The 53,045-nt window shown below is 49.0% G+C and carries 40 protein-coding genes and 4 pseudogenes; 20 read left to right on the forward strand and 24 right to left on the reverse strand.

Annotated elements, in window-relative coordinates:
- Positions 1–397 precede the first annotated feature (397 nt).
- The 12 genes and pseudogenes from JWG39_RS11755 to JWG39_RS11805 all read right to left on the reverse strand — a co-directional run bounded on the left by JWG39_RS11755 (position 398) and on the right by JWG39_RS11805 (position 20,349).
- Positions 398–1,480, reverse strand: a complete 1,083-nt coding sequence (locus JWG39_RS11755; RefSeq protein ID WP_240192111.1) for a response regulator — start codon at positions 1,478–1,480, stop codon at positions 398–400.
- Positions 1,481–1,574: 94 nt separating this feature from the next.
- A complete protein-coding gene (locus tag JWG39_RS11760; RefSeq protein ID WP_205219605.1) occupies positions 1,575–5,576 on the reverse strand; it encodes a PAS domain S-box protein in 4,002 nt (1,333 codons plus the stop codon).
- Positions 5,577–5,698: 122 nt separating this feature from the next.
- Entirely contained in the window at positions 5,699–9,412 is a 3,714-nt protein-coding gene (locus JWG39_RS11765; protein WP_205219606.1) for a PAS domain S-box protein, read from the reverse strand.
- A 731-nt stretch (positions 9,413–10,143) separates the two neighbouring features.
- Positions 10,144–12,006 (reverse strand): pyridoxal-dependent decarboxylase, encoded by a 1,863-nt coding sequence (locus tag JWG39_RS11770; protein WP_205219607.1) that lies wholly within the window; start codon positions 12,004–12,006, stop codon positions 10,144–10,146.
- 10 nt (positions 12,007–12,016) lie between these two features.
- Positions 12,017–13,429, reverse strand: a complete 1,413-nt coding sequence (locus tag JWG39_RS11775) for an amino acid permease (RefSeq protein ID WP_205219608.1) — start codon at positions 13,427–13,429, stop codon at positions 12,017–12,019.
- A gap of 35 nt (positions 13,430–13,464) precedes the next feature.
- Positions 13,465–14,862, reverse strand: a complete 1,398-nt coding sequence (locus tag JWG39_RS11780; RefSeq protein WP_205219609.1) for an amino acid permease — start codon at positions 14,860–14,862, stop codon at positions 13,465–13,467.
- A 714-nt stretch (positions 14,863–15,576) separates the two neighbouring features.
- Complete coding sequence (locus tag JWG39_RS16835) at positions 15,577–15,705, reverse strand: hypothetical protein (protein ID WP_275889004.1); 129 nt, start codon at positions 15,703–15,705, stop codon at positions 15,577–15,579.
- A gap of 285 nt (positions 15,706–15,990) precedes the next feature.
- The gene (locus JWG39_RS11785; RefSeq protein ID WP_205219610.1) at positions 15,991–18,195 is read right to left on the reverse strand and encodes a peptidase U32 family protein; all 2,205 of its coding nucleotides are present in this window, start codon (positions 18,193–18,195) and stop codon (positions 15,991–15,993) included.
- Complete coding sequence (gene pyrR / locus JWG39_RS11790; protein WP_205219611.1) at positions 18,185–18,727, reverse strand: bifunctional pyr operon transcriptional regulator/uracil phosphoribosyltransferase PyrR; 543 nt, start codon at positions 18,725–18,727, stop codon at positions 18,185–18,187. Before pyrR ends, JWG39_RS11785 begins: the two co-directional genes overlap by 11 nt.
- A complete protein-coding gene (locus tag JWG39_RS11795) occupies positions 18,724–19,305 on the reverse strand; it encodes a formyltransferase family protein (RefSeq protein WP_205219612.1) in 582 nt (193 codons plus the stop codon). The genes pyrR and JWG39_RS11795 overlap by 4 nt, the downstream gene beginning before the upstream one ends.
- Positions 19,306–19,318: 13 nt before the next feature.
- A pseudogene (locus JWG39_RS11800) lies at positions 19,319–19,930 on the reverse strand (IMP cyclohydrolase); the annotation flags it as partial.
- A gap of 23 nt (positions 19,931–19,953) precedes the next feature.
- Complete coding sequence (locus JWG39_RS11805) at positions 19,954–20,349, reverse strand: RNA-binding S4 domain-containing protein (protein ID WP_205219614.1); 396 nt, start codon at positions 20,347–20,349, stop codon at positions 19,954–19,956.
- Positions 20,350–20,485: 136 nt separating this feature from the next.
- On the opposite strand from JWG39_RS11805, the gene folE2 reads away from it, so the two are divergent.
- Positions 20,486–21,247, forward strand: a complete 762-nt coding sequence (gene folE2 / locus JWG39_RS11810) for a GTP cyclohydrolase FolE2 (protein ID WP_240192112.1) — start codon at positions 20,486–20,488, stop codon at positions 21,245–21,247.
- Between the two features lie 23 nt (positions 21,248–21,270).
- Here the strand turns inward: folE2 and JWG39_RS11815 are convergent, their stop codons facing one another.
- Positions 21,271–21,489, reverse strand: coding sequence for a hypothetical protein (locus JWG39_RS11815; RefSeq protein ID WP_205219615.1), 219 nt, complete (start codon positions 21,487–21,489; stop codon positions 21,271–21,273).
- Positions 21,490–21,635: 146 nt separating this feature from the next.
- On the opposite strand from JWG39_RS11815, the gene JWG39_RS11820 reads away from it, so the two are divergent.
- Positions 21,636–23,093 carry a nicotinate phosphoribosyltransferase gene (locus tag JWG39_RS11820; protein ID WP_205219616.1) on the forward strand — a complete coding sequence of 486 codons (1,458 nt, stop codon included), beginning with the start codon at positions 21,636–21,638 and terminating at the stop codon, positions 23,091–23,093.
- A 5-nt stretch (positions 23,094–23,098) separates the two neighbouring features.
- Here JWG39_RS11820 and JWG39_RS11825 read toward each other — a convergent pair whose 3' ends face one another.
- Positions 23,099–24,346, reverse strand: coding sequence for a U32 family peptidase (locus JWG39_RS11825; RefSeq protein WP_205219617.1), 1,248 nt, complete (start codon positions 24,344–24,346; stop codon positions 23,099–23,101).
- A gap of 327 nt (positions 24,347–24,673) precedes the next feature.
- On the opposite strand from JWG39_RS11825, the gene mnmA reads away from it, so the two are divergent.
- The 7 genes from mnmA (at position 24,674) to JWG39_RS11860 (ending at position 32,620) form a co-directional block, all read left to right on the forward strand.
- Entirely contained in the window at positions 24,674–25,720 is a 1,047-nt protein-coding gene (gene mnmA / locus JWG39_RS11830) for a tRNA 2-thiouridine(34) synthase MnmA (RefSeq protein ID WP_205219618.1), read from the forward strand.
- Between the two features lie 7 nt (positions 25,721–25,727).
- Positions 25,728–27,032, forward strand: coding sequence for a tRNA (N(6)-L-threonylcarbamoyladenosine(37)-C(2))-methylthiotransferase MtaB (mtaB, locus tag JWG39_RS11835; protein WP_205219619.1), 1,305 nt, complete (start codon positions 25,728–25,730; stop codon positions 27,030–27,032).
- A gap of 198 nt (positions 27,033–27,230) precedes the next feature.
- On the forward strand, positions 27,231–28,484 hold the full coding sequence (locus JWG39_RS11840; protein WP_205219620.1) for a CinA family nicotinamide mononucleotide deamidase-related protein: 1,254 nt from the start codon (positions 27,231–27,233) through the stop codon (positions 28,482–28,484).
- A gap of 133 nt (positions 28,485–28,617) precedes the next feature.
- Positions 28,618–29,673 carry a recombinase RecA gene (gene recA / locus JWG39_RS11845; protein WP_205219621.1) on the forward strand — a complete coding sequence of 352 codons (1,056 nt, stop codon included), beginning with the start codon at positions 28,618–28,620 and terminating at the stop codon, positions 29,671–29,673.
- A 101-nt stretch (positions 29,674–29,774) separates the two neighbouring features.
- Positions 29,775–31,160 carry an NAD(P)/FAD-dependent oxidoreductase gene (locus JWG39_RS11850; RefSeq protein ID WP_205219622.1) on the forward strand — a complete coding sequence of 462 codons (1,386 nt, stop codon included), beginning with the start codon at positions 29,775–29,777 and terminating at the stop codon, positions 31,158–31,160.
- 628 nt (positions 31,161–31,788) lie between these two features.
- Complete coding sequence (locus JWG39_RS11855; protein WP_338032212.1) at positions 31,789–31,953, forward strand: rubredoxin; 165 nt, start codon at positions 31,789–31,791, stop codon at positions 31,951–31,953.
- A 73-nt stretch (positions 31,954–32,026) separates the two neighbouring features.
- Positions 32,027–32,620 (forward strand): peroxiredoxin, encoded by a 594-nt coding sequence (locus tag JWG39_RS11860; protein WP_205219623.1) that lies wholly within the window; start codon positions 32,027–32,029, stop codon positions 32,618–32,620.
- A 382-nt stretch (positions 32,621–33,002) separates the two neighbouring features.
- On the opposite strand, the pseudogene JWG39_RS11865 reads toward JWG39_RS11860, so the two are convergent.
- Together JWG39_RS11865 and JWG39_RS11870 are read right to left on the reverse strand one after the other, a co-directional pair.
- Positions 33,003–33,287: pseudogene (locus JWG39_RS11865) on the reverse strand (ArsC family (seleno)protein); the annotation flags it as partial.
- 47 nt (positions 33,288–33,334) lie between these two features.
- On the reverse strand, positions 33,335–33,850 hold the full coding sequence (locus JWG39_RS11870; protein WP_205219625.1) for a ferritin: 516 nt from the start codon (positions 33,848–33,850) through the stop codon (positions 33,335–33,337).
- A 246-nt stretch (positions 33,851–34,096) separates the two neighbouring features.
- On the opposite strand from JWG39_RS11870, the gene JWG39_RS11875 reads away from it, so the two are divergent.
- From JWG39_RS11875 to JWG39_RS11910, 8 genes are all read left to right on the forward strand, one after another.
- Positions 34,097–34,468, forward strand: coding sequence for a desulfoferrodoxin (locus JWG39_RS11875; protein ID WP_205219626.1), 372 nt, complete (start codon positions 34,097–34,099; stop codon positions 34,466–34,468).
- A gap of 94 nt (positions 34,469–34,562) precedes the next feature.
- A complete protein-coding gene (locus JWG39_RS11880) occupies positions 34,563–34,820 on the forward strand; it encodes a hypothetical protein (protein ID WP_205219627.1) in 258 nt (85 codons plus the stop codon).
- Positions 34,821–34,992: 172 nt separating this feature from the next.
- Positions 34,993–35,451 (forward strand): Lrp/AsnC family transcriptional regulator, encoded by a 459-nt coding sequence (locus JWG39_RS11885; RefSeq protein ID WP_205219628.1) that lies wholly within the window; start codon positions 34,993–34,995, stop codon positions 35,449–35,451.
- A gap of 10 nt (positions 35,452–35,461) precedes the next feature.
- Positions 35,462–36,718, forward strand: coding sequence for a diaminopimelate decarboxylase (locus JWG39_RS11890; RefSeq protein WP_205219629.1), 1,257 nt, complete (start codon positions 35,462–35,464; stop codon positions 36,716–36,718).
- A 60-nt stretch (positions 36,719–36,778) separates the two neighbouring features.
- On the forward strand, positions 36,779–38,224 hold the full coding sequence (locus tag JWG39_RS11895; RefSeq protein WP_205219630.1) for an exodeoxyribonuclease III: 1,446 nt from the start codon (positions 36,779–36,781) through the stop codon (positions 38,222–38,224).
- Between the two features lie 27 nt (positions 38,225–38,251).
- Positions 38,252–39,946 (forward strand): bifunctional sulfate adenylyltransferase/adenylylsulfate kinase, encoded by a 1,695-nt coding sequence (locus tag JWG39_RS11900; protein WP_205219631.1) that lies wholly within the window; start codon positions 38,252–38,254, stop codon positions 39,944–39,946.
- 11 nt (positions 39,947–39,957) lie between these two features.
- The gene (locus JWG39_RS11905; protein WP_205219632.1) at positions 39,958–40,479 is read left to right on the forward strand and encodes an O-acetyl-ADP-ribose deacetylase; all 522 of its coding nucleotides are present in this window, start codon (positions 39,958–39,960) and stop codon (positions 40,477–40,479) included.
- A gap of 619 nt (positions 40,480–41,098) precedes the next feature.
- Positions 41,099–41,578, forward strand: coding sequence for a CBS domain-containing protein (locus JWG39_RS11910; protein ID WP_205219633.1), 480 nt, complete (start codon positions 41,099–41,101; stop codon positions 41,576–41,578).
- A gap of 615 nt (positions 41,579–42,193) precedes the next feature.
- Here JWG39_RS11910 and JWG39_RS17420 read toward each other — a convergent pair.
- From JWG39_RS17420 to JWG39_RS17110, 3 genes and pseudogenes are all read right to left on the reverse strand, one after another.
- Positions 42,194–42,399: pseudogene (locus JWG39_RS17420) on the reverse strand (HAD family hydrolase); the annotation flags it as partial.
- 179 nt (positions 42,400–42,578) lie between these two features.
- Positions 42,579–42,764 carry a hypothetical protein gene (locus tag JWG39_RS11915; protein WP_205219634.1) on the reverse strand — a complete coding sequence of 62 codons (186 nt, stop codon included), beginning with the start codon at positions 42,762–42,764 and terminating at the stop codon, positions 42,579–42,581.
- A gap of 207 nt (positions 42,765–42,971) precedes the next feature.
- Complete coding sequence (locus JWG39_RS17110; RefSeq protein WP_369130614.1) at positions 42,972–43,322, reverse strand: helix-turn-helix domain-containing protein; 351 nt, start codon at positions 43,320–43,322, stop codon at positions 42,972–42,974.
- Between the two features lie 156 nt (positions 43,323–43,478).
- On the opposite strand from JWG39_RS17110, the gene JWG39_RS11925 reads away from it, so the two are divergent.
- Positions 43,479–45,959, forward strand: a complete 2,481-nt coding sequence (locus JWG39_RS11925; RefSeq protein WP_205219636.1) for a hybrid sensor histidine kinase/response regulator — start codon at positions 43,479–43,481, stop codon at positions 45,957–45,959.
- A gap of 320 nt (positions 45,960–46,279) precedes the next feature.
- Here the strand turns inward: JWG39_RS11925 and JWG39_RS11930 are convergent, their stop codons facing one another.
- From JWG39_RS11930 to JWG39_RS11945, 4 genes are all read right to left on the reverse strand, one after another.
- Positions 46,280–46,444 carry a glucokinase gene (locus JWG39_RS11930; RefSeq protein ID WP_338032213.1) on the reverse strand — a complete coding sequence of 55 codons (165 nt, stop codon included), beginning with the start codon at positions 46,442–46,444 and terminating at the stop codon, positions 46,280–46,282.
- A 255-nt stretch (positions 46,445–46,699) separates the two neighbouring features.
- On the reverse strand, positions 46,700–46,873 hold the full coding sequence (locus JWG39_RS17115) for an endonuclease (RefSeq protein WP_205219637.1): 174 nt from the start codon (positions 46,871–46,873) through the stop codon (positions 46,700–46,702).
- A gap of 182 nt (positions 46,874–47,055) precedes the next feature.
- Positions 47,056–47,535 carry a methyltransferase family protein gene (locus JWG39_RS11940; protein WP_205219638.1) on the reverse strand — a complete coding sequence of 160 codons (480 nt, stop codon included), beginning with the start codon at positions 47,533–47,535 and terminating at the stop codon, positions 47,056–47,058.
- Between the two features lie 480 nt (positions 47,536–48,015).
- The gene (locus JWG39_RS11945) at positions 48,016–49,347 is read right to left on the reverse strand and encodes an MFS transporter (protein ID WP_205219639.1); all 1,332 of its coding nucleotides are present in this window, start codon (positions 49,345–49,347) and stop codon (positions 48,016–48,018) included.
- Between the two features lie 1,138 nt (positions 49,348–50,485).
- Here JWG39_RS11945 and JWG39_RS11950 point away from each other — a divergent pair.
- Both JWG39_RS11950 and JWG39_RS11955 read left to right on the forward strand, forming a co-directional pair.
- Entirely contained in the window at positions 50,486–51,454 is a 969-nt protein-coding gene (locus JWG39_RS11950) for a glycosyltransferase (RefSeq protein ID WP_205219640.1), read from the forward strand.
- On the forward strand, positions 51,447–52,700 hold the full coding sequence (locus tag JWG39_RS11955) for a hypothetical protein (protein WP_205219641.1): 1,254 nt from the start codon (positions 51,447–51,449) through the stop codon (positions 52,698–52,700). The genes JWG39_RS11950 and JWG39_RS11955 overlap by 8 nt, the downstream gene beginning before the upstream one ends.
- Positions 52,701–52,941: 241 nt before the next feature.
- Here the strand turns inward: JWG39_RS11955 and JWG39_RS17120 are convergent.
- Positions 52,942–53,045, reverse strand: a pseudogene (locus JWG39_RS17120) (IS1595 family transposase); the annotation flags it as partial.

Here is a 53,045-nt window from a genome sequence, read left to right on the forward strand (position 1 = left end):
TACGGTTAGTTTCTGCAAGTAGATCAGCATTTCAGAATTGCTGAAAAAAAAGAGAGTCCTGACCTAACCATGCCGAGAGCATCTGTGGGTATTAGGAATAATATTTTCACAAAGTGCGAAATATAAGCTTTAAATAGAAAAATTCTTTGTTTTCAAATGCTTTTTGCCCTTATTCGCCTTATTCGAGCAGTTATTCGTTGGCAAAAAGTCTTTCCGCTTTTGCTTTCCTTCGTGTTCTTCGTGTCCATTCGTGGTTACAAACTGCAAAAGGAACCACGAATGGACACGAATTTTCACTAATGTCTACTACATTTTTACTTATCAGAGGCCACAGACTACAGGTGCGGTCAGAGGGGATCAAAAATCCCGGCAAGAAAGAAAAACCAGCTGAGTGACATCACCCTCTGTCCATAAGATCGAGGGAAAGTCCTTTCTTATCCCAATATTGTTTAATTTCGACAATTTCATCTTCTATGGAAAGGAAGAAGTCAACAAGTCGCGGCTCGAAATGACCACCACTGCTGGCAATGTATTGCATGGCGCGTTCGATGGTCCAGGCCTCTTTGTAGGGTCGTTTCATTGTAAGAGCATCAAAGACATCTGCAATTGCCACGATGCGTGCTGATTCAGGAATTTTTTCGCCTTTTATATTTTCGGGATATCCACTGCCTTCCCAGCGTTCGTGATGCGAAAGAGCTATTGTGCTTGCCATTTGAAAGAGTGGACTGGTGGCAATGGAGAGAATTTTGTGCCCGTAAGTCGTATGCTTGCGCATGATAACCCACTCTTCATCAGTGAGTTTACCAGGCTTTTTAAGAATGTTGTCAGGAATGCCGATTTTCCCCGTATCATGCATGGGTGCAGCCAGTAAAAGCATTTTTTGTCGTTCTAAAGGCCATCCTGCAGCCCTGGCAAGAGCCTCTGAATAATTTGCCATGCGCCGGATATGGACACCGGTATCGTCATCATTGTAATGACCGGCCTGCCCAAGCATGTAAACGGCATCTTTTTGCCCCCTGCTGATCTGGGCGAGTTGCTTTTCTATTTTCATTTCACAGACTCGATGCTGGTGCCCCAACTCGATATGTGAAGCAACTCGTGCCTTGACGATCGGCGGTGATATTGGCTTGGTAATATAATCGACAGCTCCAATGGAAAATCCTTTTGTTTCATCTTCCACATCAATCATGGCCGTAACAAAAATAACGGGAATCGATGCTGTGGCTGCATCTGCTTTAAGCGTTGTACACACTTCATAGCCATTCATTTCAGGCATCATGATATCCAGTAAAATCAGATCCGGCCGGGGGGCGTCATGGGCAAGTTCGATGGCATCCCTGCCGTTCATTGCCACAGCAAGATCGTACTCATCCATAAGAATTTCTGACAACACACTGATGTTGTTCGGTTCATCATCAACAATCAATATCTTCATTTTGCCAACTGCCATATCCCGCTTTTCTGTTCTTCTTTTAACCAATGCTTTTCCTCCTTATTGGAAAAACTTCTGAAAATACATTAAATCACACTGACCACCAGCTGTATCTTGTATTCGTCATGAATTGCCCGGATCATTACCCCAATTCGGTTTCCAGACGTACCAGGGCATCGGAAGCCCCTCTGAAATCAAATTTAGCCAAACGCTTCTGAAGGTCATGCAGAGGACCTTGTAGAGTACCTTTTGCCATTCCCCCCAATGCCTGGACCAGCTCATCGCATGTTCTTCCCGCCCTGGGGTTGCGCTTTTGGATCAACGCTTTCAATTCAGGGACCAGGTTGTGTACCAGGTCCAAATCTGCGCTTTCGTCAGTCTGATCATGAACTTTGGCCTGTTCATAGTCTCTGGCAAACTCATTGATGGAGCCAATGACCACATCCAGAGTCCTGGCCAACGAGTCAAGATGCTTATCCGCAACATGAACTTCGTCATGCCTCAATGCCTTTTCGACGAATTCGGCGGCCTTGAACACATCACCTGCACCAAGATTCCCGGCAACACCTTTAAGTGTATGGACTTTACGATGTGCGTCTTCAAATTCGTGTTTATCAATGGTGGCACGGATTGAAGTTACGGCATCGGAATAGTCATGTAAAAACTCCAGAATGAGACGGACATAGAGTTTCCTGTTCCCCCCGATTCGTATAAGCCCGTTGTCAATGTCGATGCCGTTTAGAGAAGCAGGAAAAAGGCCGTTTTCGGGAGGCGATACGGCTGCCACGATATAATCTGCAGGAAGCTCTCGATCCCCGGCCGGAATGAACTCAACAAGAACTTTGAACAAGGTCGACGGGTCAATGGGCTTGGTAATATGATCGTTCATGCCCGCTTCAAGGCTTTTTTCACGATCTCCGGCCATGGCATGGGCAGTCATGGCGATAATCGGCAGTTTTTTTCCATTTTCCATTTCACGGATCTTCTGTGTTGCCAGAAGACCGTCCATAACCGGCATCTGGATATCCATGAGTACTGCGTCGTAGGCGACCTTTTGCACCATGTCACAGGCTCTCAGGCCATTGTCGGCCACATCGACGACAAGGCCGGCATTTTCAAGAATCTCCGTGGCAACCTGCTGGTTGATGGAGTTGTCTTCCGCCAGGAGGATACGAGATCCACGAATGGCGTCGACACCGGGAACCTCGCTGATTCCAGCGGGCATGGCCAGATGAGTTTTGTCCCCATCCTTTCCAAAAACTTCCATGATCGTATCAAAAAGCAGGCTCTGATTGACCGGTTTGATAAGAAATGCTGAGACACCGGATTTTTGTGCCTGACTCATGATCTCCTCGCGCCCATACGCCGTGACCATAATAACTGTCGGGACAACCTGTAATTTCGGATTTTTCTTGATACGCCTGGTTGCTTCTATGCCATCCATTCCCGGCATTTTCCAATCCATGAGCACGAGATCGAAAAGTCCGGTCTTGTCGGACGCTTCCAATATGTCCAGGGCCGCCTGCCCTGAAGGAACTGTTTCCGGAGAAAGCCCCATGCTTTCGAGATAACCCGCAAGTATGGTTCTGGATGTTCGATTGTCATCAACCACCAGAACACGCATACCTCGGAAATCTTCATCGAGCACCCTGGCTTTCATTTTATCGTGGGTGTGAAGGCCGAAGCGGGCAGTAAACCAGAATGTGCTCCCCTTACCGGGTTCGGATTTTACACCGATATCACCATCCATAAGGATTGCCAGCCGCTTACAGATGGCGAGTCCCAACCCGGTTCCACCGAATCGTCTCGTCGTCGAGGTATCTGCCTGCGAGAATGATTTGAACAATTTGTCCATCTGTTCTTCGGTCATGCCGATACCGGTATCGCGCACCGAGAACTTCAGCAAAGCTGAATCTTCGTTCTGCTCAACCAGTTCTGTGGAGATGAGAATATCGCCTTTTTCAGTGAATTTGACGGCATTACTGCCCAAGTTGATGAGCATCTGTTCCAGCCGCAGGGAATCACCGACAAGATTGTCGGGGACATCGGGATCAATCTGGAACAAGAGTTCAAGCCCTTTGTCTTCCACCTGCACCGTCAACATGTTGATAAGTTGATTGAAGGTATTTTCCAGATAGAATTCGGCCTGTTCGATCTCAAGCCTGCCTGCCTCGATCTTGGAGAAATCAAGGATGTCATTGATAATGCGCAGCAGTGCTTTGGCCGAGGAGTCAATTTTGGACAAATAATCTATCTGCCTGGGATTGAGTTCAGTCTGCAATGCCAGGTGACTCATGCCGATGATGGCATTCATGGGGGTACGGATTTCATGGCTCATATTCGCCAGGAAATCGGACTTGGCTAAAGTCGCTGCTTCAGCTTTCTCTTTTTCCTCATCCAGATCATCCATCATATTCAACATGGCGGACTGGGTTTCATCTAAATCAAGAATGTGCTGTTGAAGTTCCTGCTCCATTTTCTTGCGTTCAGTAATATCCTCTTTGATTGCGAGATAATTGCTGATTTTATCATCGGAAATAATTATTGGCGAGGTTGTAACAGACTCCCAAAATTTATCACCATTTTTCTTCTTGTTCAGAAGCTCCCCACGCCACTTTCTGCCCGATGAAATGGCTTTCCACATTTCTGCGTATACCTCGGTCGGTGTATTGCCGGACTTAAGAATTGATGTGCTTTTGCCGACAGCTTCTTCAAATGTGTACCCGGTCACCTGAGTAAATGTGGGATTAACATATTCAATGACCCCACTGGTATCGGTAATAACTATGGATCCAGGACTTTGCGAAACAGCAAGAGAGAGTGTTTTCAACTCTTCATTGATACGTTTATGTTCCGTTATATCCGTAATGGAACCTGCTACACGATATGAATGTCCACTGTTATCGCGCAGAGATTTTCCTCGAGCCCGAAACCAGCGCCAGGCACCTTGCCAGGTTTTCAATCGATATTCGAAATCATACGGTTTTCCATTATGAAGATGATCTTCAAAGGCATTAAGCGTGGCATCTCGATCATCCGGATGCAACCCCTCACTCCATGATTCAAAATTGTTGGGATAATCATCCTCATTTTCATAGCCAAGCAATGCACGGAACCGATCAGAATACCAGTATATTTTTCTCAACATGTCAAAATCCCATAAACCATCACCGCCACCGGATGTTGTCAGGGCAAAGCGTTCCTCACTTGCACGCAACGCATCCTCTGCTGCTTTTCTTTCAGATATATCGCGAGTAAATGCCAGAATGTACTCATCACCTTCGAACTCGATCATAGATGCCGATATCTCAACAGCATATTCTCGACCATTCCTGGTTTGGTGTAATCTGTTTGTGGTTAGCGACTTATTTTTCCGCAATAGGGCAACGAACGAATCCCATTTCTCCTCAGAAAGAAGCAGATCAAAATCATATATCCGCAATTGCATTAACTCGGCTTCAGTATACTCGAGGGTTTTCCATGCCTGATCATTGCAATAGAACATGCTGGCGTCATCGGCCCTGATCCAGAACACCGACTCAGGTGCGGCATCCAGGGCCTGCTGTCTCATGCGCAGCAGGCCATCGACGCGTTTGCGCTCTGTGATATCGATGATTCCGCCATTTACATACTGAATACCGTCGGCATTGGGCGGAGAGAGGCAGCCGGAATCGTTGACCCATCTAATTTTCCCATCTGCTCTTACGATGCGATACTCGACAAAAAAGGACTGGTTCCTGCCCTTGCTTTCCTCAAGAGAATGTACAACATCGGCCAGATCATCCGGATGAATCACGCTTGTCTGCATCCGTTTACCTTCCAGAAAATCCGATGCAGGATAACCGGTAAGCTGCTCCACGCCGTCACTGATAAATTTCAGTGTCCGATTTTCATCATAAAGACATTGGTAAATTGTCGCAGGTACATTGGCGAGCATAACCCTGAAAAGTGTATTGCGTTCAAGCAATTCATTTTCCAGGGCCTTGTGCTGAGTTATAGTCTGGTTTCTTTGCAGGAGCAGAAATACAAGGAATGCAAGCCCAAAACTGATGACTATTCCTGAAAGGGTACGGCTCTGGCAGAAAGTCCAGGAACAGCCAGGGATCAAAATAAGGATGGCAATTAAAAGCGGTTTATTCTTCACCTTGTCTCCTGATCATTATGCTTCATGGGGGTGGGATGCATCGTTTTTTTTTATCAATGTTGATGGTCGGAAAAAATTTCCCCGGGGAGTATGTCTGCGGATTTCCATTTTTATATGCACTTCTAATGAATCTTGTACTTTCCTTTTTCCCCTCGCACTTCAAGCAGAGTGTTGATCTCTTTCTTCAGATCAATCATCTTTATTTCGCGGCCTGCAGCGAGTTTCCTGAATCGTTCCAACTCATCGAACTTGATACGGAGTTCGGTTTCAATTTCTTTCATTTCCGTAACATCTACACACCAGCTCAGAACGCCCTTTTCCCCTTCATAATCAAAGCTGTAATATGTGATCAACATGTCATGGATACTTCCATCTGCTCCATATAACTGTGTCGAATGGTTCTCGAGTTTCCCATACCTGGCAATATCTTCGGTAATGGGCTTACGGCTCTCAGGGTCAACATAGGCTTTTGCTGCAACATCGCCTTCTTTGAGGCCTGTCTGGCTCTCAAATTGATTATTTGCAAAGCGGAACACACCATCAACCGAGATGACGATACCAACGGGGCTGGTATTCATCATTTCCTGCAAACGATCACGCTCCCCGGCCATGGCGGCTTCCATCTTTTTCCGTTCAGTAATATCAATGAATGTAAAAATCATTGAACCTTCGTGTAAACTCCCAGCTATAATAAGAGTTAGAACTTCACCGGACTTACTCGTTACCTCGTACTCAAGAGAACGAATATCAGTCCCGGTATCCTGTGCATTCTGCACCGCAACACCCCATTTTTCCATGACCCATTTACGGTACACAGGGTCTGGATATGCTCTTTTATACCATTGATTTGCCGTTGGAATATCCTCTAATGTATAGCCAAATAACTCCGTGAACTTTGAGTTTATCTCTACAACAGTTCCATCGCTCTTGAAGTAGCACAAGGGAATGCTTACTGCCTCAAAAAGCATGCGGAATTTTGCCTCATTTTTAGCAATTTCCAGTTCTGACTGCTTGCGTTCGGTAATATCGAGCAACCATCCGAGAATACCATTCTTCCCCTCATAGGTAAGGGGAAGATAAGAAATAAGCATATCCCTGATATCTTTATTCTTATTGAACATCTGCACTTCGTGGTTAGAGACCTTCCCATCCCGTTGCAGCATGCCAATCATTTCATCACGGTCAGCGGTGTTAACATAAATAGTGGGCGATTCATCTCCTACTTTGACTCCATAGAGAGCCTCAAAGGCAGGATTTGAGAAGTGAATGATACCGTCCATTGAAAAGGCAACAGCAATCGGGCTCGTATCAAGAATGTGCTGCAATTGTTCCCTGGAGTTCTGAAGTCCCTGTTCAGCCTTTCTTCGTTCCGTAACATCCTGAAAAACGATAACAGACCCAACAATAACTCCGTCACGCAGCATTGGCGTAACTGAGTACTCAACCGGAATGCTGGTGCCGTCCTTACGCCACAGGACTTCATTGTTGATGATACGTGGCACTCCTGTAGAAAAGCTCTTGTCCATAGGGCAAGCAGAACTTTCATAGCGAGAACCGTCCGCATAACTGTGATGAATCATGTTGTGGAGATCATTGCCCTGCATCTCTCCCACGGAATACCCGAGCAAGGCGAGAGCCGCGACATTGGCAAAGGTAGTTTTTCCCTGGGTGTCCACCTCAATGAGTCCCTCTCCCATGGAGGAAAGAATCAGGCGCGAATGCGCTTCCGCCGCAGCAAGCTCAGCCGTGCGCTTTGCAACCATGTCCTCAAGATCCTCTTTGCCTCTGGCAAGAAGCTTGCTGGCTCGCTGACCGAGTACCAATACAAGCAGGGTTGCACTTATTGAGAGCAGCAGCGTCAGACCCAGGACTGTGATCAGAATATTGCGCACATATTTACAGTTGGACATTGCTTCATCCATATCAATTTCAGTAGCGATACCGACTTCGAGATTGGAATCCCACAGCCATGCACCAAAGACAGGAACACCTCTATAGTCCCTGTAACCATCGATGTTTACTCTCGCGATTAATTCCGGGGCATTGAGCTTACTGCCCCTGGATTTCTTCTGATCGGAGAGAGCCTGTTCAGCCATCAGGGTCAGTGGTTGTTCTGCAATGCTTATGGTTGGGATTTCTCCTTTCATCAGATTTACCCCTGGATTTTTGAGTATGACATTCATAGCGCTGGGCTGCCCTTCCTCAATCAATCCGACAAGCCGCAGTTGGTTTTCGAAACGACTATTGGTAAGAAGAACACCATCTTTATTGAAAGCATAGGTTTCCTGGGAAGAAGAATCGCCGACGACCTGCAATGACTCCGTAAACCCTTTTGAGGGATCCACCCGCAAAGTAAATACCGCAATGATGTTTTCCCGGCTGTCCTCAATGGGGCCAATAAAAAACATGGTGGGAGGCATTGTCCTGGTTTCATTTGAATTTGACTCTTCAAAAAGCACATCCGAACGGATTGGAGGCACAAAAAGGACTTCCCCTTTAAAGGCACGCTTGATGAGATCCGGCCTTTGTTCTGCAATGAGGTTTGTTGTTCCGACATTACAGTCCCGCTTTGATCCCAGACTGATGTAGTCGGGACCAATGATAAAAAAGCCGATATTATTGAACACGCCAGAGTCCTTCTCAAAAAATGCCCGTGCATCCTGCAACGCTGACGAAGAAAGGAGAGCCCTGGGATTATGAGGTACTGCAAGCAAACGCTGAGTGATTTCAGACAATTCACGAGTCTGACTGAGATGTTTAATCATGCTTTTCCGATCCCGGACCCAGTATCCAAGAGCGTAGTTGGTAATTTTTAAACTGCCACGCAGATTGTTTTCGATGTTCTGCATCATTTTGTACCGGATACTTCCAAGTGCAAGCCAGCCAATCACTGCAACAGCAATGACAAAAACTGTCAAACTCAAAAGAACATACAACCGGAATTGACGTGACCCAAAGACCTTGGAAATACGCTCTGTCTTGATAAGCTTCAAAACAATCAAAGAGAGTAGAAGCAGGAGGAATAAAACAATCACTCCATATATGAGAATCTGCATATACGAAGCCGGGTCGGCATTGGGCGCAGCAATTTTTTGAACTTCATCCAGCGTCCATTGCTGGCGAAGATGTTTCACCTGATCGGGCGGAATGGCTTCAATGGCCTTTTCAACAATGGACCTGAATTCAGGCCAATCCTTTTCTGCTGGAGTCAGGTTGAGCATTGACGATGTTTGAACCCCACGTTTTATCAACACAGTCTCTGATTCTTTTTCAAGGCCGATCCATTTTTTCTGAAGTATTCGCATGTCGACAGGCGAAACGGTTACCATTGCCTTGTGCAGTATGGAATGAAGAATTGGCCAGTCATGTCGAACACCCATTCGCAGGTTAAACCTGTTCAGATCACCCAATATGGTTTCACTCGTAACCTCAAGTCCTGTGAGCAGATTTGCTCTGAGAAGATACTGATCAGTAAAAAACAGGGAGTTCTTACGCTTATCCGTTTCAACAATATTCAGAATAACATCGATCTGCTTTTGCCTGGCCATGCCCAAAAACTCGTCCCAACCTGGTCCGGTAATATACTCGACTTGAATACCGATTTTTTTTGCCAGCAAATCCATATAGTCGATGGAGAGACCTTGCGCCTTTCCATGATCAAAGAAATTCAATGGTGCCCCATTTTTTTCATTTTGAACTCGAATGACAGGATGCGCTTCAAGCCAGGCTTGTTCTTCCTTCGTAAACTGAATCTCTGCGCTCAAAGCCATGGCAGGCAGGCAGAAGGAGATAAGGCATATCCAAATGATTGGCCCAAAAAGTATAATTTTTTTCATAATGGTGTCTGTCAAATGTGTGTGATGGCTTTTGTCGATTTCAGCAGTAATCTCTGCAATACAGTGCTCGTCTGTATAATACCATTCCTATTAAATTATACCCCGTTTTGTCTCCTGAGCACCTTGAATAATCAGTCTTTCGCCCATCTTCTTCGTTACAGTCAAAAATTTATCCTCCGACAAAGCGAGGAACGAGACGTCGAGATATCAAACATTGCTCTAATAAATTTTCTCCTGTGCCTCGAATATGAACGAAATACAAGATTATTCAAGATACCCTCCTGTTTATCCATTCATGGTTACAAACGACAAAAGGAACCACGAATGGACACGAATAAACACGAATTATTACTGAAAAAAACCATAAGAGAATGCCCTTGTGGTTGAATTCGGTCTGTTGCCTGCTTTGAGGTAATTGATGTTTTCCGTGTCCTTCCGTGTTTTCCGTGGTAGCCAATTTTATTCATAATAATCCTGGTACACTGTACGGCTTAACTTCGGATACAAACGTTTTCGTTTAATGCGTTGTCCCTGTTCGTGAAAATTCGTGTCCATTCGTGGTTACAAAATGTAAATGGTATTACACGAACAGGCCGTCACATCCAAAAAGCGGATGTGACGGCCTGTGTTCTCCGTATCACCTGGACCGCAGGTGCGCTCAGAGAGGAATCAAAAATCCCGGCAAGAAAGCAAAGACAGCTGAAAAACCTGGTTTTGCTGCGGGATTGTGCTTATTTTGCCAGAATTTCTGCCAGCTTGCGCTTCATACTTTCGATATAGTTGATCCAGTAATATTCGGCCACGTCATCTTTTGTGAAATAAGGTGTTAATACACAGGCACGCATTACGCGTACACTGTGGATTGCATCCCATTGTTCTTTTGGGATACCCAGCCTGGAGGCCATTTCTGCAGGTGCGTCCTTGTAGTCGTCATAGGAGAAAGTGGTATGGGATGTAATAAAATCATTAAGCAGTACCGGCCCATTGACATAGGAACTCTTGTTATAGATCGCAAGATTGAGTTCGTTCATTGCCTCTAAATCTGTATTGCCTTTAATGTTAAATGCGAAATCAACCATGTTGAAATCAGGTTTAACAAGGGGCTCAATGAGAACCGTTGTTCCGTGGATGTCCAGTTCTCTGGTTGCCAATATATGTTTGTAAAAGAGCTGGGCACCTTCTACACTCGCTCCGATGAGGGCACCATATCCTTCGATATTGAGTGGCAGGACACGATGTGCTGCCCATACAGCAGCTGCAGTGGCACCAGCTTTTGATCCCTCAAGGATATAACTTCCCAGCAACGATGGGCATTCCGCACCTTTTTCAAAGACATAGGCAGCAAAAAACGAAATAGCATCAAGCATACGCTTGTCGCTGACCACAATACCACCTGCGGAATAGGGAACATATCCCATTTTATGTGGATCAATGGTTATAGAGTTGGTCTCTGACATGGCATGAAATGCGTTGTACACATTTTTCGAGGGCCAGTCTATCGTATCTTTATTAATGATACCTTCACTGTGAAGACGTTCTTTCAGCGCTTCATAAGGAATGAAGTCGTAGTTCTCGTCGAGGAAAATACTCCGGGCATATCCACCGTATGCCGCATCGGCATGAACATAGAAAGAGACATTCTGCTTTTCAAATTCTCGGCGTAATTCGATAATCTGATCCATGGAATCGATAGCGCCTTCTTCCGTAGAGCCTATCACGCCTACCACTCCCATCACCGGTATCTGCTGGTCTGCCAGCTGCTGGATAGTCTCTTTGAGTACCTGTATATCCATGCGGTAGTTTTTATCCACCTGGATCTCAATGACATTGTCAAGACCAATACCCATGACATCAACTGCCTTGACCCATGAATAGTGCTTGGTTTGCGGAACGATCCATTTTCCAAGCTGCTTCAGGTTGACCCCTTTCCCACGGCAGGAATGGTCACGGATTTCGTCCCATACATCTTTTACCTTGTCTGCCAGATCGAGGATATCCGGAACGCTCATATTAGACAATTGCCAGTCACTCATGCCTTCGACCAGGCTCGGCTGCACCTCTTTGACGGCAAAAGGAATGGATTTCAGGTTGCGGGCATACCAGATGGCTTCCAGGTTGGCGATAGAGCCATCCGTGCAGATGTGCCCCCAGGCTTTGTCCTGGTCGTACCCCATCAGACGGGCAAAATCCATACCGGCCTCAAGCTCCATGGGAGATGTGGCTGTTGAGGCTTCATAGGCAACATTATTCGGGTTGTAGAGCATGGCGGCAATATAGGCGAGCATGGAAGGCATTAGAACTTCTGCATTCATGTGTCCCAGATAGCGTGGAGAGTGCCAGGGCATGGACGTTACCTTGAGTTTGGACGTAACCTCCCCGATAACCTCCTGCATTTTTTGCTCGGAGTCTTTAAATCCCTGCTGGTTCTTTTCGTTATACGAGATGATGGGTTTATCTTCCGGGTGGAAGTCACGACGCCAGTAAATATGTTCACTGACAACATCCTGCATGATTTCTTGAAAGTGTTTGGCATTTTCTGATTTGGGGCCTAAAAATAAGGCATCAAATGCAATCGGTTTGTTCTTCGCGGCCATTGTATTCTCCTTATGTAGACTGTTTAGATTGCTCTTCTTTCCAGCTCTCTTTTTTGTTTGCATAAATAATGAGGGGCAGCATGGTAAATATGACCAGGCCCAAAATCTGGAAAAGGCTGTAGAATAATGGGCTTCCCACTGCCAGCCTGGTTGGAGGAATAAAACTGACGAAAATACAGAAAAGCATGGTGAGCAGGCCGGTACCGGCCGCAATCCACATACCGATATTGCCTCCGGGAACTTTGAATACTCTGGGTTGATCGGGAAATTTATACCGCAGTCTGATGGCAGAGATAAACAGCAGCACGTACATGACACCATAGAGAATGGTCGTCAGGATCAAGACCATAAAAAAACCGGCATTGACGGAGGGTACCACGACATAGATCAGTGCAACAAGGGAAACGGCTGTGGCCTGAACCAGCATGAATCGGGTAGGAGCGCCAAATCGGTTGGTCTTATGCCACCACCTGGGCATGAAGCCGCTTTTGGCGACCTCCAGCATGGCCTTGGAGGGTCCAAGTACCCACGTACTCAGCTGCCCTACAGCACCAATGGCCGACATGAGCGCTACAACCGGGATCAACCATTCAACCCCTTCCCTGGTAAAGAAGACAGTGAACGTCTGCATGATTCCTGAAGCCAGGCTGATCTGATCACCGGGTTCGGCAATCTCAATGGAAAAAGCTCCCAGAATGTTTAGACACATGATAATGACTACGGCGATGACCAGGGCAAGTGGATAGTTTTTGCGCGGGTTGTCAACTTCATTGGCATGTACACTGGAAACTTCAAGCCCGGCATACAAAAAGATCACTCCCACAAAAAAGGTAAGGTTGGAGAACTCGCTGAAGTCCGGCAGCACGGCATTCCATGAAAAGGGCTGGATATCAATGGGGTTGTTCCCCATGAAGTAGGCTACCCCGAACCCCAGGATCAGCGCGAAGGGGATGAGCACACCAACAATGAGCCCGATGGTGCTGATCAGGCTGGCCGATTGAAGTCCCCGAAAATTGAGTGCAGTAACCGCCCAGTACACCACAATAATGGACACACAGATATAGAGCGTATTGTTGGCGAGTGCCGGGTCAAAAACAAAGGCCACCATGGCGGCCACAAACGAACCGATCATCACCATGCCGAAAAACATCTGTACCCAGAGCATCCAGGCCGCGACAAATGCCCAGCGATCACCCAGAGCCAACTGAATCCAGCCATACACCCCGCCGGCTGAAGGCCACGCTGTGGATAACTCGGCGGCTACGAGGCCGACAGGTATCAGAAAAATAATGCCCGCCACGACCATATAAAAAAGCTGGTGCCAGCCTGTTTCCGCCAGCATGGGCAGGTTGCGGATACTGATCATGAAGGACATGGTAATCATGACCAGACTGAACAATTTTAATTTATGCGCTGCAGCCATAAGCTCCTCTCTTAAAAGTTTTTCGCAAAAAAAACCTACATGGTATTTTTTGCAGGAGTATCTTTCCATTCGGGCTTGCGACAACGATACAACAGGAGAGGAATGGCGATAAAGACAAGCAATCCTCCTCCCATGAAAGAACTATAAAAAAGAGTTTCTATATGCAAAGAAGAGGGAGGGAAAAAGCTGATAAAAATAGCAAATAACACTGTAATACTCCCGAAACCAGCTAATACCCACATACCGATAAGGTTTCCGGGAACCCTGTACGTACGTTCTACATCTGGATACTTATATCTCAGTACAATACCGGAAATGAAAAGCAGCAGGTAGGTTATGCTGTATAAAATTGTGGCCAGGATCAACACCATAAAAAAGACCTGATTCACAGCCGGTACAACAACATAAAGCATCGCTATCAGCGAAATCATTGAGGCCTGAACAAAAACAAAACGTACAGGCACCCCATTTTCATTGGTCTTGTGCCACCAGACAGGCATAAAGCCATCAACGGCAACCTGATGCATGGCTTTGGATGGCCCCAGTACCCAGGTGCTGAGCTGCCCGAAGGCGCCTATTGCTGTCATAAAAGCAACAACGGGGATCATCCATGGAATTCCTTCGCTCTGGAAAAAACGTGAAAACGTCTGCATGACACCTGAAGCCAGGTTCAATTGATTACGCGGCTCTGCCATTTCAATGCTGAACGCTCCGAATATATTTATAACCATGAGCAGTACAATGGTGATGAGTAACGAGAGGGGATAATTTCGCTGTGGATTCTTCACATTTTTGGCATGGACTGAGGATACTTCGATGCCCGTAAAAGTGAAAATGACTCCAACGATGAAAGATAATTGATCAATGTTGGTAATATCGGGCAACAGTTTGTGCCATGAAAAAGGAGGCAATGCTGTAGACTGATTCCCCATATAAAACGCCAGTCCGAAACCTGTAATCATAACAAAGGGAAGCAGGACTCCAATAAAAAAACCGATGGAGCTTATTAAACTGGCAGATCGAACGCCTTTGAGATTCAACAGCGTGACCACCCAGTAAAGAGCAATAATAACTCCCGCCATATAAAAGTGGTTGTTCACCAGTGCAGGATTAATGATATACGCAATCATCGCCGCAATAAATGAACCGATGGTCACCATGCCGAAAAACATCTGTACCCAGAGCATCCAGGCCGCAATAAAAGCCATGCGGTCTCCAAGGGCAAGTTTGACCCATTGATATACCCCGCCGGCCCGTGGCCATCCTGTAGAAAGTTCTGCGGAGATAAGAGCTACAGGTAAGAGAAAAAAAATACTGGCAATCAAGAGGTAAAAAGCCTGTTGCCAGCCAGTTTCTGCCAATATCGGCAGGCTGCGTAACGAGATGATAAATCCCATCGTCAGCATAACCAGTCTGAATAAGTTCAATTGCATTGTTTTCATTTTTTAATGTACCATGCGTATTCTCTTGTTTTTTTACATTCAAGCACTACGAATCTTGAAGTAATTTCGACAAAATCTGCGTTGGAATCCGGCAGAGAGGTCTGTTTTACCGGAATATTTCTGCTGGGAACCCTTTACGTTATTCTGCTGCCTCTACACCTGTTTGAATCGCCATAGAATGAAGAAAATAGAGAAGAAGAAAACAGAAGATATTGAATATTTACCCAATTTGACGAGACTTGTCCATAAGCGATGAGATTGGTCGAAATCGGAATAATGGGATTGAGAAACCGTTTACGAAAAAAATCAACACAAAGCGGTGGTTCCGGCGATGATGTAGAGACAAGGCATGCCTTGTCTACACGATGACGGGAATGCGACGGTGACGGGAATCATAGCCGAATACGTAATATGATATTCGCTATGGGAACAGCGGGATTGGGGAAATTGTGTCGCCGTTTGTGGGGATTGTTACGACGTGGTAATTCCCGCGTTGGTGGTTAGACAAGGCATGCCTTGTCTCTACGGGAGGTGGAGACAGAACGGTTATTGTAACTGAAGACCTCTTCATGATGTGACGCTGGTTGGTGGTAATGGGAATCGCGGCCCGGATATGGAATAATAATGCCACAACAGGCGGGGATTGGTCGAGATTGGAATAATGGAAATTAATCGTGGATGGTAATGCCCGGATTGAGAAACCGTTTACGAAAAATCAACACGAAGCGGTGGTTCCGGCGATGATGTAGAGACAAGGCATGCCTTGTCTACACGATGACGGGAATGTGACGGTGACGGGAAATATAACCGCAGACGTAATATGATATTAGCCATGGGAACTGGGGGATTGGGGAAATTGTACCATCGTTTGTGGGGATTGGGACGGTGTGGTGATTCCCGCGTTGGTGTTTAGACAAGGCATGCCTTGTCTCTACGGGAGGCGGAAAAGAACGGTTATTGTAATTGAAAGCCCCTTCATGGTGTGACGTGGGTTGGTGGTAATGGGGAAATTGTGCCGTCGTTTGTGAGGATTGCGACGGCGTGGTAATTCTCGCGTCACTGTAGAAACAAGGCAAGCCTTGTCTCCACAATGACGGAAACATGATGGTGACGCCAATCCTACTCCAGTTTGCCGAAATAGTTGAAGGTGGGAAGTTTCCCATAGCGCCCGTTGCCGGAGAGTCTGGCGGAGAGCTCTTCCAGGTCCTTTTTCCGGCTGTGACCGCAGGTGTCCACGACAAAATAGTTCACCCCGAGTGCCTTCAACTCCTCAACTGCGGGCAGCAGGGAAAAAGGCCGTGTCGGACAGGTGATGGTAAAGCCCTCTTTGCGATGCACCACAAAGGGTTCATCCCGGGGACTGAGCAACTCCTTCTCAAGAGGAAAGGGGGTGTTCAGCCGTGAGGTGTAGAGCGCGGGCGCACCATATACCTGCATGCCGATGGCCGGTTTTTGCCCTCCCATTTCGCGTACCCCGTCGAGCAGTCTGCTGAGGCTGATGCGATCCAGTTCAATGGAGGCCATCACCCCCTCAAGTCCCTGTCCCGCATAAAACTGCGCGGTGACCGAGTTCATCACGTTGAGCGTATAATTGCCGAAGAGATGAACCCTTTCCCTGCCAAAGAGATGAATCTGAGAGGGATGACTGAGCTGAAAACTGCGAAAACCAGTGCGGATCAGGATATTGATCTGTTTTCGTATCCGGGACAGATCATTCTCCATGAACAGGGGTGGCAACGCCCATATTACAGTGCGCGAACGCTTGCCCAGATCACGCCGCAACTTTCCGGCGGTGACAAGCATCTTTTTCTCAAAAGAAAACAGCAGCCGATCAGGAGTAAAGGGAAAGCGCCAGGAGAGCACTTCGGGATGGTCAACCTTCAACCACCAGTCTACGCCAAGACTCTTCTCACGCAGACGTTCACGCTGGCGGCCTTTAGCGGGTTCGTCAATAAACTGTTCCTGGCCGTAGCCAACCTCTTCAATAATGCGCTCCACCTCCCGCCGACCGGAGGCGGTAAAAGTGTCCACCTTCTCCTGCGCTTCCTTCAGATGCATTCCCCCGGCATTAAAGGGAACGGGCGCACCGTCCACACGAAAAACCTCAATATGGCCCGTTTCCGGTACGGTGAAATTCGGCGGCAGCTGCAGCGAGGCACGCTCCCCTTTTACAGCCTCCTCCCGTTCTTCAGCGCCGACAAAGAGCTGTTTGAGACGAAAGGCAATACGTTCGCCAGAGGGTTCCAGATGAAGTCGCAACCGATCTCCGCGTCGCAGAGACCCCTGCAGGGTGAGACGGCAGACTGATACGCCACCACCCGTCTTCACCGTTGTAAAACGGCCGAGATGGGTTCCCATGTTCCCGGAAACCATCGGCGTAATCGCCTCTGCCGGCTGCGGGGAGAAAAAATAGCCGGATTCGGTCCGCCGACTCAGAGCCATCTCGGAGAGACGCTCGCCTTCGGCCAGAGCCTGCGGAAAATCTGGTCCTTCACTGCCATCTTCCTGCAACGCATCAAGCACCGTGCGATAGGCACGCACCACTGTCTCCACATAGTTGGCAGAGCGCAGCCGTCCCTCAATCTTCAACGAGGAGACTCCGAGCTGCGCAAGCGTGCTGACCGCTTCGAGTCCGTTGAGGTCATTCATGGAAAAAAGATATTTACCCTTTCTCGTTTTCTCCCTGTTGCCCCGTTCACTGCAGCCGCTGGTATACGTTGTGCTGTACGCCCGACGGCAGGGCTGCACACAGCGCCCGCGCAGGCCACTGCGTCCACCGAGATAGGAGGAGAAAATACAGAGGCCGGAAAAGGAGAAGCACATGGCACCATGGATAAAAATCTCCAGTTGCATATCCCCACTGCGCCGGGTAATGGTCTCAATCTCTTTCAGAGTGAGTTCTCGCGCCAGCACCGCCCGCTCAAAACCGAGATGTTGCAGTTCACGTACTCCTTCGGAGTTGTGTACCGTCATCAGGGTGGAACCATGCAGCTTCAGTTCTGGAAAATAGCGCCTGGCGAGATTAACGAGACCAAAGTCCTGCACGATCAGGGCATCCGGATCCATCTTTGCAAAGAGAGCAAGACTGGCAATAACCTCCGGCAGTTCCTGTTCCAGGATAAGGCTGTTGACGGCAAAATAGACCTTCTTCCCCAGTTGATGGCTGCGGTCTACGATCGCCTGAATCTCACCGTGAGTCAGCTCCCGCGCCGGATTACGCGCGTTGAATTTCGGGGCACCGACATAGACGGCATCGGCACCGCCGTTCAGCGCCGCCTGAAAGTTTTCCAGTGTTCCCACCGGGGCAAGCAGTTCAATCTTCAATGACAACCTCTCCGCTGGCGACATGCCCATCATCACTAGTGTTCATAATTACGTTTATTTTACTCCCCTCTGGCACAGAAACTTTCTGTCCGCAATAATCCGGCTGGATGGGCAGCTCGCGGCCGCCCCTGTCGATCAGTGCGGCGAGCTGAATGTTCGCCGGCCGGCCAAAATCCATAATTGCATCAAGTGCGGCACGGATAGTGCGCCCGGTGAAAATGACGTCATCCACCAGCACAATTTCTTTGCCATTCACATCAAAGAGAATATCGGTAGTTTTCACCACCGGATTCTGGCTCACCAGTGACCAGTCATCCCGATAAAGATTTATGTCCAGCGAACCTCTCTCCACCGGCATCCCAATAGTCTTTTCAATAAAGGCACGAAGACACCGGGCGACAGAGACACCGCAGGTATAAATACCCACGATACCAAGACGCTGCGGGTTGTGATGGTCCTCAAGAATCTGCAGACCAATTCGCTGAACAGCCCGCTCGATATCCTCTTTTGTCATCAGTATTCTATTATTCATAGCCCCACTCTCCTCCAGAAGAATTCAGTCCCCCTGTCATTGATAAGCTGCAGTGCCCTGGGAAAGGCCTCGCATTCAGCTGCAAAGACTTTAGCAGCGATGGATTCCGCATCGTCATCCCAGTCGAGCTGCACCGCCTGTTGCCAGATAATCGGTCCGTCATCAAAATAATCGTTGGCAAAATGAACCGTGCAGCCGCTAACCATGCAGCCCTTCGCCCGCACAGCCTCATGCACATGATGGCCATAGAAACCTGCACCGCAGAAACTCGGAATCAGCGAAGGATGGATGTTGATCACTGCCCGTTTCATCTCCACAGGGGGGTGATAGAGCTTCATGAATCCCGCAAGACAAATGACATCCACCTTGAAATCAGCAAGAATATTGTTAATCGACTCGTTGTCCCCGGCGTAAAATGACGGATACCCGTAGTCCCGTGCCTTCTTCAGTCCCAGGACATCAGCCACGTTGGAGATCACCACCTCAATGTGGCAATCAAGATTTTGTTTCTCAATATACTGGTGGAAATTGTCCAGCGTTCGTCCGCTTCCTGAGAGAAGCACTGCAATTTTCAGCATGGGCCCCTCACTTTTCGTCAAACTGATCGGAGTTGACATTCACATTCTTGAGCCAGTTGGAGATGGCGGTGTCATAGGCTGCGGTTAAGGCAAAAACCTTGCGCATCAGATAAAAACGGGTACGCAGCGTAGTGCCACCGTTCAATTTCAACTCGTCAAGGATAAGCGGATAATCTTCAGGATCAACCACCACCGTCACATCGCGGAAATTCTTTGCCGCAGCACGAAGCATGGACGGCCCGCCAATATCAATATTTTCAATGGCATCTTCAAGGGAGCATTTTGGATCGGCCACCGTCTTTTCAAAGGCATAGAGGTTAACCACGATCATGTCGATATTTTTCAGACCATGCTCAGCACACTCCCGCTGATGCTCAGGATTGGAACGCTGGTTGAGGATACCGCCATGCACCCGGGGATGAAGGGTTTTCACCCGGCCGTCAAGCATCTCGGGAAAGCCGGTAAATTCTGCCACGTCCATCACCTGAAGACCTGCACCCCGCAGCTTTTTCGCCGTACCGCCGGTGGAGAGAATTTGGATCCCGAAGGAAGCCAGTTCTTTTGCGAAATCTTCAATTCCCGATTTATCAGTCAGGCTTATAAGTGCCCGTTCTATCTTTGCCATGCTTTACTCCATCTATTAATTTATTAATTTTTACGAATGAATTCTCGAATCTTTCTGCGGTTGCGCTTATCCGGCCGTCCGGCCGACTGTGAGATTCCGGCACCAGCCATCCTGCGCATCTCTCTCTGCTCTTCCCGCGCCCTGCTGCTCTCCTCAGACTCCTCATACAACTGCCGGGCCATGGTCGCCGGGCCGCGCCGTTCGGAGAGGGCAAGCACAGAAATATGATACTCTGCGGTGCCGATGGTGATGGTCATGGTATCACCCGGTTCCACAGCCCGTGCAGCTTTCACCCGGTTCCCGTTAAGATGAACCTTTCCCCCTGCCACAGCCTTCGTGGCCAGCGAACGGGTCTTGAAAAAACGCGCCGCCCACAACCACTTGTCAATACGGACGGAGTTCAATTCTTTTTCATCCATAGTTCTGTCCCTGTCAGAGATTGATAAAAGCCTTCAGAATACACGGAACGAAGGTGAAAAGCATGCCAAATCCCCAACACACTCTATGGAAAAAAATGATTGTCGATCACCAGGGAACGGGGTAATTATACTCCCCATGAACACTGAAACCATGAACATCAATACCGTCGGCCTCTCCGATCTGCAGACCCCCGTTCAGGTTCGCCAGCGGGGCGGAGGTCTGCAGCACACCATCGCCACCATCTCCATGCGTGCTGAACTGCGCGAAGGAGCAGGAACAGACTATGTTGACCGCGCCAGGATATTCATTGGCCAGTCCCTCGATAATCTCTCCATCCAGAGTTTTCGGGAAATCCTCCCGCGCCTGCAGAAGGAACTCTGTGCCAGCAGCGTGCGCCTGTCAATGGAGTTCCCGTGGTTTATCAACAAGCAGGCTCCCGTCACCGGCACTCACGGCCTGATGGATTACAAGGTCAGTTTTTCCGGCGGCATCGGGGAAGATCCGGGATTCATCCTCGGCGTCACTGTGCCGGTCACCACCCTCTGTCCCTGTTCCAAAGAAATCAGCGACGCCGGTGCGCACAACCAGCGGGCGGAGGTGAAACTCAATGTCCGCTTCAGGAAATGTCTCTGGGCGGAAGAGTTGATTGAGCTGGTAGAAACCTGTGGCTCCTCCGAGCTTTACTCTCTGCTCAAACGTCCCGACGAAAAATATGTGACGGAACAGGCCTACAATAATCCGATGTTTGTGGAAGACGTGGTCCGCAAGGTGGCTGAAAAGGCACTGCACCACGAAGAGATTACCTGGTTCACCGCCAGCGCGGAGAGCTTTGAGTCGATTCACAACCACAGCGCCTACGCCTATGTTGAAAGCGAAGATCTGGGAAAAGCACGGTAAATCGACCGCCTGCCTGGCACCGCTTACAATCCTCCAAATCCGGAGAATTTTTTGCGAAACTCGCCGCTTTCTTTCTCCCCGTCAAGCATGCGCCGCAGTATCGACAGCTCTTTCTCAGCCATCTGCAGCTCCCGGCGCAGCGAGTCTTCCTGTTCCGGCGTTGCCACCGCCAGTTTTTTGTTCAGTGTCTCCACCGTTTGTACCGCCCTGTAGACATCCCTGGCCAGCGCTCGTATCGACATTCAGTCTCCTTTTTCAGTGAATTTCCGCAAACTGCTTGCAAAATAGCAGTGTATCTAACAAAGTGTCCCCCCATGGTAAGAAGAAAAACCACTCTCTCCAGTATTTTCATCAGGGAGACAATCCTCCAACCTCAAAACACAATTCAATGAATCCCAGAAATCTCTCCATGCTTTCTGATTTCTATCAGTTCAGCATGGCGCACGGTTATTTTCGCAAGGGGTATCGCGATAAAATCGTCTATTTCGATATGTTTTTCCGTTCCATCCCGGATAATGGTGGTTATGTCATTGTCGCGGGGTTGGAACAGGTTATTGACTATATCCAGAATCTCAGCTTCTCGGAAGAAGATCTGGAGCTGCTGCGCAGTAAAGGGATAAACGATCCCGGTTTCCTCGACTACCTGCGCAACTTCACCTGGCGCGGTGATATCTACGCCATGCCGGAGGGCAGTATCGCTTTTCCCTACGAACCTCTGGTTACGGTGCGTGCACCGGTAATCGACGCTCAGATCATCGAGACCATGGTGCTGCTCACCATCAACCATCAGTCACTCATCGCCACGAAAACCAGCCGTATCGTCCGAGCCGCCGAAGGACGCGGTGTGATGGAGTTCGGGGCCCGTCGTGCCCAGGGCCCGGATGCCGCCATTTATGGTGCCCGCGCGGCGTGGATTGGCGGAGCAATCGGCACATCCACCCTGCTCGTCGAAAAGATGTTTGGCATGCCCGCTCTCGGCACCATGGCGCACAGCTGGGTGCAGCTCGCTTCCTCAGAATATGAGGCCTTTAAAGACTATACCGAACAGTATCCGGATAACTGTGTTCTGCTCGTAGACACCTACAACACACTGAAATCGGGTGTGCCCAACGCCATCAAGATTTTTGATGAGGTGCTGACCCCACTCGGCAAGAGGCCGAAAGGCATCCGTCTTGACTCCGGCGACCTCGCGTGGATCTCTAAACGGGCACGGAAGATGCTTGACGCGGCGGGATATGCCGACTGTAAAATTATAGCATCCAACAGCCTTGATGAAACCGTCATTGCATCACTCATTCAGCAGGATGCTCCGCTGGACACCTTTGGTGTGGGAGAAAATCTGATCACCGCCAAATCCTGTCCGGTATTTGGGGGGGTCTATAAACTGGCCGGCATTGAGGAGCAGGGGAAAATCATCCCCAAAATCAAAATCAGTGAGGACATCGCCAAAATCACCAATCCCTCCTTTAAAAAAACCATCCGTTTTTACGACCGCGAGAGCGGCCATGCCCTCGCAGACCTCCTCATGTTGAAGAATGAAGAAAGAGCGGCGGATACCCCCTGCACGATTTTTCATCCGCAGTATCCATGGAAAACCAGAACGCTGGAGAACTTCCGGATGAAAGAGTTGCAGGTACCTGTTTTTCTGGCTGGAGAGCTGGTCTATAAGAAACCGGGTCTGTCAGAAATCTGCGCAAACGCTCAGGCAGAGATGGCAACCCTGCCGGAAGAAATTCTGCGGCTGGTCAATCCTCATATTTATATCGTAGATCTTTCACAGAAGCTGTGGAACATGAAGATGGAACTGCTTGAGCAGAAAAATCCAAACGGGCAGCACAGTTACTGAAGCGTTCATATATCCCGATTGCGGCGGAAAATCCCCCGTGGCTCTACCGCAACCGGGTGCTCCAGTTCCAGAAAGAGCAGATTCCCCGGATTGGCCTTCTCCTTCACCTCCCCCTCTTCACTGCGCAGAGCAACAATTTTCACCATCTGTCTTTCAGCAAACGCCCTGCCCATATATTCAATCTCCTCACCGGGAAAGACAGTGTTCCTCATCTCCACAAACGGCTGTTCCCCCGCTTTGCGCACTACAGCAACCGGCTCAGAGACCTGCTCCATGCGTGAGGAATCGTAGATCATCTCCGAACTGCCAGGCCGCTCATGGATGAAATTCTCCGTCGCCCCCCGCGTACCGAGACTGGAGACCTCCTCCATCAGATATGCCGGCATCTTGATCAGCTCGGGCAGCTCCCAGGCAGACTCGGGCAGCGCGGCAAGATAATCCAGCGCGGCACGGTAGGCCCGCACCACCCCCCCCACATAAAAGATGGACTTCATCCGCCCTTCAATTTTCAGAGAATCCACTCCTGCCGCCATGAGTTGCGGCAGCATCTCAAGCAGGCAGAGATCACGGGAGTTGAAGATATAGGTGCCGCGTTCATCCTCCTCTACAGGATAATATTCACCAGGCCGCTTCTCCTCCATCAGCGCATATTTAAAACGACAGGGGTGGGCACAGGCACCGCGATTGGCATCACGACCGGTGAGATAACTGGAGAGCATGCAGCGGCCGGAATAAGAAATGCACAGGGCACCATGGACAAAAACCTCCAGCTCACAGTCAACGCCGGAACGCACTCCGCAAATCTCCTTCAACGACAACTCCCTCGCGAGATTGAGGCGGACAGCTCCCTGTTCCTGCCAGAAACGTGCAGACTCCATGTTGGTAACGTTGGCCTGCGTAGAGAGATGCACCGGCAGTTGAGGAACCTCTCTGCGGGCAACAGCGAGGATACCAGGATCCGCAATAATTATTCCGTCCGCGCCACGTCCGGCAATTTCATGGAGATATTCAGCCAGCCCGATAAAGTCCTCATTGTGGGCAAAGATATTAACCGTCACATAGACCTTTACCCCGGCTTCATGGGCAAAGGCTATCCCCTCCGCCATCTCCTTTTCAGTAAAATTTCCAGCCCGCGCCCGCAGACCATACTGCTTTCCGGCAAGATAAATGGCATCTGCACCATAGTGTATGGCAGTGACGAGTTTCTCTAAATTGCCCGCAGGGGCAAGGAGTTCGGGTATTTTAATTGGCATGGTATTTTTACTGAAAGGGGATAAGGAGGTGGATTTTCATTAGGAGCCTGGGGGAAAGATAGGTGCTCACGGTTCGTTGTACAATCTTTTTTTACCGCGAAGAACGCTAAGGAAAGCAAAAAGAGGGAGAAAGGTCTCCCGTCTCCCTTTTTCCCTCCTTCCCTGTTTAATTTCGCTGAACTCTTTGTTACAATTCCCCTGAACCAAAAACACACCCCTTGACGGGAAAACACAGCGTATTTATCTTAGAGCACTTTCCTTTCCAACGTGCGGCAGGTAGAATGTCTCCATACTGCAACACGTCCATCTCTACCCCCCACTGTCCAGATGAGCATCAACCAGCCCGGCCAAATCACAGGCATTGCCATGAGCGGAGGTGTAGATTCCACCGCTACAGCCCTCATCCTGAAAGAGAAATACGGTGCGGAAAATCTGCGCGGTTTCTTCATGCGTCTCGCCCAGCCCGATTTCGAGCAGCAGCTCGCGAGAGTGCAGGAGGTTGCGGAACGGGTGGGGATCGAGTTGCACGTCATCGACCTTTCCGCCGCTTTTGAAGAGAACGTTGTCTCCTATTTTGCCGACAGCTATTTCAGCGGTCGCACGCCCAATCCCTGCGTCATCTGCAATCTGAAAATCAAGTTTGGTCTTTTCCTTGATGCCATGGTTGCCGCCGGGATGGACACCGTCGCCACCGGCCACTACGCCAGACTGCTCCACGGCACCTCCTGCCGTCTTCTGATGGGTGTCGACCAGCGCAAGGATCAGAGTTATTTCCTCGCCCGCCTCAGCCAGCAGCAACTTGGCCGGGTACTCTTTCCCCTTGGCGAGATGGCAAAGGATGATATCTACGATTTTGTTGAGGCACACGGTTTTACGGACTTTCGGGGCAAAGAGAGCCAGGACATCTGCTTCCTTGAAAACACCAGCGTCAGCGCTTTTCTTGAGGATCGGCGGAATATTGCCGTTTCCGGTGCTATTGTCGATACCGAAGGCAATGAGCTGGGACGTCACGCCGGAGTCCACCGCTACACCATCGGCCAGCGACGGGGTCTCGGCATCGCCAGCTCCGCGCCACTCTATGTTATCGCCCTTGATATGAAGAAAAATGAAGTAATTGTCGGGCGTGACACAGATTTGCTGTGCAGTGAAATTGAGCTGACCGAAATACAGTGGTTCAACGGAGAGGTACCGGTTGAAGGCGAATACCTGACCAAAATCCGCTACACCCACCGTGGTGCTCCCGCCCGTCTCACACTGGAGGAGAACAACTGCGGCCGGTTACACTTCTCTGAGCCGCAGCGGGCCGTTACCCCGGGGCAGTTTGCGGTTTTTTACAGCGAAGAAGAAGTTATTGGCTCCGGAGTCATTCAATAAAAAAAATATGAAAAAAGCAATTATCACAACCCTCGGCTGCAAGGTCAACCAGCTGGAATCTGCCGCCATCAGTGCGGCTCTGGAAAATGCGGGAATAACAGTCTCTTCAGAGAAGAATATTGCGGACATCGTCATCCTTAACACCTGCACCGTAACCGCCCACGCCTCTGCCCAGTCACGACAGAAACTGCGCCACCTGCTGCGAAAAAACCCGGCGGCCGATATCTACATCACCGGCTGCCACGCCGAAGAGGCCCACGAAGAGCTGAAAAAGATGGAGGAACTGCACGGTCGCAATTTCTCCATCTACGGAAATAATCACAAGGACAGCCTCATCGCCAACGCCATTGCGGGGACCCACCACAGCGACGTTGGCAATATCATGCAGGCTCGCGAGATCACCCGCCTGCCGATGACCAGATTTGCCCGCCGCACCCGCGCCTATCTGCGCATCCAGGACGGCTGCAATGCCTTCTGCAGTTACTGCATTGTGCCCTACACCCGTGGCCCAGGCCGCAGCCTGCCGGTGGCGGAAGTAGTAGAACAGGCACGCGCCTTTGCTGCTTCCGGCCATATTGAGCTGGTGCTTACCGGTATCCACCTTGGTCTTTACGGTGCCGATCTCAAGCCACAGGAGAACCTTGTTTCTCTGCTCGACGTCCTCACTGCACGTTTACCTCAGCTTCGCTTCCGTATCAGCTCCCTCGAACCCGTGGAAATTGATAACGCCCTGCTCTCGCTGATGGCCGAGCGCTCCGGCATTCAGCCCCATCTGCACATTCCCCTGCAGAGCGGCTGCGACGCAATTCTCAAGGCAATGAACCGCCGCTACACCACGGCGCAGTTCCAAGAGATCATTGAAAACTGTCACCGACGTATTCCCGGCCTTGCCATCGGCATCGATATTCTTGCAGGGTTTCCCGGTGAGACCGAAGCCGATTTTGCCAGGGAGGTACAGTTCCTTGAGAGTCTTGAATTCACCTATCTGCACGTCTTCCCCTACTCAATACGCCCCGGCACCCGTGCCGCTGAATTACCGAATCAGGTTCCACAGGCCGAGAAGGATCGACGCTCGGCCATCCTCCGCAAACTGAGCGGGGAACGAAAGCAGGCCTTCTACAAAAGCCAGCTTGGCACAGTTCACCCGGTATTTTTCGAGGGCAAACGAGACCACAGCGGATACCTCAAGGGTTTTACTGACAATTATGTTGATGTGCGCGCGATCGGAGATGACTCCCGGCTCCGCAGTCGAGTGAAAACCCGGCTGAATACGCTGGAAGATGGTATAGTTCATGGTGAAATTATTCCCTGAAAAACATGGCGTTTCCCATAAGGGAGCAGTGAATAATCGCCCATCGTCCTGGTTACAGTCAAAAATTTATCCTCGGAGGGAAGCGCCAGACTCCGATAGTAAAGTTCTGCCTGCGATAAATTTTCTTCTGAGCCTCGAAGATGAATGAAATACAAGGTTCTTCAAGGAACCCATAAGAACTACGGAGAGGAGCAGAAGATGAAAAACGAGTCGCCACGCAAGATTGAAATTATCGCCATCGGCGATGAACTGACCTCCGGTCGAATCCGCAATACCACCAGTGGATATGCAGCCCGTCAGCTCTTCGAAGCAGGCTATGATATCTGCGCCATGAACACCATCGGAGACGACCCGCATCAGATAGGTGAGGCACTCAAACGTGCTTTGCGCCGGGCGAACGCCATCATTGTCACTGGCGGACTCGGCTCTACCGACGACGACCTCACCACCGACGCAGTCTGCTCGGCTTTCAATCTGCCCTCCGAGAAAAACGCCGCTGTCCTCACTGCCATCCGTTCCCACGTGGGCGTGGAACACGGTGCTTTACCCGCCGGACTTGAAAAGCTGGCGTTGCTGCCACAGGGAGCAATTCCTTTCGACCCCAGTCGCCAGATGTCGGGGTATCTGCTGGTTCTCAATACACTACCGGTCTTCTTTCTACCCGGTGTTCCGGATCAGATGCGACTGCTGATGGAGGAAGAGGTACTGCCGAAACTGCCCACTCTCGGCAGCGACTACCGCCTCTCCACCTGCCAGCGGCTCTTCCGCGTCTTTAACATGGACGAACTTGAGGTGAACCAGCGTATCGCCAGGCTGTCACTCCGCCCCGGCGTCCATCTGGGATACTACCCCGTCTTTCCAGAGGTGCATGTCAACCTGACCGTTCGCGACCCGGAAGAGTGTGAAACCAATGATGTCTTTGCAACCGCCACTGCCGCCGTTGAATCAGCTATCGGGGATACAATCTTCGGTTACGACCGCGACTCAATGGAGATCGTTACCGGACATCTGCTGAAGATGAAAAAACTGACGCTCGCTACGGCAGAATCCTGCACCGGCGGGCTGATCAGTCAAATGATTACCAATGTACCCGGCAGCTCCACCTTTTTCCTCGGCGGCGTGATCTCCTACTCCAACGACATAAAGAGTACACTTCTCGGGATTGACCCGGCACTTATTGAACGGGTTGGCGCGGTAAGCCACGAGGTGGCCGAAGCCATGGCTCAGGGCATCCGCCAGCTCAGCGGTGCTGATATCAGCCTTGCCGTTACCGGTATTGCCGGCCCCGGCGGCGGCAGCAAAGAGAAACCGGTGGGAACTGTTTATGTTGCCATGGCAAAGAAGAGCGGCATTGAAGTGAAGCGCTGTGCCTTTACCGGCAACCGTCGGCAGATTCGTCTGCTCACAGCCTTTACTGCCCTCGACATGGTGCGCCGCGACCTGCGCGGCTGAGAAAAAGCACAGTTTGAACCGCCCGCACGGGGCGGTGCACCCCCCGCTCGCCGGCGGCAGACCAGGAGTCATCCGGCACTTCATTTGAAAAATATCAACTCCCCCTTTCACAAACAATTACAGGAGAATATCCATGGCAGCAGCTCCCAAAGATAAAATGAGCAGCGTCGATAACGCCATCTCACAGATTCAACGTCAGTTCGGCAAGGGCTCCATCATGCGCCTCGGCAGTCAGGAACATGCAAATGTACCTGTCATTTCCACCGGTGCCCTGAGCCTCGACATCGCCCTCGGCATTGGCGGTCTGCCCAAAGGAAGGATGACCGAAGTGTATGGCCCGGAATCTTCCGGGAAAACAACCCTCGCCCTGCATGTCGTCGCCGAAGCGCAGAAACTGGGAGGCACCGCAGCCTTCATTGATGCCGAGCATGCTCTCGACACCAGCTACGCCTCCCGCCTTGGCGTGGATATCGACAACCTTCTCGTCTCTCAGCCGGACTTCGGCGAGCAGGCTCTGGAAATCGCTGAAATCCTCATCCGTTCCGGTGGTGTAGACGTTATCGTCATCGACTCAGTCGCCGCCCTGGTACCCCGTGCGGAAATTGACGGTAACGTCGGAGATTCGCACGTCGGCCTGCAGGCACGCCTGATGTCCCAGGCGATGCGTAAGTTCACTGGAGTACTCAGCCGCAGCAATACCATCCTCATTTTCATCAACCAGATTCGTATGAAGATCGGTGTGATGTTTGGCAATCCCGAAACCACCACCGGCGGCAACGCCCTTAAATTTTACTCATCCATCCGCCTTGATATTCGCCGTATCGGCCAGCTCAAAGACGGCCAGGAACTCATTGGCAACCGGACCCGGGTAAAAGTGGTGAAAAACAAGATGGCACCGCCCTTTAAAGAGGCGGAGTTCGATATTGTCTACGGAGAAGGCTTCTCTAAAGTTGGTGATATGCTCGACCTCGCCGTTGATCTTGAGATTGTGGAGAAGAGCGGTTCATGGTACTCCTACAACAACGAGCGCATCGGCCAGGGCCGTGAAAATGCAAAACGTTTTCTTAAGGAAAATACCGTAATGGCAGCCGATATTGAGCACAAGGTGTGCCTCGCCTATGGCTTGCCGACTGGACCGGATGTACCGGTGATTGAAGAAAAACCCGCTCCGCCGGAAAAGAAAGACTGAGGGAACCTTACAGGGCCCCATCTGCAACATTTTCGGCATAGACTGAATTTCCCGGGCGGGCTCGCAAGAGTCCGCCCTTCCTTTTTTCAGAAGAGGATCTCATGCAGAAAACAGGGAACTATGATGTCATTATTGTCGGCGGTGGCCCTGCGGGTCTTTTCGCCGCCTGGTACCTCGCCGAACACTCCAGTCTGCGTGTTCTGATTATTGAGAAGGGACGTGCCCCGCAGGATCGTAAATGTCCAATAAAGGATAAGGGCTGCATAAAGTGCAAGCCCTGTAATATTCTCTGCGGCATCGGTGGAGCCGGGCTTTTTTCCGACGGTAAACTCAACTTTATCCACAAGCTTGGCAAGACCGATCTCACCCAGTTCATGTCAGTCTCTGCGGCGAAGGAGCTGATTAATGAGACAGAAGAAATCTACAACCACTTCGGCATGGACGGTCGCGTCTATCCAACCGACATGGTCCGTGCCAGGGAAGTCCGCAAGGAGGCACGCAAGCATGGCATTGATCTGCTCATCATCAGGCAAAAGCACCTCGGAAGCGACAACCTGCCTGGACACATAACCCAAATGGCGAAATATGTGGAGGGCAGAGGGGTGGAGTTTCACTGTCTGGAAGAAGCCGTCGATGTGCTGGTGAAAGAAAATTCGGTGGAGGGAGTGGTGACGAATAAAGGTAAATATTACGCTCCCAACGTTATCCTCGCCCCTGGCCGGGTCGGTGCAGAATGGGTGGCACGGGTAGTGCAGGCTCAGGGTATCACCGTCCGCCAGCGCGGCATTGAGGTAGGCGTGCGGGTCGAGGTACACAACGAGATCATGCAGGATCTCTGCTCCGTTATCTACGACCCGACCTTCTTTATTCAAACCGCAAAATATGACGACCAGACCCGCACCTTCTGTACCAACTACGGTGGTTTTGTGGCACTGGAAAACTATCAGGACTTTGTCTGCGTCAACGGTCATGCGCTGATGGAGAAGAAGAGTGAAAACACCAACTTCGCCTTTCTCTCCAAGGTTGTGCTCAACGACCCGGTAGAGGACAATCAGGCCTACGGCGAATCTATCGGCAAACTGGCCTCCCTTATCGGCGGTGGGAAACCGATCCTGCAGCGATTCGGTGACCTCAAACGCGGGCGCCGCTCCACCTGGAACAGAGTAAGGCACAGCTCAATAGAACCGACCTTGACCAGCGTCACCTGCGGTGATCTCGCCATGGCCCTGCCGGAGCGAATTCTTACCAACCTTGTGGACGGCCTTGAGCAGCTCAACGAAATCATTCCCGGCGTGGCCAATGACGGAACGCTGCTTTATGCCCCGGAGATCAAATTTTTCGCCACCCAGGTTACGACAGACAACAACCTGGAAACGAAGGTTCACGGTCTCTTTATGGCAGGTGATGGTCCTGGAGTTGCAGGCAACATCGTTTCCGCTACGGCCACCGCTCTTATCCCGTGCAAGGAGATTCTCAAGCGGAGATGAGGCAGGAGACGGGAGACAGGGAGAAAGGAGACAGGAGACAGGAGACGGGAGACGGGAAAAAGCAAAAGCCGGAACAGCGATAACCCGCGAAACATACACGCCACATTGTCACTACCGGGTGATAACGGTGACCTTACATATCATTGGTGAAAAATTGGTACAACAGTGATTTCGGCAATGATGTAGAGACAAGGCATGCCTTGTCTACACGGTGACGATAAACGTAACGATAACTGTGGAATTCACAACCATTGGCAGGCTATAAACTGGTAGTAATTCTCGGAATTATTAAGAGCAGGTACAACCGCTATTGGGCCCCAAAATGAGGCATAACTTAATAGGAATGGTATTATATAGAGAAACTTTCGTGTGTTTCGCAGGCTGCCCGGTCTTTGGTTTACTGCTTTTTGCTTTTCCCTTTCTCCCGTCTCCTGCCTCCCTTTTTTTCCCACAACTTTTTGAGAAGTTACAAAAACATCTTTATATATCATTGATATTACGATAAAAGATAAGATTACGAGAACGACAGAGAGATAATTTTTCACTCTTCCCTTGACTCCAAATTCGAAGATGCTATAGTTTTCGCTGTAGTATTAGAGAATCATTATCAATAAAAAAGGAGAACAACATGGCAGACATGAAAAAAATGGAATGTCCCTGCAGCTACATATACGATCCCGCAGAAGGTGATCCCGATAACGGCGTAGATCCCGGTACCGCCTGGGAAGATGTACCGGAAGACTGGGTCTGCCCGGTCTGCGGCGCGGAGAAAGAATCTTTCTTCGACGCATGAGAGACTGTTTTTTTTGATGAGGCCCTGCCATTCGGCAGGGCCTTTTTTCGTTTAACCCTATCAGGAGAACATTATGAGTCTATTGGTAACCAATCCCGCCCCGGATTTTACTGCCACCGCCGTCATGCCGGATAACTCTTTCAAAGAGGACTTCACCCTCTCTGATTACAAAGGCAGATACATAATGCTCTTCTTCTATCCGATGGATTTCACCTTCGTCTGCCCCTCGGAGATCATCGCTTTCAACAAGGCGTTTGAAACCTTCAAGGCCGCCAACTGTGAGGTGATCAGTGTCTCCATCGACTCCCACTTCACCCACCTGGCGTGGAAAAACACCCCGGTGAACAGCGGTGGTATCGGTGACATCCGTTTTCCAATGGTCTCCGACCTCGACAAATCCATCTCACAGAAATATGGGGTACTGCTCAACAACTCCATCGCTTTGCGCGGCCTCTTCATCATCGACCGTAAAGGGATTATCCGCCATTCCACCATCAACGACCTGCCCCTTGGTCGCGACGTGAATGAAACACTGCGTGTTCTTGATGCTTTGCAGTTCACCGAAAAATACGGTGACGTCTGCCCTGCCAACTGGCACAAAGGAGACGAGGCAATGAAACCAAACGCCGAAGGTGTTGCCGAGTACCTGTCGAAACATGCGGAGTAATACCATTTCTATTAAGTTGTGACCTTACTCAATGCCATTTTCACTTTCTATTGGCGAATGTAAAGGCAGGGGGATGGGAGACAGGAGAAAGGAGACGGGAGACAGGGAAAAGCAAAAGACGGAACAGCGAAAAACTTTTTGCCAAAGGAAAGCTCTTTACATCCTGTTTATCCATTCGTAATCGCCAAAAAAATGTCTATGCAGTCTCGTTCTCTGGTCAATACAAAATGTAAATGGTATAACCAGTTGTAGAAGGACGGGGAAAGTCTCCTTTCTCCCGTTCTTTTCGCCTTTTGTTTTTACCCTCATAAAAAAAGACCGTCACCAAACAAGGTAACGGTCTTTCTGCAACAAATTTTTTCTCAAATAAAGTGCCGGACAATCACTCCAGTGAAGAGTACATCTCCACATTAAATCCAACGTAAAACACATCCCCCACACGCAGGGTCGGTGCCCGCAGATTGCCGGTGCGGCCGGTGATCTTCTTCAGCAGCTCCGCATGGTCCGCAGTCTTCGGATCAAATTCTGTAATCTTTTTGCCGCTGGCGACAACAATTTTCGAGGCCTGAGCCACTACGGCAAAGGCTTCCTCTTGATTGAACACAACCTTCTTCGCTTCAACCCGCTCAACCACGGGAATATCCTTCTCTGCAAAGACCGCCCCGGCCTTTTTACATGAGGCTCATCCCTTTCGCAGATATGCCCAGTCTATCTTCATTCCTGAACCTCTGGAGCGGGAGATGCAGTACGCTGGCCAAGATTTGCATCCAAATGATAGAGTGCTGCCGTATTGTCACCGATCATTTTAACCCTTGAAAGAACGTCACCCACGTTATTTTCCTCTTCAACCTGTTCAGTAACAAACCACTGCAGGAAAGCGGTTGCGGCGTAATCTTTTTGTTGTATGGCAATATCCATCAGGTTGTTGATCATCCCGGTTACCTTCGCCTCATGATCCACCACCTCGCTGGCCACCTCAAGCACGCTCTTCCAGCCAGCACCCGGTTTTGGAATGGCACCAAGCTGTACATTACCCCCGCGCTCAATAATATAATTGAAGATACGCATGCAGTGTTCATACTCCTCTGCTGCCTGCAGCCGCATCCACTCGGCAAAACCCGGCAGACCTTTCTCTGCAAGCCAGCCGTACATTGCAAGGTAAAGGTTGGAGGAATACATCTCTGCATCAACCTGCCTGTTCAAAGCATCATTCATTTCTTTATTAATCATTGCCTTCCCCTTTTGTGAGAGCTGTCATGCACAGCTTTTTGTGGAATTTTTATACTTCCGTGCACAAAAGAATAGTACAGCTGAATGAGGATACAAGAGAACAGATGAGAATTTTTCCTAAAAAAACTCTTCCTCGGGATTGCAGGTTTTCTTCTCAATGCTTATGTTTCGAGGATGTCTGCCGGTCGCCATAACGTTTCCGGTGAAAACAAAATGAACGACAAGCTATCCTGAGGAGGAGTTAGAATGAGTGAAAAAAAAGCTGTTTATAAATGTTTTGTCTGTGGAAACATCGCTGAAGCAATGAATGACACTGATGGTGAATTGGTCTGCTGCGGCAAGCCGATGCGGATGATGAAAGAAAACACCACTGATGCTGCCACCGAAAAACACGTTCCGGTTGTGGAAAAAACAGACGGCGGCCTGAAAGTCTCCGTAGGTTCTGTTCCCCATCCTATGACTGAAGAACACTGGATTGAATGGATTGAAGTTCTCTCCGGCAACAAACTCTATCGCCAGTTCCTTACTCCCTCTGACAAACCGGAAGCTTTTTTCCCGGGCCTGACAGAAGGCACCGCACGGGCTTTCTGTAATCTCCACGGTTTCTGGAAATCCTGATACGTTTCATAGTTGTAATATTGAGGGCCCGACAGATGAAAATCTGTCGGGCCCTTTTCTTTTCAGAACATCGTTCTGTTTTTACCGTTATTTGATGAATAAAATTCTTGACAATACTGCCAATATAAATATTATACAGGCAAAATGGAAAACAGCAGAACAGGAAAAAGCAAAAAACGGTAAGACAATTTTTTTACCGCGAAGAACGCTAAGGAACGCGAAGAAAAGCAAAAGCGGGAGACAGAAAAAAGCAAAAGACGGAACAGCGAAAAACTTTTTGCCAACGAATAACAGCTCTAAACATGCGAATAAAGGCAAAAGATATTTAAGGAAAAAGATTTTATTTAATTAAGGCGGGCAAGACAGGAGAAGGGGAAAAGAAGACGAAAAAAAGCAAAAACTTTGAAACACATCCCACAACGGATGTCATCGGATTTTGCTGCCCTGCTTTTTCCTGTCTCCCGTCTCCTTTTTTGTCTTTTTATCTTTTTCCATAACTTTTTGAGAAATTACGAACTCACCCCATGATTGACGAAATAAGCTATAAAATATTAAAAATTCTTCAAGAGAAGGCCCGAATCCCCAACGTCGAAGTAGCACGTCAGGTTGAGCTGGCTCCGTCGGCGGTTCTGGAACGCATCCGCAAGCTGGAGAAGCAGGGCTATATCGACGGCTACGAGGTGCGCCTCAACCCGCAGCGCTTCAGCCACTCGCTGATTGCCTTTGTGCATCTGCACATTGAGACGAAAATGCTTGAAGGAATTGATGCTGCTCTACAGGAGATCCCTGAGATCCAGGAAATTCACCTCGTCACCGGCAGTGACGGCCTCTTTTTGAAGATGCGCTGTGCAGACACTGAGGCCCTTGGAAAATTGCTTTTCCATTCCATTCAAAAAATCCCCGGCGTGCGCTCCACGAATACAGAGACCGTCGTGAAAACCCTGAAAGAAACAGGCAGAATACCCCTGCCGCAACAGAGCTGAGAAGGATACCATGCCCATTTCCAAAGACTATAAAACACGCCTTTTCCCCGCAGCCCGCAAAATCACTGACCACTTTGCGACCCCCTTCCACATCTATGACGAGGCCGGAATTCGCAGCACCGGTGCCCGTCTGCGAAAAGCCTTTTCCGGAGTGAAGGCTTTTAAAGAGTTTTATGCGGTGAAGGCACTGCCCAATCCGGAAATTCTTAAAATCATGAAGGATATGGGCTATGGCTTCGATTGCTCCTCCCAGGCTGAACTTATCCTTGCCCGACAGGCTGGCGCGGAACCGGAAGATATTATGTTCACCTCCAACAACACCAGCAATACCGACTTCGCCCTCGCTGCAAAGAACGGTGGCTGTATTCTCAACCTTGATGACATCTCGCTGATCGATAAGGTCGGTACACTGCCGGAGCTTATCTGCTTTCGCTACAACCCCGGCGGACGGCGCACCGGCAACGAGATTATCGGCAATCCGGTAGAGGCCAAATACGGCGTCAGTCATGAGCAGATTATAGAGGCCTATCGCAGAGCGAAAACCGCCGGTGTCACCCGTTTCGGGCTGCACACCATGCTTGCTTCCAACGAGTGCAATTATACGTATATGGTGCAGACTGCGGAAATGCTGCTTGAGCTGATCGCCACCATCAGCAGTGAACTCGACATCACCTTTGAGTTCGTCAATATCGGCGGCGGTCTCGGCATCCCCTACGAGCCGGGCATGCCCGAACTTGACGTAGAATCCCTTGGTCGCGAAGTGGCGGCACTGTTCACTGCCTTTGAAGCACAACATGGTTATCAGCCGACACTCTGCACCGAAAGTGGCCGCTTCATGACCGGCCCCCACGGCGTGCTGATAACCACCGCCATCAACCGTAAAGAAATCTACCGTACCTATGTGGGTGTGGACGCCTCAATGAGCGCGTTAATGCGTCCGGGCATGTATGGCGCATACCACCACGTTGAAGTGGTGGGCAGGGAGGGAGGTGAAACCGAGGTGGTGGATGTTGTCGGTGCCCTCTGTGAAAACAACGATAAATTTGCCGTCCAGCGGACCCTGCCGAAGATGGAAACCGGTGACCTTGTTGTCATTGAAGACACCGGTGCTCACGGCAGCGCCATGGGGTTCAACTATAATGGAAATCTGCGGCCGAAAGAACTGCTCTTCCAGGAGGACGGCACAGTGAAACTTATTCGCCGGGCGGAGACCCTGGAGGACTATTTTGCCACCCTCCATTTCGAACCGGATTCCTGCACGCTGTAATTTCCAGGGCGGAGTGTTTCTCAACTCCGCCCTTTCCCCTTCTCTTCACCCTCCCCTCCCATGCCCAAAATCGATATCGCCCGTTACCTTGAAATTGTGAAAAAAGATGTGAGCAACCGCCGTGTACCGGTAGTTGACCTCATCGCCGTGCAGACAAGAGAGCCTTTTAAGGTGCTTGTTGCCACCATCCTCTCCGCCCGCACCCGGGACGAGGTAACCGCCAGTGCTTCGGCCAAACTTTTTGCGAAAGCAGCCAATATCGACGACCTGGCCAGACTCAGCGAAGAGCAGATTGCGAAGCTGATTTTTCCTGTCGGTTTCTACAAAACCAAGGCGAAACACCTGCTCAAACTGCCCGAAGCGCTGGCGTCGTTTGACGGCATTGTGCCGCACACCATGAAGGAACTGCTCACCCTGCCTGGAGTCGGTCGCAAGACGGCCAACCTCGTGCAGAGTGTTGCCTTTCAGCTGCCTGCCATTTGTGTGGACACCCATGTCCACCGCATCATGAATATCTGGGGATACGTTGACACCGACACTCCCCTGAAAACCGAGATGGCGCTGCGGAAAAAACTCCCCGAGGAGTTCTGGATTCCGGTCAACTCCCTGCTGGTCAGTTTCGGCCAGTCGATATGCCGCCCCATCGGGCCGCACTGCGATGAGTGTCCTCTGAGCAGCGACTGCGCGAAAATCGGCATAACCCCGCGTAAAACCCGTACGGCGAAGATACCGAAGGGGGCAATTAAATGTATTTCATGGAATGTCAACGGCATCCGCGCGGTGGAAAAGAAGGGCTTTGTTGATATCCTGCTCGCCTTTGACGCCGACATCATCGGCATCCAGGAGACCAAGGCCCAGCCGGATCAACTCTCTGACAACCTGAAAGACATCCCCGGGTACACCTCTGTCTGGCACAGTGCGGAGCGAAAGGGCTACTCCGGCGTTGCCCTCTACACCCGCCTCAAACCACTCGCGGTTCACTATGGAATCGGCGAAGAAGAGTTTGACTGCGAGGGGCGGGTTATTGGTCTGGAGTTTGAGAAATTCCATCTGCTCAATATCTACTTTCCCAATGCCGGGGCAGGACTGAAACGTCTTGACTACAAACTGGCCTTCGACGCTGCGCTGCAGCGATATTGTCAAAAGCTGGAGGAGAAAAAAGATGTTATACTCTGCGGAGATTTTAATGTTGCCCATAAAGAAATCGACCTGAAGAATCCGAAGACCAACGTGAAGAACGCCGGTTTCACTCCTGAGGAGCGTTTCTGGATGGACGGCTTCATTGACGACGCCGGGTATATTGACACCTTCCGCATGTTCAATCAGCAGCCGGATCAATATTCCTGGTGGAGTTACCGCTTCAACGCCAGGGAAAAGAATATCGGCTGGCGCATCGACTACTTCTGCGTCAATGCCGGAGCAAAAGAAAAGGTGCTCGATGCAGGAATCATGCAGGAGATTACCGGCTCCGACCACTGCCCGGTACAACTGCTCTATCAACCGTAACGGGTACCTTGAAGATAAAAAACAACCATGAATAAACACTCCGAGAGTCTCCTTGTCCACTTTCGCCGGGTGGAAAATCTGCGCCGCGAAGCGCTTGATCTTCCATCTCTGAGTCTCAGCCCCCGCCAGCTCTGCGACCTTGAGCTGCTGCTCAACCGCGCCTGCTATCCCCTCAGCGGCTATCTCAACCGGGCAGACTACGACAGCGTACTGGAGCGGATGACTCTGACGGATGGCACTGCCTGGCCGATTCCCATCGCACTGGACGTGAAGGAGGAGTTTGCCGCTTCGCTGAAAAGCGGGCAGCGGCTGGCACTCACCGACGGCGAAGGCTTTCTGCTGGCCATTCTCACCGTGGGAGACATCTGGCGGGCCGACCGCGAGGCTGAGGCGAAATCAGTTTATGGGAGCGATGACGCCTGCCTGCATCCCGGCGTGGCTCAGCTGTACAAGCGGATAAAAGAGTTTCGCATCGGCGGTGCTCTGGAGGGAATCACCCTCCCCATCCACTACGATTTCCGCGCCCTGCGCCTCAGCCCCTCGGCGACGGTGCGCACCTTCACCATGAACGGCTGGCGGCGGGTACTCGGCTTCCATACTGACGAATATCTGCACTGCGCCCACCGTGAGATGGTGCTCAGCGCGGCCCGGGAGGCCCAGGCGGCCATCTTTCTCCAGCCGGTGGCCGATCTCAGCCATCCCGGTGACCTTGGCTACTACACCCAGATCCGTTGTTACGAGGCCTTCGCGGAGAAGTTCCCGTGCAACATGATTGCTCTCGGCATCACCCCCTACGCCCACCGTCTCGCCGGACCGAAAGAGGCCTTGTGGCAGGCGATCATCCGCAAGAATTTCGGTTGCAGCCACTTCATGGTGGCGGAGGATCAGGCAGATCCCTTCCGCCGCAACCAGGACGGCAAACTCTTCTATGAACGTGGTGCAGCGCAGCAGCTGGTCGCGGAGAATGCCGGAAAGACGGGCATTGAAATGGTGCGTCAGCGGCCGATGGGCTACAGCGAGAAGCGCAGGATGTATCTCTTCATGGATGAGCTGCAGGACGAAGAGGTGAAGCAAATCACCTCAACCGAGCTGGAACGGCGGCTGGAGATGGGCGAGTATGTGCCGGAATGGTTTTCCTGGCCGGAGATTGTTCGTGAACTGCAGGACTCTTTTCCGCCGCGTTCAAGGCAGGGATTCACCATCTTTATGACCGGGCTCTCCGGGTCGGGGAAATCGACGATTGCCAAAGTGCTGATGGTCAAGTTTCTGGAGAGAAACGACCGCCCTGTCACCCTGCTCGACGGTGATATCGTGCGCAGCAACCTCTCTTCGGAGCTTAACTTTACTCAAGAACACCGCAACCTCAATGTCACCCGCATCGGGTTTGTCGCCAGTGAAATAACGAAAAACGGCGGCATCGCCATCTGCGCCCCCATCGCTCCCTACCCGGAATCAAGGGCGGAGAACCGGGAGTTGATCTCCGGCTATGGCGGGTATATTGAGGTGTATGTCTCCACTCCGCTTGAGGTCTGTGAAGGACGCGACCGCAAGGGCCTCTACGCCAAAGCGCGGGCGGGAATTATCAAGGGCGTCACGGGGATTGATGATCCTTATATCCCCCCCGAGAACCCGGAACTGACCCTTGATACCACCGAAATGACACCGATGGAAGCCGTGCAGGAAATCATGCTCTACCTTGAGGAGCAAAAATATCTACAGTGAGGTAAACAACAATGACTGCTGAAAACATAGAAATTATTGAAGGAGATATCACCCTCGCCCCGGTCGATGCAATTGTCAACGCCGCCAATCAGGAACTGCGCGGTGGCGGAGGCGTGGACGGTGCAATTCAGAAAGCGGCCGGGCCTGAACTGCTTGAGGCATGCAGACAAATCGAAGCGGTCAATGGAGTCCGGTGTCCTTTCGGTGAGGCTGTCATTACGATGGGATATAACCTGCCGGCGACGTATGTCATTCATACGGTCGGCCCAATATATCAACAGGCTGAACATCCCGAGAAAGTACTGACCGCTGCCTATGGAAACAGTCTGGACATTGCGCTCTCTCATCAATGCAGATCTGTTGCTTTCCCGGCAATTTCATGTGGTGTTTATGGCTATCCACCTGAGGAAGCGGCAAAGATCAGTATTTCGGTGTGCAGAAGGGAGAAATACAGGGGACTGAAGATCTATTTTTATCTGTTTCGGAAAGAACTTGTTGAGATATGGACAAAGGCTCTTGAGGACGGGGTGTGATACCATTCCTATTAAATTGTGACCGTGCTAAATGCCATTTTCACTTTCTATTGGCGAATTCAAAGGCAGGGGGATGGGAGACAGGAGAAAGGCAAAAAACTTTAAGAAGTTACGCTTTTATAAAAAATGCCCTTTTTCGCATGATTAGACTATTTCTATTAAGTTATGCTCGTTTTGCATCCTGTTTATCCATTCGTAATCACAAAAAAAGATGTCCACGCAGTCGCGCTCTCTGGTCAATACAAAATGTAAATGATATGATATGATATGATTCGGAAGAAAAAATAGGTACCGTCACCATCGACCATGAGGTAAATCCGCTCAATCAACCTCTGCCTGTTGTGTGCATCAGGAGCATTGCTGAACACATTACAGATTGAGGTTGTTTGTTCTTCGCTGAATAGTTATATCTTTTTTAGCTTGCTATTTATTTTTCTTTAGCTTGCTGTTTATTTTTCACCTGGTTATATATATGATCCCTGGCTGGTGAAGCAATACTCTTTTAAATTTATAATTGTCGATATATTGGTAAGTTAGCAGTACCTGCCGGCTCAACTCAGCTGCTATGCACTATAGTCAGTAAATAATACTTTGAAAGAACCCTAAGAAGGAGACAGTAATGCAGTTATTTGCAAAAGATATCATGATCAAAAATTATGATACCATTCAGATGAATGAACCTGCAGAAAATGCTATTCGTAAAATTCTCAACGCCAAGGTCAGACCAACAGGCCATAAGACAGTCAGTCTTATGGTTATTGATGATACCCATAGACTGGTGGGAACGATCAGTATGTTTTACATTCTGTATCACCTGCGCCCATCTTTTCTCAACTATGGTATTGATGGCGACACCCTTTCCTGGAAGGGTGAACTTGATCAATTCATCAAGTCAGTTAAAGAAAAGAAAGTGAGCCAGATAATGAATGCCAATCTCTTGAGCATCCCCCCTGATGAACCACTCATGGCAATCGTAGACAGGATGGTTAAAGACAGAATCCGACGAATGCCGGTTGTTGATAGTGGCAAGTTGGTTGGAGTCGTTTATGTCTCTGATATTTTTTACCACCTCTTTGATCGATATGGCTATCTTGAATAATTGCCATTTCGCCCACCCTCAGCGTTAAAAAGGGAATGGGGTCTCAACTTTGGGAGTTATCCCAAAGTTGATTCATAATCCTGGTGCACTGTACGGCTTAAATTCGGATACAAACGTTTTCGTTTAATGTGTTGTCCCTGTTCGTGAAAATTCGTGTCTATTCATGGATAAACAGGAGACAAAACGGGGCATAACCTAATAGGAATGGTATAATACCATTTCTATTAAGTTATGACCGTACTAAATGTCATTTTCACTTTCTATTGGCGAATTCAAAGGCAGGGGGATGGGAGACAGGAGACAGGGAAAAGCAAAAGACGGAACAGCGAAAAACTTTTTGCCAACGAATACTATTAAGTATTGCTCTTTTTACATCCTGTTTATTCATTCGTAATCACAAAAAAAGATGTTCACGCAGTCGCGCTCTCTGATCAATACAAAATGTAAATGGTATAATTCATACGGGTCGGCCCAATGGCGATACCCACATGGCCTGTGCCAGAGCGGGTGGATCGTTGATGCCGTCGCCTGCCAGGGCAACCATGTACTCATCCAGCTCTCTTCCATCCAGTCGGTGTGCGAAGAGATGTCAATCTCAAAATCGTCCATGGTTTTGATCTGCCGCTCATCTGCACCCTCTACAATTGCCTCCGCCAGAGGATGTTCACTTGCCTTTTCCAGACTTGCCGAAAGAAGAAGCAGTTTTTCTTTAGGGCATCTTTTGCTGTCACCGCATCGGTCAACTTTGGTTGACCAGGGGTCAGAGTGCCAGTCTTATCGACCACCAAAGTGTCGATTTTACGGATTGTTTCAATTCGCTGTCACTGTCCAGAGTCAATGTCTCCTTACGCCCCGTAATTGTGTCGAGAAGGCCATTTATAACTGAGGCAACCTCATCCTTGCACTTCATCTGTGTTCAGTGTAATTCCACTGTTATCATTACGTTTCCCGTCACAGTGTAGACAAGGCATGCCTTGTCTCTACAACACCATTGCTGGAATCACTGTTGTAGCGATTTTTCACCAGGGATGTGTAGTGTCACCGTTATCACCCCATGGTAATGATATGGCAGTGGGTTATCGGTAATGCTTGCCATTTCGCTGATGGCCGCCACCGTAGAGACAAGGCATGCCTTGTCTACAGAACAACATCGCGGGAAACCACCGCCGTGCCGATTTTCTATCAATGGTGATGAATCAATACAAAATGTAAATGGTATAACAGGGGAGGCATTCTGCCCATAAGAGAAACCCCGGCTCGTTTACGTTTCCCCCCCTTTCCACCGACGTTTACCATACCGCAGCAGATACGTGTGGAGTTTTCCTCCCTTTTACCGATCTTTATAAATCCGGTCATAAACCGCCGTATGGCAAACATGTTTTTACAGAGATAATTAACAGAAAATCGATAGATTATAGACTCTGGGATACCCCCGTCGGAGCCACTTTCGTATAACCTGCACAGCTTCAGGGTTTTGTTTTGTGGCCTTCTCAGCAGATTTCCGTCTGGTCATCGCTATGATCTGAGCAACACAGGGGGTATAGCTCCCTTCAAAAGAGTTGCTATGAATTTCACGTGAAATCGTACTCTTAGAACGATTCAAGGTATCAGTAATATCAGTCTGAGATCTTCTTGTTTGAAGAAATGCACTGATCTGGTACCTTTCTAAAAGAGTGCGTTGCTGGCAGCAAGTGCTGGTACCTGTGCATGGTAACCTCCGGTTACGTTGTGGTGACATAACCATACCGGCAGCTCACTCTTTTTTCATATCACGGTGTTGCACTTATTGTACTCATCCAGCAATGGTTAACATTGCTAAAAAAATAATAACATATTCTCGACAACAGTAATTTTTGATATATTGTCATTTTGATTAAAATCTTAGTTCATGGGTGACCGGATGGTAGAAAAACCAACGTATGAAGAACTTGAACAACGGATTAAAGTGCTGGAAGAGATTAATATTAATTTCACAAGCCCCCAAAAGACTTTAAAAGAAAGTAAAGCAAAAATTACCGAGCACAAAAAGACAGAACCTGATTATAGAAATATATTTGAGATGGCTTCGAACGGCCATGTCTACGGAACGGCCCGAGATATCACTGATCAAAAACTGAAAGAAAAAAGATACCAAAAAGCCATTGAAAGCTCCATTGATGGATTCTATATGCTTGATCAAAAAGGAAATTTCCTTGAAGTCAATGACGCATACTCTCGTATGATTGGATATAGTCGAGAGGAGCTTTTAAATATGTCAAGTATGAATGTCGAAGCACTTGAAAATCCAGAAGAAATAAAAAAAAGAAGATCAAAAATAATCAGGGACGGCAGTGACCAATTTGAAACTCAACTCCGACATAAAACCGGTTATCTAATCGATGTAGATGCAAGTGCAAATTTCATCCGAGACAGTGGCGGTCTGTTCTTTATTTTTATTCGTGATATCACTGAACGCAAGCAGATAGAGAAAGAGTTGATAGCATCAAAAACCTATTGGGCTAACATCCTCAACAACATCAGTTCCCCTGTATTCGTCAAAGATGACCAACACAGATTTACTGTCGTGAATGATGCTTTTTGCTCCATCTTTGGTCGAGTCAGGGAAGAGATAATTGGCAAAAAATTAGTAGAAGAAGTATCTCAAAACGAGCAGGATCATTTTCTGGAAATTGAGAGACAGATACTGGCGAATGGGAAAGAGAATTCATGTAAGGAGACGCTCACGGTTAAAGGATCAGAAAAATTAATTATTTTAACCAAAAAAACCAGATATATAGCCGAAAATGGTGATAAATACCTTGTTGGTGTGATTCGTGATATTACCGAACGGGAAACGTATGAGACTACACTGCGACATAGCGAAGAACGATATAGAGAGTTGTTTGAAAATGCCCCGTTCCCCTATCAAAGCCTGGATGAAAATGGTTATCTCCTTGAAGCCAATAGAAGGTGGTTGGATCACCTGGGATACTTTCGAGATGAGGTTGTCGGTAAATCGTTTGCTGATTTTTTACATCCTGATTGGCAAAATCATTTCAGAGAAAATTTCCCTAAATTTAAATCAGTTGGGGAGATTCTCGGTATCGAATTTCAGCTGAGGAAAAAGGATGGGACATATTTTTGGGTATCATTTGATGGTAAAATCAACAGAGACCATAATGGAAACTTTATTCAAACACACTGTGTTTTTACTGATATCTCTGAACAAAAGAGACTTCAGGATAAAGTAATTATTCAGAATGAAGCCCTTAATCAATCTCAGAAAATGGAATCTGTTGGTCGATTAGCGGGAGGCATAGCTCACGATTTTAACAATATGCTCAGTATTATTCTCGGTTATACAGATTTGGCTTTAGGGAAATTAGAACCGAGTGATCCCTTATATGGCGATATGGAAGAGATTTACAAGGCTGGTATACGTTCAGCAGACATGACACGGCAGTTACTGGCGTTTGCTCGACAACAAACGATTGCTCCCAGGGTTCTTAATCTTAATGACAATATCGGCAGTATGATAAAGATGCTTCGTCACTTGATCGGTGAAGATATTGATTTTGCGTGGATGCCTGGAACTGAACTCTGGTCAGTTAAAATTGATCCTTCTCAAATCGATCAAATTTTGGCAAATCTCTGTGTCAACGCCAGGGATGCAATAATTGACGTAGGTAAAGTTACTATCGAAACAAAAAATATTGCATTTGATGAAGAATACTGTGTAGATCACACAGGATTTCTTCCTGGTGAGTATATAATGCTTGCGGTAAGTGACGATGGTTGCGGAATATCACCAGATACTATGAATCAGATTTTTGAGCCGTTCTTTACGACCAAAAAGAGTGGCCATGGTACTGGGCTTGGGCTGGCCACTGTATATGGTATTGTCAAACAGAACAATGGGTTTATAAACGTCTACAGTGAATTAGAGAAGGGGACAACGATAAGGGTTTATTTCTCTCGGCATGTAGCACAAGCTCTCGAAGTAAGAAACGAGACTGCCCTGGAAAACCCATTGAGTCAGGGAGAAACAATACTCCTGGTGGAAGATGATGCTTCTATTTTGGATCTTGGTATAAGAATACTTGAAAATTTGGGATATAATGTACTCTCAACTACGAGGTCAAAAGACGCTAAAAAAATGGCCGAGGAATACGATGGAAAAATCAACCTTTTGATAACAGATGTGGTTATGCCAGAGATGAATGGCCGGGAACTCTCTGAACAATTGCAAATCATTTACCCCGAGCTCAAAATACTGTTCATGTCCGGGTACACTGCGAACGTCATAGCCCACCATGGTGTATTGGATGAAGGTATTTATTTTATATCAAAGCCGTTTTCCCCGAAAGACATAGCTCTTAAAATTAGGGAAATACTGGATTGAGGCAGGTTGAAAAAAGTATAGTCAGCGCCAACAAAGCCGGGGTGTAATTGTTATCACCCTTCTATTCCAGATTATTCGATTTATTACCAGTCGCAAACAGCACTGCCATTATCTAATCTCCATATCGGTTGGTTTTGTTGTAATACAATCTCGCCTGTGCATTTTCCTTGAATTTATGAATGATAACAAACATGGTTCTTGAGCAATATAGGCCAACTTCACAAAAAACTCCATCAACTTTCAGTCCATTGGGAGATTGAGGAGTTCAACTCCAGCATTACCACAATTTTATGGCACCCTTATGTGCAGACCTGCAAAAATTATAATATTTCGAGGGCATAATAGGCGGCCCCTGTAAGGGCCATGTCAGCTTTAAGGATGACATTAACCGGCATATTGTAAAGTAATTTCGACATTCGACCTTTATGCAAAAAAGTTTTCATAAGAAGCCCCTTTTGAAGTTGTGGAAGAATCCGAGGAGGAATGCTGGATTAGTACAATAAGTGCAACGCCATGATATGAAAAAGAGTGAGCTGCCGGTATGGTTATGTCACCACAACCTGCCGGAGGTTTTACCATGCAACAGGTACCAGCGGCCGCTACCAGCTGATTGCAATCGCACCAAACGGACGACGATTAGAAAATTACAGACTAACATGGATCGTCTTTCTAATCATAACACAACTGCTTAATTCAACGATAATATGGCCGGACTCAAGATACATTTCTCAAGGTTGAAATCATTGATTCGGGCACATCTCGGCAACAAAAGGATTCCGGTTGCCCTGGATCTTTGCAACACGCCTCTCGCGTTCACACTCCCAACTATCAACCGAATCTTGTCGGTTCCAGGCAGCAAACAACTTTCGATTCTTTTTTGAGATGATTCCACGTCCCGGGTAAGCCGCATCCATGTAGCGGTACGTCCTGCTATATTCCCTCGAACATTGGGTCCATCTGCACAAAGGTACCAAACGCGACAGAGGATTATTTTTGTTTGATTTATGATACACTGATGCTGAGCCTTTCTAACGGAGCACAGAGGATAGACTGAGTAAGCCATAGTTAAAGACTGCATTAAAAACGTATCGTATGCTCACAGCCAGCGCCGAACCTTCCTTTTGTATTCAAGAAACGTGTCTCCAAACTTATCTTCCAGATACTTCTCTTCTGGCTTTATCGCCAACTCCTGCAGTGCCCATGCTCCAACTGGCGTGAGCAAAAGAATCCACCAGTTCGCGGTCGCAAACGCTACACCAATGCAGACAAGCACCATCTGCAAATACATGGGGTTACGAGTGACCCTGAACGGTCCGCGGCTTTCAATGTAAGGTGTGGTTTTCCACGGATTCTCGTTTTGGCCATTCTTGCGGAAAAGCACAACCGCCCAGACTCCGAGGAACACGAAGGCACAGATCGCGAAAGCACCACCGATGAAATAACGTGCTGGCACGCCAATTTCAATACCGAAAGATAATGGGCACAAAGAGTTCAGACCAATACCGACTGCAATGACTATAAGTGGTATCCCCGGAGGGAAAAACTTCACTTTTGCGGCATCAACGTGTTCATCCATCTTCTGTATTTCTCCAATGTGGGCCTTCGTAACCTCGTTGTCCCATGGGAACCTTGAACAATCAGTCTTTTGCTCATCTTCTTCGTTATAGTCAAAAAGTTATCCTCCGACAAAGCGAGGAACAAGACGTCGAGATATCGATCATGGCTGTAATAAATTTCCTCCTGTGCCTCGAATATGAACGAAATACAAGCTGTTTCAAGGTACCCACCGGTGACGAACGGGAATTCGGTATAAGTACCTTCACGAAAGCTGAATAAGTACAATAGGTGCAACACCGTAATATGAAAAAAAAGTGAGCTGCCAGTATGGTTTTATCACGACAACCTGACCGGAGGTTACCCTGCACAGGTACCAGCACCCGCTACAGCAGCAACGCACTCTTTTAGAAAGGTACCAGATCATGGCCTTTCTTCAAACAGGAAGATCTCAGTAAGCAGATCACTCCGGTGTCTGTTGCTGTTCTAAGACAATGATTCATCACTTCTCTTCGGATGATGTGATATCCTCAGGATTTTCAAGATCATTTATAAGTTCTTCGAAGCTGGATCGAATATCTTGAGCATCTTCATCTCCTGCAGCTTCAATTTCCGCCAGATCAACATCCGGGTTAAGAGATACACTCAATGGAAGCGTTGCCATCACTACAAAATCACCCTGTTCTGCTGCATCAATTGCACCCCGTTTTATTAAACGCCATAAGGCAAAGACCATAACTGAACTCAGCATTACACCGATACATCCACAGAAAGCCTGAGGGCCAAAGATATCCATGGCCAGGGCAGTCACAGGCGAACCAATTGAAGCCCCAATCGCATTTATCAGCACCAAAGTCCCACCGGCCGCAACCATTTGGGTGGGTGTCAGGTAATCGTTGGTGTATACACTGCAAAGAGAATATAAAGGCATAGTCAGGCCTCCAACAGTTGCTACAATCACATAGAATAATAACCCTTCCCCGGTATATTGCAGAGCGATAAAGGAGACTACAGCTCCACCCGTGCAGCTGAATATAATCACAATGCGTGGCCCATAATAATCCGAAATCCAGCCCAGGGGGTATTGGAACAGAAACCCGCCCAGAATAAGTGTACTCATGAAAAATGAGACATCTTTTACCGACAATCCAATTTCGGTTGCGTAAACAGCCCCCATGCCGAAGAATGCACCTATTGACATACCGGAGACAAACATGCCAAATACGCCGAGGGGTGACACGCGGTAAAGCTGTAAAACACCAACGTTTTCCATCACATCAATTTGTGGTGCGCGTGCTGTCGATAAAAGTATCGGGATCACCGCCAAACTGACCAGAAGAGATACCAGCACAAATAACTCAAAGCCTGAAGGGGAGGAAAGGTTCAGCAGCATTTGTCCTCCCGCCATCCCGCCAAGGGAAATCAGCATGTAAAAGCTCATCAATTTTCCCCGGTTGCCATTGTTCGCGGCCTCGTTTATCCAGCTTTCTACAACAATAAAGAGACCGGCATAGGCAAAACCTGTTACAAAACGCATTGCCCACCAGATCCAGGGAGCAACAAAAACGGCTTGTACAAGGATTGAAGTCGAAGCAAGCGATGCCAGGGCACCAAAGGTGCGCACGTGACCGACCCGGCCCACCATTTTAGGAACAATATTGCAACCGGTCATAAGACCCAGGAAATAGCCGGACATTACCAGACCGGTAATAGTTGTGCCAAAACCTTCCATGGTGGCACGCACCCCGGTCAGAGTTGCCTGTAAACCATTTCCGAGCATGATGAACCCCATGCCCAGAAACAATGCCCAGCAATTGGAAAGAACTCTCCACATTTTTTGCACGTACCTTTTTGATAAATTGTTATTAATATTGCAGGTAATTAGATCAATTTTTATTAATTCTAACTTTCCGATAACAGGGAACTAAAGACTCTTTAAAACTTGTAATTTTAAACTTCAATGCCCGCCGAGTTAAGATTTTATTACAGACCTCTTCCTTTTCCAGAAACGAATCCAGGCAGAGAATGCCGAGACCAAACATCGGCTGTTCGTTTCGTCTTTCATCGTAAAACGGATAAAAAGAGTGCCGTCAGAAATGGCCCTGGGCAGGGTAAAATGAGTAATAATTGAGGTAAAGAAGAATTGGCTCAGTAACTTTGTCAACAAGGGGAGTGTTCAGAATTCTCTGTCAGCCTTACCTGTATCCCCCTTAAATTCCAACTCCTAATTCCCGATCCAGCCGTCCTTCGAAAAAAATTACCAGCTGAGAGAGAGCCAAAGACCAGTTCTGGATCGGCATCGTTCGCTCCTTCTGGGCATTCTGAAATCGCTATGCCGCATAATTAGAACTCTCTTTTCAACTGAACCATGGAACGCATGCAGGTTTTGCACGTGAGCGAGAAAACCGCGTTTGACACCCCACCCATTTTCGATTTTCATCAGCGTGACGAAGCTTTTTCGGATCGTACCCGTCAAAGGCCCCAGAAGTTCATTCCAGGAGCCTGTCGGATAATAAGTTTTCCTTCTTATATTGAGGCATTTTTAGAAATTCAAGTACACGCATGTAGTTGATATTGGGAGTATTGGTTATTTGAAAATAACGCTAATATGGTAACCTTGTTTTTTAAGGTGCAACGAACAAAAGAGTATCAAATAAAAAAAAGAATCCTGACACACAGGGCTGGCACAAGCCCCAACATTTGGTCGAGAAGAGAAGGCTTGCTCTATCGTGAGGTAAATCGTATGATTAGCATCACTGATTGGGTGATTTCTCGTGTAGGAATCGCATTTTCATAAGCAATTTAAACATCGATTACGTATTCACTAACCAGAGATATGGTTCTCCGCCCCGCCCATGCAATGAGTGTTTTTTTGCCCATTTGGCAGGTTGGGTTGATGATCTCTGGCGGGAGCTGAACACTCCAGCGAAGGGTCGTTGCGTATATCGTTCCGCCAGGACAAATAAGGTATTATGTCACTCTCCCCTGACTTGCTCGCGAACTTGAATTATGCCGTAATCCTGCCCTGTTATAACGAGGAGGCAGCGATTGCTGCAGTGGTGGCTGATTTTCGAGCAGCCCTGCCGGGGGCACATATTTACGTTTATGATAATGCGTCCACGGATGAAACGGCAACGATAGCTCGCGCGGCTGGTGCCGTAGTCCGTCAGTCACCTCTCAAAGGGAAGGGCCATGTCATCCGCCAGGCGCTGGCAGAGGTTGAGGCAGATATCTATCTCATGGCTGATGGTGACGGCACCTATGAGGCAGCTGCGGCGCCGCGCATGATCGACCTGCTGCTGCGAGAGCGGCTTGATATGGTCACCGGGGTGCGTCGCCATAAAGGCAAGGCAGCCTATCGAACCGGGCACCAGTGGGGCAACCGGCTGTTCACCGAGGTGTTTCGTAGAGTCTTCCGGATGCCGATGGGAGATGTCCTGTCTGGATACCGCGTCTTCTCCCGCCGGTTTGTGAAAACCTTTCCCTCCGTCTCAAGACTGTTTGAGGTTGAGATCGAGCTGTCTGCCCACGCGGCCTTCATGCGTCTGCCGGTGGGGGAATTGGAGACAATCTATGCAGAGCGGGCCGAAGGTAGTCAGAGCAAATTGAAGACCTGGCGTGATGGCAGTTACATCCTGTTTAAGCTGGTGCGTTTCCTTTCTACTTATAAGCCGTTCCTCTTTTTTGGCAGTGTCTCGGCAGTGCTCACGTTGATATCCCTCGCGTTGGGGCTGCCGGTGGTGTTTGAGTTTTTGGAAACCGGGATGGTGCCCCGTTTTCCCACGGCCATCCTCGCTACCGGGATCATTATATCCGCAGTTATCTTCTTTGCCATGAGCTTGACGCTTGATGTACTCTCACGGTACCATGCAGAGACCAAACGGCTGGCGTATTTGCGGGTTCCTGTCCTGCCGTCACCAGTGGAGCGGGGAAATGATTGACCGTTTTGTCTGGCAGCGGTTTGGCGTATGTCTTGTATTAATTCCAATATTGACGGGCCTGTTCTGGATTTTGATGACGGCAGTGATGGCCTTGCCGGACGCACCCATCAAGGAACATATTCTTGAAGACGTGACTCTGCTCAATACAGATTATGAGGCTGCTTTTAACGGGCGTCGGATTGATCTGTTTACAGAGTGTATCGGCGTGACGGCAGGCATGGCCCCCCTGTTACCAAATGAGCCAAGGGCCGTGACCGTCCCCATCTGGATTGGCTGTGATCCGATGCAGCGCGGGCTCGCCAGGCAAGAGGCCTCCGAAAACATATCCGCGCAGGTCTATCACCGCTATTGGCATGGCTATGCGGTGCCGGGACGGGTGCTGTTGTCTGCGCTGCCCTATGCCGATGTACGCGGTGTGGTTTTTCTGGCCACTTCGTGGTTGATGATCTGGCTGGCGGTTCGTCTCTCCCGTCTTGCAGGGGCAGGGTTTACAGCGGCGTTTTTCCTCCCGTTTTTGTTCGTTAATTTTGCAGGCCCTTTAATGCTGCTGACCAAGGCGGTCGCCTGGTGGGTGCTGCTGGGTGTCTCCGTTTGGCTTGCGGGGAAAAAGCGTGACCACACGCGACTTCCACTGGTAACATTCTTTCTCTGCGGGGCGCTCACCGCGTATACCGATTTCCTGACTACACCCGCGCTCAATGCCGCCATCCCTGCCATGGTGTGGTGGGTAGCATGGCGAGACAATACGGAGCAACCACTTGGCGACCTGTTTTGGCTTATGAGTTTTTTTGCCCTGGGTTATGTCGGACTCTGGGCAGCGAAGTTCATCCTTGCGGCAGCCATTCTTGGCCCGTCTGTCTGGGCTGATATCGGCGCAGCCGCATCTTTACGCCTGCGCGGCGGCGATACCTCATCCTGGCCTCTGATGGCGACGCTTAAGAATATTGAGGCGTTTAAGGCCCTCTGGGGCCCATTGACGATCATCACCTTCGGGATTCTGCCTTTTGCAACCAGGGAGCGACGGGCCAGAGCAAGAATGTTGTGGCGGGAGGGAAAGGTCTTCCTCCTCATAGCATTGACGCCCATCCTGTTCATGGAAATTCTGTCGGGTCATGCCCAGGTCCACGGGTTCTTCACCCATGTAAACTTTCTCCCGCTGCTGATAGTCAGTAGTCTGATCCTGTTTGGAGAGCAGGCAATGGTGACACGCTTGCCACTGCCTGAGCATCCTGATCCACATATATGACGGGGTTGAGTTATACCATTCTTATTAAGTTGTGACCGTACTAAATGCCATTTTCACTTTCTATTGGCGAATTCAAAGGCAGGGGGATGGGAGACAGGAGACGGGAGACGGGAGACAGGGAAAAGCAAAAGACGGAACAGCGAAAAACTTTTTGCCAAAGGAAAGCTCTAAACATTCGAATAAAAGCAAAAAATTTAAAAAAAGATTTTAAAATTAAAGGCTCATGTTGTGTTTCAGGGTCTTATTTAACCAGCACTTCAACCAGCGAGTGAAGCAAGGTTTTCCCGCGCTTGCCAACATTATGAACAAACTCGAAGAAACCAAGGTATAAAGGGAGCTTCTCTT

The organism is Desulforhopalus vacuolatus, from assembly GCF_016918505.1.
GTDB classification, from domain to species: Bacteria; Desulfobacterota; Desulfobulbia; order Desulfobulbales; family Desulfocapsaceae; genus Desulforhopalus; species Desulforhopalus vacuolatus.

Excerpts from the sequence above, each read along its gene's own strand:
- JWG39_RS11925 (WP_205219636.1), top strand. The coding sequence starts at position 43,479 with ATGGTAGAAAAACCAACGTATGAAGAACTTGAACAACGGATTAAAGTG.
- mnmA (WP_205219618.1), top strand. The coding sequence starts at position 24,674 with ATGAGCATCAACCAGCCCGGCCAAATCACAGGCATTGCCATGAGCGGA.
- JWG39_RS11855 (WP_338032212.1), top strand. The coding sequence starts at position 31,789 with ATGGCAGACATGAAAAAAATGGAATGTCCCTGCAGCTACATATACGAT.
- JWG39_RS11875 (WP_205219626.1), top strand. The coding sequence starts at position 34,097 with ATGAGTGAAAAAAAAGCTGTTTATAAATGTTTTGTCTGTGGAAACATC.
- JWG39_RS11870 (WP_205219625.1), bottom strand. The coding sequence starts at position 33,850 with ATGATTAATAAAGAAATGAATGATGCTTTGAACAGGCAGGTTGATGCA.
- JWG39_RS11850 (WP_205219622.1), top strand. The coding sequence starts at position 29,775 with ATGCAGAAAACAGGGAACTATGATGTCATTATTGTCGGCGGTGGCCCT.
- JWG39_RS11795 (WP_205219612.1), bottom strand. The coding sequence starts at position 19,305 with ATGCTGAAAATTGCAGTGCTTCTCTCAGGAAGCGGACGAACGCTGGAC.
- JWG39_RS11825 (WP_205219617.1), bottom strand. The coding sequence starts at position 24,346 with ATGCCAATTAAAATACCCGAACTCCTTGCCCCTGCGGGCAATTTAGAG.
- JWG39_RS11900 (WP_205219631.1), top strand. The coding sequence starts at position 38,252 with ATGAATAAACACTCCGAGAGTCTCCTTGTCCACTTTCGCCGGGTGGAA.
- JWG39_RS16835 (WP_275889004.1), bottom strand. The coding sequence starts at position 15,705 with ATGGCTAATATCATATTACGTCTGCGGTTATATTTCCCGTCACCGTCA.
- JWG39_RS17110 (WP_369130614.1), bottom strand. The coding sequence starts at position 43,322 with ATGGTTATGTCACCACAACGTAACCGGAGGTTACCATGCACAGGTACC.
- JWG39_RS11805 (WP_205219614.1), bottom strand. The coding sequence starts at position 20,349 with ATGGATGAAAAAGAATTGAACTCCGTCCGTATTGACAAGTGGTTGTGG.
- mtaB (WP_205219619.1), top strand. The coding sequence starts at position 25,728 with ATGAAAAAAGCAATTATCACAACCCTCGGCTGCAAGGTCAACCAGCTG.
- JWG39_RS11885 (WP_205219628.1), top strand. The coding sequence starts at position 34,993 with ATGATTGACGAAATAAGCTATAAAATATTAAAAATTCTTCAAGAGAAG.
- recA (WP_205219621.1), top strand. The coding sequence starts at position 28,618 with ATGGCAGCAGCTCCCAAAGATAAAATGAGCAGCGTCGATAACGCCATC.
- JWG39_RS11765 (WP_205219606.1), bottom strand. The coding sequence starts at position 9,412 with ATGAAAAAAATTATACTTTTTGGGCCAATCATTTGGATATGCCTTATC.
- JWG39_RS11905 (WP_205219632.1), top strand. The coding sequence starts at position 39,958 with ATGACTGCTGAAAACATAGAAATTATTGAAGGAGATATCACCCTCGCC.
- JWG39_RS11955 (WP_205219641.1), top strand. The coding sequence starts at position 51,447 with ATGATTGACCGTTTTGTCTGGCAGCGGTTTGGCGTATGTCTTGTATTA.
- JWG39_RS11780 (WP_205219609.1), bottom strand. The coding sequence starts at position 14,862 with ATGCAATTGAACTTATTCAGACTGGTTATGCTGACGATGGGATTTATC.
- JWG39_RS17115 (WP_205219637.1), bottom strand. The coding sequence starts at position 46,873 with ATGGATGCGGCTTACCCGGGACGTGGAATCATCTCAAAAAAGAATCGA.
- JWG39_RS11815 (WP_205219615.1), bottom strand. The coding sequence starts at position 21,489 with ATGTCGATACGAGCGCTGGCCAGGGATGTCTACAGGGCGGTACAAACG.
- JWG39_RS11950 (WP_205219640.1), top strand. The coding sequence starts at position 50,486 with ATGTCACTCTCCCCTGACTTGCTCGCGAACTTGAATTATGCCGTAATC.
- JWG39_RS11890 (WP_205219629.1), top strand. The coding sequence starts at position 35,462 with ATGCCCATTTCCAAAGACTATAAAACACGCCTTTTCCCCGCAGCCCGC.
- pyrR (WP_205219611.1), bottom strand. The coding sequence starts at position 18,727 with ATGAATAATAGAATACTGATGACAAAAGAGGATATCGAGCGGGCTGTT.
- JWG39_RS11770 (WP_205219607.1), bottom strand. The coding sequence starts at position 12,006 with ATGGCCGCGAAGAACAAACCGATTGCATTTGATGCCTTATTTTTAGGC.
- JWG39_RS11775 (WP_205219608.1), bottom strand. The coding sequence starts at position 13,429 with ATGGCTGCAGCGCATAAATTAAAATTGTTCAGTCTGGTCATGATTACC.
- JWG39_RS11910 (WP_205219633.1), top strand. The coding sequence starts at position 41,099 with ATGCAGTTATTTGCAAAAGATATCATGATCAAAAATTATGATACCATT.
- JWG39_RS11945 (WP_205219639.1), bottom strand. The coding sequence starts at position 49,347 with ATGTGGAGAGTTCTTTCCAATTGCTGGGCATTGTTTCTGGGCATGGGG.
- JWG39_RS11840 (WP_205219620.1), top strand. The coding sequence starts at position 27,231 with ATGAAAAACGAGTCGCCACGCAAGATTGAAATTATCGCCATCGGCGAT.
- folE2 (WP_240192112.1), top strand. The coding sequence starts at position 20,486 with ATGAACACTGAAACCATGAACATCAATACCGTCGGCCTCTCCGATCTG.
- JWG39_RS11940 (WP_205219638.1), bottom strand. The coding sequence starts at position 47,535 with ATGGATGAACACGTTGATGCCGCAAAAGTGAAGTTTTTCCCTCCGGGG.
- JWG39_RS11880 (WP_205219627.1), top strand. The coding sequence starts at position 34,563 with ATGAATAAAATTCTTGACAATACTGCCAATATAAATATTATACAGGCA.
- JWG39_RS11820 (WP_205219616.1), top strand. The coding sequence starts at position 21,636 with ATGAATCCCAGAAATCTCTCCATGCTTTCTGATTTCTATCAGTTCAGC.
- JWG39_RS11895 (WP_205219630.1), top strand. The coding sequence starts at position 36,779 with ATGCCCAAAATCGATATCGCCCGTTACCTTGAAATTGTGAAAAAAGAT.
- JWG39_RS11860 (WP_205219623.1), top strand. The coding sequence starts at position 32,027 with ATGAGTCTATTGGTAACCAATCCCGCCCCGGATTTTACTGCCACCGCC.